Origin of the sequence: Pontibacter amylolyticus (assembly GCF_014638845.1) — a bacterium.
GTDB lineage: Bacteria > Bacteroidota > Bacteroidia > Cytophagales > Hymenobacteraceae > Pontibacter > Pontibacter amylolyticus.
Window position 1 is genome coordinate 1 of record NZ_BMFP01000011.1, and the last position, 47,523, is coordinate 47,523.

Consider the following 47,523-nt stretch of genomic DNA (forward strand, 5'->3'; position numbering starts at 1 on the left):
GGCCTGCCTAAACAAACCGGGACCTTGTTAAATCTGTCAACTTATTTCAGGACGATTCAAGGTTTTCGCGGTGGCTATACCTTAAAATTTAATGCCCACATCAATGGACACGCCATTATTTTTAATAGCTAGGTTCTTGTCATTCAACTGCTTTTTGTAGTAGTTATCGATGTTACTCAGACCACGCAGGTAGGTGACACCTCCGAACAGTTTTGTGCTTTGGCCCAGCTGCATTTCTGCGCCAGTACCCAGTACGGCACTGGTCTCAAAAACATTGAAACGTTTGGCCGTCTTTTCCCCATTAATCACCTTTTTCTGGTCAACCTGGCCAGAAACTTTGGTGCCGAGTGCACCGCCTACCTGAAAGTACAACACTATGTCAGGGGCTACTTCGTTTGTGAAAAGCTTGAGCGTAAGCGGTATTTCAAGATACTGAACAGTCAATTCATCAGTTTCTTTAGCAGGTGTTACTACTCCGTCTCCACTTTCAACCATATAGGTATAGCTAATCTTAGAGCCTTTACTACGGTACATCAGCCCTGAGCTGAAGGCATAGTTATTAGAGAAGAAATAGTCACCGACTACGCCTACTCCTAAGCGCAAAGCGCTGTTCGATTTCTCAAAGTTATGCCGGTCCTCAGCTATAAAACGGTTACCCGAAATAGTCGGGGAGAATTGAATGCCGATTTCCATTTGGGCCATGGCAGTGGATGAGAAGCCCAGAAAGAGCAGCAGAAATGCTAGTTTTTTGAATTGCATGTTAAATTGTCGCGTTTATTTCTTCTAATACGGGATAACCCTCTATTTTTGTATTAAATATTCGGCAATGTATCACAGATTATTATTACTAGCAACCATCCTATTGCTTTTTAGCTGCAAGAAGAAGACCGGCTGCGACATACCTGAAGAAATAGAACGCATACCGGTAAAGGTAGAGATAGAGCGACTCGAGAAACCCTTTTTTGCGGCGGACTCCAAACAGGATATCGCCTCTCTCCTGGAAAGCAACCCTGTTTTCACGGAGCGGTTCCTGCAGCGGAAGAATTATCCTTCTGACTCAGCCATTGTCAATGCGCTTTATAACCTGGCTTCTAACCCCGAGCTTCAAAAACTGGCGCATGAGGCGGACACTACCTTTGGTGACATGGCCACGGAAAAGCAGCAGCTCGAAACCGCTTTCAAGCATATCAAATATTACTATCCTGAGTTCAAGGAGCCGCAAGTGAAGACCTTTGTGTCCGGTCTTAACCAGGACCTGCTCGTGTCTGACAGCCTGCTGGTGTTTGGCATCGACTTCTTTATCGGCAAAAATGCCAGCTACCGCCCGGATACCTACGATTATATTTTGAAGCGATACGAGCGCGCGAACATGGTGCCGGCCGCCATGCTGCTGCTGTCTAACCGCTACAATAAAACCAACTTTCTGGAGCGTAGTCTGCTTGCCGAGATGGTGAATACGGGCAAGGCCTACTATTTTGTGAAGTCCATCATGCCCTGCGCGCCAGACTCTACCATCATCGGGTATAGCGGACAGCAACTGGCTGACGTGCGTCATAACGAAGGCCGTATCTGGGCGCACTTCATTGAGCAGAAACTGCTTTACGAAAAAAGCCCGTTTGTAGTGAACAAGTACATTGGCGAACGCCCTAATACGCCCGAGATCGATGCCACATCCCCCGGTCGCCTCGGCACCTGGGTGGGTTGGCAGATTGTGCGCAAATATATGGAGCGTAACCCGAAGGTAACGCTGCAGGAACTGATGGCGGACGAAGACCACCAGAAAATATTCAACGAATCGAAATACAAGCCTGAGAAGCGTTAGTACCATACTTCGCTTCTATACCTGCGCGCATGCACATAGCTATTTTCAACCAGCACCATCACAACCCGGACTGCCCTTCTACCTGCCGGCACTATACCTTTCTGGAGTACCTGGCCAAACGGCACAAGGTAAGCCTGATCTCTAGTAGTGCCTGGAAGCAGCTTCGCATCACGGACAGGTATAAGTGGGTGCCGGAGGGGGTGGAGCTGTACGAGCAGGAGGTTCCTTACAGCAACAAGATGGGCGTGCGCAGACGGCTGGTCTCTTACGGCGGCTTTGCTGCCTACAGTCTTGCCAAAGGCCTTTCCATACCTAAGCCGGATGTTGTTTGGGGCGTGTCGACACCGCTTACAACACCATGGATGGCAGCCCGTGTCGCAAAGATGCGCGGTATTCCGTGGGTGTTTGAGGTACAGGACCTGTGGCCCAGCTTCCCCATTGAAATGGGGGCAGTAAAGCGGGAGTGGCTCAAACGCCGTCTGTTCAGATTGGAGAAGAGCCTTTACCAGAGTGCCAACCACATCATCACGCTTTCCCCGGACATGGAGGACTACGTCGTCAGCCAAGGTATAGCGCGTGACAAGGTAACCACCATACTGAATGGCACTGACCTCGAAATGGCCGATGCCGCGACTCCTGAGAAGGTAGCAGCACTGCGCAGGCGGTACCTGCTACAGGGCAAACGAGTGGTGCTCTATGCCGGGACCTTTGGCCGGGCCAACGATATACCTGCCATCATGCAGGCAGCTGAGGCAATGGCCGATCAGCACGACATCGTGTTTGTGCTGGCAGGAGGAGGCTTTTATGATGACGAGCTCCGGAGGCTATCGCTGCGGCTGTCTAACCTGGTGCTGCTGCCGCCACAGCCACGGCCCGATGTCTTTACGCTCTTCAAGCTGGCAGACCTGTCGCTTATCACTTTCAATGATTTGCCTGTGCTGGCCTCCAATTCGCCGGCCAAGCTGTACGATAGCCTGGCTTGTGGCGTACCCGTGCTGGTAACGAACCCTGGTTGGACGAAGGCGTTTGTTGAGCAGTACGACTGCGGCTGGTATAGCCCCGCGGGTCAGCCCCATTTGCTGGCCCAGAAAATTAGAGAGATCCTATCCGATAATGAGAAGCGGCGACTGGCCGGGCAAAACGGTCAAGCCATCGCCCGCCAACTGTTCGACCGCCAGCAACTTGCCGCTCGGGTGGAGCAGATCCTGTTGCAGGTAGCAGGCAAGGTATAGCTCTTCTAGTCTTTGGCATGACCTTTGAGTTTAGTGGATTAGCAAAGTACATTATCAGACCTGTGCTCTGCTGTTAATCAAACGGTCCACAAGATTTCAAAGGAGGAAGAAACATGAAGAAGATAATTGCAGCCCTTTCGCTCGGTATGTTAGTTGCTGGCAGCAGTGCTTACGCACAGACCACAACCAAGGCACAAGACCAGAAGCCACGCAGCGAAATGCGGGGAGCCATGAAAGACAGAGCCCAAAAAAGCCCTGAGGAAATGGCCCAGATGAAAACCGATAAAATGGCGCAGAAACTGGAGCTGAGCGCATCGCAAAAAAACCAACTCCAGGAACTAAACATGCGGCATGCGCAGGAAATGAAAGCCATGCACGAGAGCCACAAGGCGACTGGTGAAAAGACGCCTGAGCAGCGAGCACAGATGCAGGAGGCCAGAAAAGCAAGCCACGAGAAGTGGCAGGCCGAACTGAAGAGCATCTTGTCAGCAGAGCAGTATGCCAAATACGAAACCGATCGTGAAGAGATGAAGCAGAAGCATGCTGATGGTAAGAGAGGCCACAAGTCAGGGGAGCACAAAAAATCTGGCGAGCACAAAAAAAGAGGAGAGTACAAGAAGCAACAGCAGGAAATGTAATCCCATATAAGATCCCATAGTGAAAGCGGGGGCAGACCATACAGTGTCTGTCCCCGCTTTTTTTATCAGGCTATACCTCCCACCTTATTTTCCGGGTCGTCAGGTATGTTGGGGTAGTATTTCTGAAAAAAAGCGCAGAAATGTGTGAGCGGACATTCCTCACACTTCGGCCGTCGGGCCAGGCAGATGTAGCGTCCGTGCAGGATGAGCCAGTGATGCGCCTTCGCGATAAGCTCCTGCGGCAGGTTGGCGACCAACTCTTTTTCTACTTCCAGCGGTGTTTTGGCTGTTTTAGAAACCAGACCCAATCGCTTGCTCACCCGGAACACGTGCGTGTCCACGGCCATGGCCGGCTGGTTCCAGATCACCGACACAATCACGTTGGCTGTCTTGCGGCCTACGCCCGGCAGCTTCACTAACTCTTCTACTGTGCTGGGCACCTCTGCGTTAAACTGCTCCACGAGCATTCTTCCCAAACCCGCCAGGTGCTTGGCTTTGTTGTTGGGGTAGGAGATGCTCCTGATAATCGGGAAGATTTCTTCTGGGGTAGCTGCCGCCAAATGCTCCGGCGTCGGGAATGCTTCGAACAGGGCTGGCGTCACCATGTTCACGCGTTTATCGGTACACTGGGCGCTGAGCACCACAGCCAGGATGAGCTCGTAGGGATTGGAATAGGCCAGCTCTGTCTCGGGGTCCGGAAAGTTCTGGGTAAAGTGCTCGATCAGCAGCTTGTAGCGTTCTCGTTTGCGCATAAAAAAAGTTTGCAGTCGGTTAAGACTGCAAACTTAAGCTTTTTGAGTAATTTAAAATGTTGTCGATAGACCGCTGGCTAGGGCTTTTGGCCGCGCCGCTTAGCAGTCGCTGGATGAGCATGAGCTCAGAGCAGCTCTCGGCCAGCTCGTTGTCGTGCATCAGTGCTGTTTCCAGTTGCTCGCGGGCAGGGTCTGCCAACTCATTGTATACGTACTGGATCAGCTCATTCTGAGTAGAGGTTTTTATCATAAGCAATGGTGCTGTTTAGCATCTTTTTTCTTAGGTTGATCAATGCGTAGCGCATACGACCTAAAGCTGTGTTGATGCTCACACCGGTTGCTTCTGCTATCTCCTGGAAGCTCATGTCGGCGTAATGGCGCATCATGAGTACTTCCCGCTGCGCTTGTGGCAGCGTTTGGATCAGCTCGCGCAGTCGGGCATGGGTGTCCTCCTTTATTTGCTGCGACTCAGCGGAGTCTTCTGCAAAAGACAAGGCATTGAACACATTGCTGCCGTCTTCCAGCGTGATCATCGGGCTTCTTTTCTCTTTACGGAAAAAGTCGATTGCCAGGTTATGAGCAATGCGGCATATCCATGAAGAGAACTTGCCTTCCTCGTTATACCTGCCGCCTTTCATGGTGTGGATTGCCTTTATAAAAGCATCCTGCATGAGGTCCTCAGCGGTATACGTGTCTTTAACAATCAGTAAGATCGTAGTGAATACTTTGTTCTTGTGTCTGTTTACTAGCTGTTCAAACGCATTTTCGTTACCTGCGATGTAGAGCGAGACTAAAGCAGAGTCGCTCAGCTGGGTAGTTGTATTCATCGTAAAGCTACATTAGTTTAACGTAGAGCTTTATACCATATTGTTGCGTTAAGCTGTTAGAACAAATATTTTTTTGAAATGGAAATCAAATATAGAGAATGCATTTTGACTGCGCAAACATAGCCGGGTGTCCTTAGCAAAAAATATTAAAGGAGCTATATGCCAGTAAAGAATTATCGTTCCCTAATATACGGCAAGATAATGTAAACGTATATGCTTTTAGTTAAATTTATTTTTCAACATATAGTATTGCCGTATATAGTGCTGATATGGAGGGGATTAATGCCTGGTGGGAGAGGCAACTCAGGTATAGTGCAAAACAAAACGGCAGTCGCCCCAGGTTACATTCCCGGGCGACTGCCGTTTTGTTTTGATAATAAAACCGCTTTAGGTGGTTGTCTCTTTGCCTATAATGCCCAGCAGGCCTAATTTCATCTGAAACACCTGCGCAATGCTGGTTGCCTTCTGCTTCAACTCCTTTGTTTTGTCGCCTTCAAACAGCTCGTCTGCCGTTTCACTAAACAGCATGACCCAGCGGGCGAAATGCTGTCTGTCTATGGGCAGGCGCATGTGTTTGGGAAATGGCTGCCCCTTGTAGGCCATGGTGCCAAGCAGGACTGAACTCCAGAAGTTGTACATGATGGGAAGGTGGTGTGCCCAGTCCACGTTCGCAAAACCATTAAAAATAGGCCCCAACAGGTCGTCCTCGTTTACTTTGGCGTAAAACGAGTCAACCAGCAGTTTTATATCCTGTTCGTCTTTGATATCTTCCTTCATTTGCTGCAAATTGAAACCTTTAGGTTTACAAAATTACCAGCACGGAAGCACGGGAAAAATGACATTGGTCATTATAGGTATATAAAGGGCATAAAAAATCCTTCGTAAAAACTGAGCGTCTGTACGAAGGATAAGGTTACTGTTATTACAAATGCCGACTACTCGCGGTTATATCGCTTCAGGCGGTTCAGGATGAGGAGCAGGCGGCGGTTTATCTCGCGCTCCTCCACGGGCTTGCACTGTGCGGTGATGTCAGCAGGGCGTTTCAGTTTGGCCTCTACTGCCTTCAGGTGTTCCAGATAGCACTCGATGGTAGTGCAGGAGATATTCTGGTACTGCAGGCCTTCCCCGTCTGCTACTTTGCTATTGAGGTTGATAGCCTTTGCGATTTCAGTGTTGATCAGTTGCGTCACGTCAGAGCTTGAAGTGATTTCCTGCTGGTACACCTTTCTCTCGATGTTCTCCAATAATTTGCGGATGTCCAGTTGTTCCATGATGTTGATATTTTTAAATATTAATAATCAATAAAGTCGGCAGTGCCTTTGCTCAGGATACGGTCCTGAACTGACTGCGTTAACCCATAAAAGGATTGTTAATAAAAGAATAATATGGCGCTGTAGGCACCGGAAGCATGCGTCTGCACAGGTTGGAGATGGCTGGCATGCAGGAAACGGCTGCTGATTGAGGGGGTGGCCGCTCCTTAAAAAATTATACTTCTATACCGGAGCGAGTGTTGCAGTTTAAGTCATATAATTCCAAATAATTTTATAAAATATAAGTATACAGCGTTTTACGGTTTATTCGGTGGCTTGACAATGCGGCTTGCTGAGTAGACTGAAGATAAAAAGCTGCTTCCAAGATCTGGTTCGGATTGCTCTCCGATTAACAGCTGGGCCGGTTTTATTCTGGCAGACATTCTGCAGGTATGCGCACGATGGCGTAGCTTTGTGGCTATGAAAACCTATTTGTGGAGGATAAAGGGAAATGGGCGCTAAGTCAACCCGCAGGCACGACCCTTACGCCGTGCTCCGGTTGCCGGAGTTCAGGCATTATATATCGGCGCGGCTGTGCATTACGCTGGCCATGCAGATCCAGGCTGTTATCGTCGGCTGGCAAATCTATGCCATTACCGACGATGTCTTCTCCCTGGGCCTGATCGGGCTGGCGGAGGCTATACCTTCTATTTTTGTGTCGCTGTATGCTGGCTATGTGGCCGATACGGTGCCCCGCAAGAAAATTATTGTGACGGTGGTGGCGGTGCTGCTGCTTTGTTCGCTTGCGCTGCTATACTTCACCCTGGATATAAGCAATGTGTTGCCCCTGTATGGCGTGCTGCCGATTTATGTCGTCATCTTCATCAGCGGCATCGCCCGTGGGTTCATGGGGCCGGCCGTGTTCTCGTTTATGCCCCAACTGGTGGCCGACAAGCAGCTCTACGCCAATGCCATCACCTGGAGCAGCACCACCTGGCAGGCCGCCTCGCTGGTAGGGCCCGCTCTCGGCGGACTGGTGTACGGTTTCTACGGCATCACGGCGGCCTATACCCTGGATGCCGTGCTGGTCTTGCTGGCGCTCACCTCCTTCGCGCTGATCGGCGGGAAGGCACTCCCGGAAAACGTCAATCCGCAGAACATGATGGAGAGCCTGCGCTCAGGTATACGCTTCGTGTTCGGCAACCAGGTCATCCTGAACGCCATCTCCCTGGACATGTTCGCGGTGCTGTTTGGGGGAGCAGTAGCACTATTGCCCGTTTTCGCCTCGGACATACTGCTCGTTGGTCCGCAGGGACTCGGCTTTCTGCGGGCGGCGCCTGCCGTCGGCTCGGTGGCCATGGCCGTCTGGATGGCCTATTACCCGATTACCATCAAAGCCGGGAAGATCATGCTCTGGTGTGTGGCGGGTTTTGGGCTGAGCCTGATCTTCTTCGGGCTCTCCACTAGTTTCTGGCTCTCGCTGGTGCTGCTGGTGCTGAGCGGCGCCTTCGACAGTATCAGCGTCATTATCCGTTCCACGCTGCTCCATACCCTGACGCCGGAGTACATGAAGGGGCGCGTTTCTTCGGTAAACAGCATTTTTATCGGTTCGTCCAACGAGATTGGGGCTTTCCGGGCAGGGGCGATGGCCAAGGTGATGGGCGCGGTGCCCTCTGTGGTGCTGGGCGGCGCGATCACGCTGCTGGTGGTAGGTATAACGGCCCTGAAGGCAGACAAGCTGCGTAAGCTGGACCTGACGCCGGAAATGGAAGTGGTCTGAAAAAGGCAGTCCCATGCTCCGACAGGCGGGGCATGGGACTGCTGATGTGGTAGGGTAGTGGGGCTACTTGGCAGCAGCCTCTTTCTTCTCGGCGGCTTTCCTTTTGGTAGCCTGTCTTGGACGAGTGTTGCCGTAAGTGCCTTTCACGATTTTGCCTTTCTTCGATTTTTTATCTCCTTTTCCCATGTTGCGTTAGTTTATTGGTTGTAGATCGTAACCCCTACATACGGAAGTAGGGGGCTGCAGTTTAGGTATGGTATGAAGTTTATGTCCGGTTAGGTTTTGCTATACCTGACTGTGTTGCCCTTGTAGCGTTAGAGAGGACCTATACCTGTAAATAGGTCATACCTTTAAATAGTAATAGTAAGCTAAACCTTTTTATATCTGTAGCTGTTTCAAAATGATGCCGTGTTGCATGCTGTGGCCAAAAGCCAGGTATAGCGCCAGGGGGTAAAAAGCCTTCAGAATGCGACACGGTATTTGTATCTTTACATCGTATAAAAATCAGTTGGTCATGCGTGGGCTTTACGCTGCCTGCGCTACACTCTATGGCAAACATATCCGAAAATAACCTCGATACACTCGATCCGCGCCAGCACATCATCATCAAGGGCGCCCGCGTGCACAATCTCAAAAATCTTAGTGTGGCTTTGCCGCGCAACAAGTTCATCGTCGTCACAGGCCTTTCCGGCTCCGGTAAGTCATCGCTGGCGTTCGACACGCTCTATGCCGAGGGGCAGCGCATGTACGTGGAAAGCCTGAGCTCCTACGCTCGCCAGTTCCTGGGCCGTATGGACAAGCCGGACGTGGACTACATCAAAGGCATTAGCCCGGCCATTGCCATCGAGCAGAAGGTCAGCATCAAGAACAACCGCTCGACGGTAGGCACCAGCACCGAAATCTACGACTACCTGAAACTGCTCTATGCCCGCATCGGCAAGACCTACTCGCCTGTTTCAGGTGAGGTGGTGCAAAAAGACAGTGTGGCCGACGTGGTGGATTTTATCTTCTCGATGGAGGATGAAGCCCGTGTGATGATTCTGGCGCCGCTGCAACTGCACAAAGACCGCACGCTGGCCAAAGAACTGGACCTACTGCTGCAGAAGGGCTATTCGCGCATCTACGCCGACGGACAGGTATACTTTATCGAAGAGCTGCTCGAAGAAAAAAAGCCGAAGCTGGGCAAGGAGGTATACATCCTCGTAGACCGTGCCATCATCTACAAGTCAGATGAAGATCTGCAGTTCAGGATTGCCGACTCGGTGCAAACCGCCTTTTTCGAAGGCCATGGGGAGTGCCGCGTGAAATATGGCGATGGCGAGGAGCGCGTGTTCTCCGACCGTTTTGAGCTGGATGGGATGGTGTTCGAGGAGCCGTCGGTTAACTTCTTCAGCTTCAACAACCCTTACGGCGCCTGCCAGACCTGCGAAGGCTTTGGCAGCGTGCTAGGTATAGACCCCGATCTGGTTATACCTGACAAAAGTCTGACGGTGTACGAAGGTGCGGTTGCTCCCTGGCGTTCCGACAAAATGAGCGAGTGGCTGAAGCCCCTGGTGAAAAACGGCATCCGCTTCGACTTCCCGATCCACCGTCCTTACAACGAGCTCTCTGAAAAAGAACAGGAGTTGCTCTGGACCGGCAACAAATACTTTGAAGGACTCAACGACTTCTTTAAGCACCTGCAATCGCAGACGCACAAAATACAGTACCGCGTGATGCTGTCGCGCTACCGTGGCCGCACCACCTGCCCCGATTGTAAAGGATCGCGCTTGCGCAAGGACGCCAGCTATGTAAAGATCAACGGCAAGAGCATCACCGATCTGGTGCTGATGCCGATCACGCAGTCGCTGGCGTTTTTTGAGAACATGCAGCTGACCGAGCACGAGCGCAACGTAGCCGAACGACTGGTAACGGAAGTGACCAACCGACTGGGCTATCTGGTGCGGGTGGGCCTGGGCTATCTGACGCTCAACCGCCTTTCCAACACCCTGTCGGGTGGCGAAAGTCAGCGCATCAACCTGGCGACTTCGCTGGGGAGTGCCCTGGTAGGTTCCATGTACATCCTGGATGAGCCAAGTATTGGTCTGCACCCCAAAGACTCGGAGCAGTTGATTGGCGTGTTGCGCTCTTTGCAAAAAATGGGCAACACCGTGATTGTGGTGGAGCACGAAGAAGAAATGATGCGTGCCGCCGACCAACTGATCGACATTGGCCCGGAAGCGGGTTCGGGTGGCGGCAACCTGATGTTCCAGGGTACGCTGGAAGAGATGACTCAAACAGCCGATACTTATACGGCCAAGTACCTGAGCGGCGAGATGGAAGTGTCGGTGCCGGCGCAGCGCCGTAAGTGGCGCAATGCCATCGAGGTGCAGGGCGCGCGCGAGAATAACCTCAAAAACCTGAGTGTGAAAGTGCCGCTGGGCGTGATGACCGTGGTGACAGGTGTGAGTGGCTCCGGCAAGTCTACCCTGATCAAGAAGATACTGGCTCCGGCCATGATGAAGCTGCACGGCAATACAGCCGAAGCCACCGGAAAATTCGATAAACTGGCCGGTGACTACAACAAGATCCGGCACGTGGAGTTCGTAGATCAGAACCCGATCGGCAAGTCGTCGCGCTCCAACCCAGTGACCTATGTGAAGGCCTACGATGCCATCCGCTCGCTTTACGCAGACCAGCCGCTGGCCAAGTCGCGTGGGTTTAAGCCATCTCACTTCTCTTTTAACATCGAGGGCGGGCGTTGCGAGGTGTGCCAGGGCGAGGGGCAGGTGAAGATCGAGATGCAGTTCATGGCTGACATTTACCTGACCTGCGAGAGCTGCAACGGCCACCGCTTTAAGCAGGACGTGCTCGATATCAAGTATAAGGAGAAGAGCATTTCCGAGGTGCTGGATATGACCATCGCCGACAGCATCGACTTTTTTGCCGATCAATCGAAGATCGTGGAGAAACTGAGGCCGCTGAACGACGTGGGCCTGGGCTATATCCGCCTGGGACAGTCGAGCAACACCTTGTCAGGTGGCGAGGCGCAGCGTGTGAAGCTGGCGTCGTTCCTGACCAAAGGCGTGCAGGCGCACCAGGAGGACATTCTGTTCATTTTCGATGAGCCGAGTACGGGCCTGCACTTCCACGACATCAACAAGCTGCTGCAGTCCATCAACGCGCTGATCGAGAACGGGAACACGGTGGTCATCATTGAGCACAACATGGACATCATCAAGTCCGCCGACTGGATCATCGACCTGGGGCCAGAAGGAGGCACTAACGGGGGATACCTGCTCTTTGAGGGCACGCCGGAGGAGATGGCCAAACTGGAAGATAACCACACCGCCCGCTTCCTGAAGGAAAGACTTTAAGTGTAAGGCGTGAGAGCCGCAGCAAGACTAATTGCTGCGGCTCTTGTTTTTTATGTATAGCAAGGCAGGTATACCTTATTTTGCTAACTTGCCGTACGGGTATGAATCAACTGTAACATCAATAGCTACTATAAAACATGAGAAAACGAATTGTTGCCGGCAACTGGAAAATGAACAAGACCTACGAGGAAGCGCTTACGCTGGTATCGGAGATCGACAACATGGTGAAGGACGAAGTGAACGGCGATGTGACCGTGATCGTGGCACCTCCTTTCCCGTTCCTGCAGAGCGTGGGCAAACTAACCCAAGGCAACGACCTGATGCATTTGGCCGCCCAGAACGTGAGCGAGCACGACAGCGGCGCCTATACCGGTGAGGTGTCGGCCGCCATGCTGAAGTCGGTAGGCGTGCAGTACGTGATCATCGGCCACAGTGAGCGCCGCATGTACCACCACGAAGATGCCCAGGCCCTTTACAAAAAACTGAAAGCGACCATTGCGCAAGGTATAAAGCCGATCTTCTGCTGCGGCGAGCCGCTGGAGGAGCGCGACGCAGACCGCCACTTCGACTACGTGGGCAAACAGCTGCACGACAGCCTTTCCTATCTGAGCAACGAGGAGTTTGACCAAGTGGTGGTAGCCTACGAGCCGATCTGGGCCATTGGCACCGGTCGCACCGCCAGCAGCCAGCAGGCCCAGGAAATGCACGCCTACATACGCGAGCAGCTTTCACGCATGTTCGATGCGGAGGCGGCCTTCAACTGCCCGATCCTGTACGGTGGCAGCTGCAACCCGGGCAACGCCAAAGAGCTGTTCGCGCAGCCGGACGTAGACGGTGGCCTGATCGGAGGGGCATCGCTTAAATCCCGCGACTTTACCGACATAATCAAATCGTTCTAAGAATCAGGTAACACAGGAAAAAAGGCTGCTAACTAAAAAAGTTGGCAGCCTTTTTTCTTGTAGATATAGTTATATTTGGCTAAATTATCTGCTATGATTTTGATAATATCCTTTTGGTTGACGCTGCTTCCATACCTGGCGGCGGCGCAGCCAGTAGCCCCTTCGCCGGTCACGGTAGCCAGCAATGACATTTGCCGCATCTACGGTTCGGTATACCTGGAGCGCGACCCGAAGTATAAGAACACCGCTGCCTATACGGTATACCTGGGCGATGAAGAAGCCTTTGCCTCCATGGTGGTCTACCGCGAGAGCAACAAGCTCTTTGCCGATGCCACGGGCGTTTGGCACATCACCAACAAGAAAGCCTTTGCCGACCACGTGCTGTACGTGACCGATAACCGGAATTTTGCTGATTTTACTGTACACTTTACCAACGTGCGCTCCTACGCAGCGTGCCGCCCCTAACCAACACACATGGATTTTATAGAAGTAGCCCTGAAAGTAAGCCCCGATTTTGCCGACATCTTCACTGCCGAAATGGGAGAACTGGGCTTTGATGCCTTCCAAGACACAGCCGAGGGCTTTAACGCTTACATCGACGAAGACAAGTTCAGCAAACAGGAGCTGGACAACATGATTGCCCGGTACGCCGGGTATACGACCGTAGAGTACCAGGTGCAGAAGATCGAGCGTCAGAACTGGAACACCGAGTGGGAGCGCAATTTCGAGCCGCTCTTCATCGGCGGGCAGGTGTCTGTGAGGGCGTCGTTCCACGAGAAACCGGCCGAGGCAACGTACGACATCGTGATCAACCCGAAAATGTCCTTCGGCACGGGCCACCACGAAACCACTACGCTCATGATCGAAAACCAGCTGACCCTGGACCACCAGGGCAGGCGCGTGCTGGACATGGGCTGCGGCACAGGTATACTGGCTATCATGGCGGGTGAGTTAGGGGCAGCTGAGATCGTGGCCGTAGAAATAGAAGACTGGACCGTAGAAAATGCCCGCGAGAATGCGGAACTGAATGGCTACGCAGGTATAGACGTGCGACTGGGCGGTGCCGAGACGATTGAAGGAGACCAGCCTTACGATATCATCCTGGCCAACATCAACCGCAACGTGCTGCTTGAGGACATGCCGGCCTATGTGGCGGTGCTGAAGCCCGAAGGTACGCTGCTGCTGAGCGGTTTCTATACCGAAGACCTGCCTGCGTTGCAGGAGCGGGCCACTGAACTGGGCCTGACCTACGTGTCGCACCGCACCAAGAACAACTGGGTGTCTGCCATTTTTAAAAACAGCTAAGGCTAAACCTTCCGACCTATGAAATATAAACTTCTACCCTTTTTATTTTTTCTGGCTGTTTTCGCAGCACAAGCCCAAACCAGGCTAGCAACCGACCCGGCACAGTACATTACGGATGCCAAGAACATGCTGGTGACCGGTAAGGCCAATAATGCCGAGGCGCTCGGAGCTGCACTGGAAAGTGTGTGGGGCAACCAACGCCTATCCGAGAAGCAGAAACAGCAGGTGATCGACATTTCGCAGCTCATGTACCGCAAGAAGCTGCGCGTCAATCCGCATTACGAGAACTTCTACGAGATGCTGGTAGGTGCCGTGAACCATCAGAACATGCGTGGCGCTCAGATCGACAACATGCTGGAAGTGGTGGCCAAGGCTGTGCAGCAGGATGAAGGTGCCGCCCTCGATCGTTTCTTTAAGACGAGCAGCAGTTACCTGACCACCGGCATACTCTACCAGAACAAGCAGTATACCCTGCGCACTACCGGGGGCAGCGTAAGCTTCGCCTATGAAGGCAACTCGGCACCGAAGGACAAAGAAAAGTCTGCGGAGGTGAGTGACTGGGAGAGTTTCTCCTGGGACGATGAGGTAGCAGGCGAAAACAAAGAGGCCACTGCTGACGATTGGGGCGATGCCTGGGACACGCCGAAGCCCGCAGCACCCAAAAAAGTGGACCCAAAAGTAGCGGAGAAGAAGCGCCGCGACGACTTCAAAAAGATGTTCATACCTGCCCAGCCGAAAGTGAGCGGCCCGGTGCTGAAGCTGGAGAATGTCAACCTGAGCTTTGCCACCATACACGACTCTACCGCCATCATGAAAACAAGCGGGCAGCTGATGCTGGCGAGCAATCTGTTCGTTGGCGAGGGCGGATCCTTCGCGTGGGAAGTGGACGGTAAACCTGTTTCGGCCGCTTTCAAGGCCTTCAATTTTGACATCACGGCGGCGGCCTTCAAGGTGCCCGAGGCCACCATCACCTACAATGCCGTGCTCGACGCCCCGATTGAAGGTGTGTTTGAGTTCAGAAGCACCAAAGCCGGGACGAACGGAGAGAAATCCTATCCGCGTTTTGCCTCCTATACCAACGATGCGAAGGTGAAAAGCCTGGGCAAGGACATTGTCTATTCCGGTGGCTTTACGCTGGCCGGCAACCTGATTGGCAGTAAGCCGCTCGATGGCAGCGTGTCCGCACTGGCCGTACTGGAAGACGGAAAGAAGAAGTTCCGGTCCATGGCACACAACTACAACCTGAACGACTCCATTATTTTTGCCAACAGAGCCTACGTTGCCATTTACCAAAACCAGCGCCGTGACTCGCTTACGCATCCGGCCATGCAGTTGCGCTACTCCAAGCCGACCCGCGAACTGGTGCTAACCCGCGACAAGGGCGTTTATAGCAAGTCCCCCTTCTACGACAGTTACCATAAGTTCGAGATCACAGCCGAGCGTGTTGCCTGGAACCTGGGCACGCCGCATGTCAATTTCTCGATACTGAATACCAAAACCCTCATTCCGGTGCAGCTGGAGTCGGCGCAGTATTTCTCTAACATGCGTTTCCAGCAACTGGTCGGTGTGGCCAGTTTTCACCCCCTGCAGGTACTGGTGTCGTATGCTGCCAAGGCCAAAACCAACGACTTCTATGCATTCGATGTGGCCAAAGCATCGAAACTGAACGAGAAAGCGGTGCGGGAAGCGGCCATCAGCCTGGCCCGCGAAGGCTATCTGACCTACGACGGACAGTCGAACTTTATCTCCCTGAAGCCAAAGGCCTGGCACTACGTGGGCTCCGCGCAGAACCTGAGCGACTACGACCACCTGGTGATCAAATCGGTGGTGCCATCCGGCCGTAACGCGACCCTCAACCTGAACAGCAACCGCCTGACCGTGCGTGGTGTGGAGAAAATGGCCTTCAACAACGACTCCTCTACCGTTTACGTCGTTCCTGACAGTAGCATTGTGCACCTGCTCGACAACCGCAACATGGAGTTCGGTGGCAGGCTGTATGCCGGTCGTCTGAACTTCAGAGGCTCACAGTTCAAGTTCGATTATAATGAGTTCATGATCGACATGCAGAAGCTGGACACAGTGGCTTTCGTGACAAAGAAACGCCATGTAGTAGGCAAAAAGAAAGAACTGGAGCAGGTAATGACCAGCCGTTCGGGCAAAATGTCCGGCAAGCTCTACATCAACAAGCCAAACAACAAGTCCGGTCGCAAGCACTACCCGGAGTATCCGAAATTTGACTCGCCAATGGGTGGGCAGGTGGCCTTTGCCAGACCAGACGTACTGGCAGGTGCCTACGACAGCACCGTTTACTTCGACATCCCGTCCTACAAACTCGACAGTTTGAGCAAAGGCAAGAGCATGCTCGGCTTCAACGGTACCTTCTACTCGGGCGACATCTTCCCACCGATCAAGACCAAGCTGACCATGATGCCTGACGAAACGCTTGGCTTCTACTACCAGCCCGGCCCGAAGGGGCTGCCGGCATTCGGCGGCAAAGGGATAGCCTATGATACCGTCATGATGACCTCGGCAGGTATACAGAGCCGGGGCAAACTCAAATACCTGACCTCGACCTTCGAGGCGCCGGAGTATACCTACTACCTCGACAAAGTGGTGACCCAAAAGGGAGCCAGCGCGAAGGTGGAGGCGGGAGGCGGTGAGGCCAGCTTCCCGATGGCCAGCCTGGGGCACTATGAAATGATCTGGGTGCCGAAGCAGGACACCATGTACCTGATGGCCGCTGCCGGAGACCCGATGAAGATCTACAAAGAAGAGTTCAAGTTCACGGGTACGGCCAAGCTGTCGCCGGGGGGCTTGTATGGCGATGGCGAACTGGATAACGCCGATGCAAACATCGTGTCGCAGAAGCTTTCGTTCAAAGGGCGCAGCCTGTCGGGTAACAACGCACAGATGATCGTGAAATCGGACGTGGAAGGCAAGCCGGCCATGAAAGCGACGGACATGGCCATCAGCTACGACCTGGACAAGCGCTTTGTCGAGTTTGGCAGTGAGCAGAAAGGTATAGCGAGCATAGAGTTCCCGAAAGCGCAGTACAAAACCTCGATGAGCCGCGCCACCTGGGACATGAAGCAGCAGAAGGTAAGCCTGGCCGCCGATGACGCAAGCGGAAAAAACTACTTCTACTCGCAGCACCCCGAGCAGGAAGGCCTGTACTTCAGCGCCGCCACCGGTGAGTATGACCTCAAGGTAAACTCCATTCTGGCGGGTGGCGTGCCCTACATACCTGTTGGAGATGTGCACATTATACCTGACAGCGGCAAAGTAGCCGTGGCAGCGGGGGCCACCATCACGACCCTGCGCAATGCCCGCGTCCTGGCCGACTCCCTGCAGCAGTTCCACAAACTGTATTCGGGCAATATCAACGTGCTGTCGCGCAACGCCTTCAGCGGCACAGCAGTGCACGATTACCAGAACGCAGCGTCCGATTCGTTTAAGCTGCAGTTTGCCGACTTCCTGTACAAGGAGCTGCAACTGAAGAAGAAGTCAAACATCAACACGACCTACGCACAGTCACTGGTTCGTGAGACGGATAATTTTTACATCTTCCCGCACATTCGCTACAGAGGGAACGTGACGATGTATTCCTACCGCCCGCACATGGATTTTGACGGCGACCTGAAGCTGAACTTCACCGGAAACGAAGAAGACTCCGACTGGTTCCCGTTCAAGCGCGACTCCCTGAACCCGGACAACGTGCGCATCCCGATCATGAAGCAGAAGGCGCCGGACGGAAACCAGCTGTACACCGGCCTGCACCTGTCACGTGGAACATTTAAACCCTACAACACTTTTGTTTCGAAGAAGCAGTACGAGGACGACCTGGACATTTTCACCGTAAGCGGCGACCTGTCCTACGATAAGGAGAAGAGCGAATTTAAGATTACGGATGCTGCCCGATCAGCTGCCGGATCTTACGAAGGCAGCGAGCTGCGCTACAACGAAGGTTCTAAAACGGTAGCCTTTGAAGGCAAGCTGAACCTGGTGAACTCCCTGAAGGACTTCGGCATAGAATCAGCCGGAACAGGTATAGCTAAAACCGACAGCGGCTACTATGCCATCGATGCGCTCATGGCTTTTGACATGAACATGCACTCCTCGGTTATATCGGCGCTGGGCAAAAAGCTGAACGAGACAGCCATACGTGGTGGTGGCGACAAGGGCAGTGATGAGACGATGCTTTACAAACTGGGCAACATCATCGGCAACCGCGACGCGCAACGCTACCAGGGCGGCGCGATCGCTTTACCGAAGCTGTCAAATAAGTTGGTGCGCAGCATGGTGTTCGACAACGTAGATTTGCGCTGGTCCAACAAGACCAATGCCTGGTACAGCGTGGGCAAGCTCGGCTTATCTAACGTGATGAAAGAGGAGATCAATGCGAACATGGACGGCTTTATGGAAATAAAGCAGGACCTGAACGGCGAACCGGTAGTGAACATGTACCTGCAGGCAGATCCTTATACCTGGGTGTTCCTGAGCTACCTGGAAAACGGCCTCGTGGTTGTATCCTCTGACGCTGACCTGAACAAGACCATCCGCTCGAAGGCCAGTGGCGGGCGTTCCCGTAAGTACGGCATGTACATGGGCGAGACCATCGACAAGAACCGCTTCGTGGACCAGTTCAAGCACGACTACCTGAACGGCAAGGATCCCTTTAAAATGGCGACGCAGGCTCCTATAGCAGAGCAGGGGGGCTTTAATGTGGCTGAAGACGAAGTAGAGGACACAAAGAAGAAAAAGAAGAAGAAAAAAGGAAATGCTGAAGAGGAAGAAGGTTGGCAATAACCGATAACCGCCTTACGGCCGTATAGGGAAAGATATCTACCGTTTGGATATTAAAATAACTAGTCCCTATATTTGGGTTCTTTTCAAAATAAAAACACACGGGCAAACCGCACTTAATTCCCTTAAGTGCGGTTAATGCAAACAGAAACCTGGCACACGCGTCATGAACATACTTTTAATTGCCGCTTTATTTATAGTAGCGTACTTAATCGGATCTATCTCCACTGCCGTTTGGATCGGCAAGGCTTACTACGGAGTCGACATTCGCCAGCATGGCAGTGGCAACTCCGGCGCAACCAACACATTCCGGGTACTGGGCAAAAAGCCGGGCACTATCGTGATGCTGATCGATATTTTCAAAGGCTGGGTAGCCACTTCACTGGCAGCCCTGCTGGTGATCTTCAACGCCATACCTGCCGATGATCTGATTTTTTATCAACTGGCCATGGGTGCTTTGGCCGTGGTAGGACACATTTTTCCGGTATATGAGCGCTTTAAGGGCGGAAAAGGCGTGGCCACTTTGCTGGGCATGATGTTGGCCATACACTTGGAAGTGGCTCTGATGTGCATGATCATTTTTGTGATCGTGCTCTTTACCTCCAGGTATGTCTCGCTCGGGTCCATGATTGCGGCACTTGCCTTTCCGATCCTTCTGTTACTGCCGCGTTTCTATCCCGACAACCCGATCCTGATCATCTTTGGATTTGTGGTATTTGCCGTGGTGGTATTAACGCACCGTAAGAACATCAACCGCCTGATAAATGGCGAGGAGAGCAAAGCCAACATCAAGCTCGGGCTCCGAAAATAAGTATAGCTACCCACAGGTATAAGCATTCTAAAAGCTACTCTTTCCGAAGGGTGGCTTTTTTTGTACCTTTATCGCAGGACATTTATCTGGACTATGAATCAATATATCGCTGACAACAAAGACCGATTTATAAACGAGCTGCTCGACATGCTGCGCATACCTTCCGTGAGCGCTGACCCGAAGTTTAAGCAGGACGTGCTGCGCACAGCCGATTTTGTAGCCCAAAAGCTGCGCGAGGCCGGCGCCGATAACGTGGAGCTTTGCGAAACCGCCGGCTACCCGATCGTGTATGGCGAGAAAGTAGTAGACCCAAGCCTGCCTACGGTGCTGGTATACGGCCACTACGATGTGCAGCCTGCCGACCCGTACGAACTGTGGCACTCGCCTCCGTTTGAGCCCGTGATCAAAGACGGCAAGATCTACGCCCGAGGCGCTTGCGACGACAAAGGCCAGATGTACATGCACGTAAAGGCCTTTGAAGTAATGATGCAGAACAACGCCTTAACTTGTAATGTGAAGTTCATGATAGAGGGCGAAGAGGAAGTGGGCTCGGCCAACCTGGCCACTTTCGTGAAGAACAACAAAGAGAAACTGAATGCCGATGTGATCCTGATCTCGGACACAGGTATGCTGGGCAACGACACGCCTTCTATCACGACCGGCCTGCGTGGTATGAGCTACGTGGAGGTAGAGGTGACCGGACCGAACCGTGATCTGCACTCTGGTCTGTACGGTGGCGCGGTGGCCAACCCGATTAACATCCTGTGCCAGATGATCGCCTCAATGCACGACGAGAACAACCACATCACCATACCTGGCTTCTACGACAACGTGCAGGAACTGAGTAAGGAAGAGCGTGCCGAGATGGCCCGCGCTCCATTCAGCCTGGAGAAGTATAAGCAGGCCCTTGACCTGCCGGATGTGCATGGCGAGGCAGGCTATGTGACCATGGAGCGCAACTCCATTCGCCCGACGCTGGATGTGAACGGCATCTGGGGTGGCTATACAGGAGAAGGCGCCAAAACGGTTATACCTTCGCAGGCCTTCGCCAAGATCTCGATGCGCCTGGTGCCGAACCAGACATCCGAAGAGATTACAGAGAAATTCAAGAAGCACTTTGAGAGCATTGCGCCGAAGAGCGTGAAGGTGCTGGTGAAGCCGCACCACGGGGGCGAACCAGTTGTGACGCCGACCGACTCTGTCGCTTACCAGGCAGCCGCAAAAGCATACGAAGAAACGTTTGGGGTGAAACCGGTGCCGGTGCGCAGCGGCGGTTCTATTCCGATTGTGGCGATGTTCAAGTCAGAGCTTGGCCTGGACTCGGTGCTGATGGGCTTTGGCCTGGACACGGATGCGATCCACTCACCGAACGAGCATTTCGGGGTGTTCAACTTCATGAAAGGTATAGAGACGATCCCACAGTTCTATAAATACTATGCTGAGATGAGCAAATAAGCTTTTCTTCAAAACGCAACAGCCCCGTTACTTCATGAAAGTAGCGGGGCTGTTCTGTTTTAAGGTATAGCAAGTTATAGCGGTTCGTGTTTACCAGCTGCCAGGCCGGCGTGCAGGCATCAGAAAGCCGATGGAGAGTTGCCAGACGAGGTTGCGCTGGGTCAGGTCCTGTTTCGGAAATGGACGGAGGCTACCCGTGTGGCGCACGTTCAGAAAGAAACCGCTTTCGAGCATCAGGCCACCGCCTACCGCGTAGCCGGCATCAAAGCTGTTGAAATCATCCCGGCTGAAATCTTCGCGACCAAGCACAAGCGGAGGATCCAGGGTAGGATCGGTGCTCACTATATTGACCTTGTTGCCGACATGGAGCAGATAGCCCATATACGGACCGGCCTCTACGAACAGGGCGGCTTTCTGCAGTTTGATCATAAGGGGGAGTTCGATGTAATCGAGGCGGAGATCGCCGGTGAGGGCGGTTTCGGCGGGGGTGTTTAAGGTATAGTTGTCGTAGGTAAAGCCCTTGCGGCTGTAATGGAGCTCGGGCTGCACTGACAGGCGGGAGGCAAACTCATAAGCAAAAACGAAGGCGCCGTGTATACCTGCCAGGTGGTTGATCTGGTCGGAGGGGGCGTCGGAGCCTGCTGCTTTGGAGAAGCCACCCCCGGCTTTTACGCCGTAGCGGTAATACTGGGCTTCTGCTGCAAACGAGATGGTGAGCAGCAGTCCTATCAGGAGTATGGTCTTTTTCATAGTTGCGGGTTTAGTAACGTGGTTAGGGTCTTGCCTTGCTTCATTGTACTCCTGCCGGTGGCATTTAGTTAAGCACAGGTATAGCAGGTATAGCCGGAAACAAAAAAGCCGCCGGATGCTATGCACCCGACGGCTTCTCTATTTAAGAAATTAATTAGCGGCCCGTTGGCAGTGCCAGGCCTACCGTTACCATAAAGGTAGAATGGCGGGCGTTGGTCAGGTCTCCGTCGAAATTCAAGTCTTCTTTCACAAAGTCGCTGAAGGCACCATTGTAGCGCACACCGAAACTGATGGCATTGTTAGCCGAAGTGAAACCGATGCCGGCTGCGTAGCCCACTTCAAACTCCTTCAGTCCATCTTTGCTGTTTTCGTCACGAGTGGTGTTCTGTAGCTGGCCGTTCAGGTAAGACTTTGTCTCATTGTTTACGCTCACGAGATAAGACGCTTGCGGACCAGCTTCAAAATACAATGGTCCAGCCTTGATTCTGGCAAGCACCGGCAGGTCGATGTAGTTGTAATTCACTTTACCCTCTCTTCTCCAGTTCTGGCCCAGCAGGGTAAACTCAGAGTCTTCGTTCTTGAAACCTTTCACAGAGTAAAGTAGCTCCGGCTGTATAGAGAAGAAGTTGTCGACAATGCCGAAGTTGGCCATGATACCGGCATGGAATCCGACTTTGTTTTCAAAACGGTCTTCATCACGCAGGTCGCCGGACAGGTTAGAGATATTCGCACCGCCTCTTACACCGAAGCTTGCGTTTTGCGCCTGAGCACTAAATGCAGTAGCCACTGCAAACACGAACATAAATAATAGCTTTTTCATAATTGGGTATTGGTTGTTTTGGTATGGTCTGAGCAATATACGTGCAAAACTATATTTTTATTGAGTATGTAAGGCGGGTATATTTATCAACAAGGTGCCATCTAGTTGACTATCAGGAGAATAATTTTTATAGAATTGGACACTATTTACGGGCTTTTTGTGCGTCAACTCAATCGAACTCTCATTCGGTGAAGTTGCAGCATACGTTACTTTACTATACCTACTCAACACTTAGTTGCGGATACTTAGTGAGTGGTGCCGCTACAATAGTTGGGGGAAAGGCAGAACAGGTATAACAGCGTTATCAAAAAAAGCCCCGGCGCAAACCGGGGCTTCAGTATTATAGTTTTATTCTGTACTAATGGGGCGGTTATCTGCCGCCGAACGAATAGCCCAACGTCAGCATGAATACGTCATTACGATAGTTAGGGGCATTAGAGTTGTCATACAGTTTGGAAATATCTCCGTTGTAACGTACCCCTACGCTCAGGCCGAGCGGAGTGGCCTGCAAGCCCACACCTGCTGCGTAACCAAGACCAGTGCGCTTAACATCATCAGTCGGTGGCGCAGTTCCTTCTCTGTCATCACTGATCTTTACTGATAGCTGCGGTCCAGCTTCAAAGTATAATGGACCAGCATTAACCCGGCCTAAAACAGGAACGTCTAGGTAATTCACTTTCACTTTCCATGTGTTTCCGTCATTCTCGGCACCCTTCATCGAGTAAAGCAATTCTGGCTGAATTGAAAAAAAGTTATCAGCTGACAGTGGGAAGTTGGCTGTCAAGCCAGCATGCCCGCCCCAGATGCGATCGAAGTTGTCGGCATCTGAGCCACCAAAACCAGCATAGTTTACACCAGCCCTGATACCCAATCGTGGTCCCTGCGCGTGTGCGGCAACCACTGTCGTCATGGCTAAAACAAGCATTAAGATTCTCTTCTTCATAGTAGTAAATGGTTAATTGGATTAAGTGTGTTACTGCCAGGATGAGTCTTCTTCACTTCAGGCTCCTGACGACCCATAATACGCAGTCCCCCAAGAAAAGTCTAAATAAGTTTAATCTTTCGCCTGAAAGGCAGTGCAATCACAAGGGCAGATTAAAATGGTATTAAAAAGAAAAGTTCAACACCATTTTATGGTATTGAACTTCGTAATTACTTAATATATAAGTTTTTGTATCTTTTGTAGTTTAGCCTGCCCAGCCATCCCTATCCAGGCTGCGGTACTGAATGGCTTCTGCTAAATGTTCAATTTTAATTTCTTCGCTATCGGCCAGGTCAGCGATGGTGCGGCTCACTTTCAGGATGCGATCATAGGCACGGGCCGAGAGCCCAAGTCGCTCCATGGCAGTCTTCAACAAAGTACGCCCGGCATCTGAAATCTGGCAGATCTCTTTCACCATCTGCGAGGGCATCATGGCGTTGGAGTGGATGTCGTCAAATTCTTTGAAACGTTCCCGCTGTAACTCGCGCGCCCTGACTACCCGCTCGCGTATCGTCTCACTGTTTTCTGCCTTGCGGGTGGCTGTCATTTCGTCAAAGGTAACCGGCGTCACTTCCACGTGCAGGTCGATGCGGTCGAGGAGCGGACCGCTTACTTTGTTGAGGTAGCGCTGCACCAGGCCGGGAGCGCAGACACATTCTTTCTCAGGGTGGTTGTAAAATCCGCACGGACACGGGTTCATGCTGGCAATGAGCATAAAATTCGCCGGGAAATCCAGGGTGGTTTTCGCTCTCGAAATGGTTACGCGGCGCTCTTCTAATGGCTGCCGCATTACCTCCAGGGCAGTGCGCTTAAACTCTGGCAGTTCGTCCAAAAACAGCACCCCATTGTGTGCTAAGGAAATCTCGCCGGGCTGAGGTATACCACCGCCGCCCACCAGCGCCACATCCGATATGGTATGGTGCGGCGACCGGTATGGACGGGTAGCAAGCAATGACGAAATCTCGCCCAGTTTGCCGGCCACAGAATGTATCTTGGTTGTTTCCAGCGCCTCGTGCATCGAGAGCGGCGGGAGGATGGAAGGCAGTCGCTTGGCCAGCATGGTCTTGCCCGCTCCCGGAGGACCGATCATAATGACGTTGTGACCACCGGCTGCAGCGATCTCCAAAGCCCGTTTGATATTTTCCTGCCCCTGTACATCTGAGAAGTCGGCAGCATACTGGTTGGCTGTGTTCTGAAACACATCGCGGGTGTCTATTTTTACGGGTTGAATGGCAAGCTCATCGTTCAGGAAGTCGATTGCTTCTTTGATATTCTCCACCCCGATCACATCGAGGTTATTCACGATAGCCGCTTCGCGGGCGTTGCTGGCAGGCAGTATAATGCCTTTGAATCCTTCCTTGCGGGCCTGAATGGCTATGGGGAGCACCCCTTTAATCGGACGAAGCGAGCCATCGAGCGAAAGCTCGCCCATGATCATGTATTGCGGTAGCTTACCAGCATCCATTTGTCCGCCAGCTGCCAGCATACCCATCGCGATGGTGAGGTCGTAAGCAGCGCCCTCTTTCCGGATGTCGGCAGGGGCCATGTTGATGATGGTTTTTTGGCGTTTGAGTTTGTAGCCATACTGCGCCAGTGCCGATTCTATACGCTGCTCGCCTTCTTTGATGGCATTGTCGGGTAGGCCCACCAGAAAGTACTTCGCGCCAGCGCTCACACTCACTTCCACGGTCACGGTATAGGCGTTCACGCCCTGCACGGCGCTGCCAAACGTCTTGATAAGCATAGGGTTAGATGTTGATCTATAAATGCAATTTTTGATAAGTTAGATTCGCAACACAGCGTGATAGTAATTGATTCCGGGGAGTGGTAGTAAATGTAGAAAAAATAAATTTATTGAAGTGGTTATGGATAGTAATGCTATAGGGTTGTTGTGGGTATAGCAGGTTGAGTTGTTTTATAGCGTGTGTTGACTAGCGATGTGTTAAGTATGGCGCGAGCGTCCACGCTCGTGTCTACTATGGTGGGGCCTCTGGCCCAGGTATAGCGTACTTTGCCTCGTAGCCACCGCTGGGCAGGTATAGCAACTGGTATTGCTTTATAACTTGCCCTGGCCGGGCGGGCCCTACTTTTTCCCTTGTTGAAAAAAGTAGGCAAAAAAATCAAGACGCTCCAAACTCGCTGAACGCTCGAACAGTGGAGCGCCACAGGGTGCACCTGGGACCGCTATCTGCTTTGTAGCTGGCGTGCAAGTTGCTCTTTCAATGCGTGCCAGTGGTGCGTGCTACAACGCCTATACTTGTATAATATTAGCTGAAAAAATTCCCCTCTCGAAAGGGGCAAGGGTAGGTATAACCAGTGTGAGTAATAAAATGCGACGACTATGAAGTTATACCCTCATCTGCAACGGCAAAATTCCCTTCTCGGGAGGGGCGGGGGTGGGTTAATTGTCCACCAAACTGAGGAAACTACGAAGCTATATCTGTAAAGTGGCAGTTACAGGTTCCCCGCCTTAGACAAGGAGGGGCTAGGGGTGGTTGGACCCGGTAAAGCAAAAAGGATGCTGCCGGAGCGAAGATTACACCTTATTACTGGCAGAGGCTAATTCCACTCTGCCAGTAATAAGGTGTAATCTTTAAAGGTAGGGGCAGGTTAAATGGGCATCAAGTAGTCGTCGGTCCTACCGCACCTGAAACCCACAGTTAGCCACAAACAGACTATTCACAAATCCGCTTCTCGATCAGCAGAATCAGGATGTGGATGACTTTGATGTGAATTTCCTGCACGCGGTCGGCGTAGCCGTGGTGTGGCACGCGCACTTCCACGTCGCAGAAGGCGGCCAGTTTGCCGCCGTCTTTTCCGGTGAGGCCCACGACCGTCATACCTTTGGCTTTGGCGGCTGCTGCGGCTTTGAGCACGTTGGCAGAGTTGCCGCTGGTACTGATGGCCAGCAGCACGTCGCCCTTGTTGCCCAGCGCTTCGATGTAGCGCGAAAAAACGTGATCGTAGCCGTAGTCATTGCCAACGCAGCTCATGTGGCTCACGTCGGAGATGGAGATGGCAGGTATAGCCTGACGGTTGTCGCGGTAGCGGCCGGTCAGTTCCTCGGCAAAGTGCATGGCATCGCACATGGAGCCGCCGTTGCCGCATGACAAAATTTTGCCGCCGCCCGCCACTGCATCGGCCATGGCATTGGCCGCTTTCTCGATGGCGGCAATATTGTTGGGGTCAGCTATAAAGTTGTGGAGCGTCTGTTGCGCTTCCTGCAGTTCCTGGAGTACGATTTGGGTCATGTATAGTATTAGTTGCTCGCTACAGCCATCTCCATACGGACAGATTCTTTGTAGCTGTTGCTTCTGTATTCCTGTTTGCGCTCATACAGATCGGCTTTCAGCTCGTTGATTTTTACCTGAGCCATGTGCCTGTCGTATTTGAGCGAGGTAATGTAAAGTTTTCCGATCAACAGTTTGACCAGCATCAACCCGGCGCCTACCGCTCCGAGTGTTTTGTAAAGGGTGAGCGCCTGCTCTTCAGTCGCGATCTCGAAGATGGTTTTGTGGTCCAGCAGGTTTGTTAGCAAAAGTGCTATAAACACGGCGTAGCAAAAAACGATAACATCCGAGATTGTCTTAAGTTCTTTCATGCTTTCAGGTTGGATTTTGGTGCAAAACTGTTTCGGGCTAATCTATAAAAAAATGTGAATATACCGAAATGTTGAGTCCAAAATTTAATCTAAAGCAAGAGTAAGTAACACTAAAGCGCCAAATGCTCTTAAGACACCAGTTGCATTTGTGTAAGTTTCGCGTACAATCCGCCGTGCTGCAGCAGGTCTTCGTGCGTGCCGCGCTCCACGATACTGCCCTGTTGTAATACTACAATCTCGTCTGCATACTGTATGGTGCTCAGTCTGTGCGCAATCACAACAGATGTTCTGTTCTTCATCAGATTGGTCAGCGCTTCCTGCACCAGTTTCTCCGATTCCGTGTCCAGGGCCGAGGTCGCTTCGTCCAGAATCAGAATAGGCGGGTTCTGCAGAATGGCTCTGGCAATGCTCAGGCGCTGCCGCTGTCCGCCAGACAGGCGGCTGCCGCGGTCACCGATCAGGGTCTGGTATCCTTCCGGCGCCTTCACAATGAACTCGTGCGCGTTGGCAATTTTGGCCGCCGCAATCACTTCCTCCTCCGTCGCGTCGGTTTTGTTGAAGGCGATGTTGTTGAAGATGGTGTCGTTGAAAAGGATGGACTCCTGTGTTACGACGCCTATCTTGTCGCGCACCGACTCCGTGGTATAGTCCCGTATGTCGTGGCCATCAATCAGGATGCTGCCAGCAGTCGGGTCGTAAAAGCGCGGGATCAGGTCAGCCAGGGTGGACTTGCCGCCTCCAGAAGGTCCTACCAAAGCTATGGTTTTTCCTTTCTGGATGTGCAGGTTGATGTCCTGCAGCACTGTGTGGTCGCCGTAGCCAAAGCGCACATCCTGGAACTCGATCTCGTGGCGGAACTCCGGCAGTACTTTCGCATTCGGTTTGTCTGTTACCTGCGGCTTGGTGTCGATCACCTTCAGAATGCGATCGCCAGAAACCAGGCCGCGCTGTATGTTGCTAAAAGCCGCCGACATGGCCTTGGCCGGCACGAGCACCTGCGAGAAGAGCACAATGTAGGTAATGAACTCTTCTGCTTTCAGTTCGGATTGTTGATTCAGAACCAGGTTGCCACCAAACCAAAGCAGACCAGCCACCACCGTCACTCCCATAAATTCCGAGAAAGGAGAAGCCAGGTCGCGTTTGTTGGCAATGGAGCGTTGCAGGTGGGCGTAGCGGTCGTTTTGCTGGTTGAATTTGTCAAGGATGTAAGGTTCGGCATTAAAGGCCTTGATCACCCGTATGCCGCTCAACGTCTCGTCGATAATCGTCAGGATAAAGCTCAGCGATTCCTGTCCCTGCTGCGCGGCCCGCTTCAGGCGCTTGGCTATACCTGCAATGAGTATACCCGATAGCGGAAGCAGGATCAACGTGAAAAGCGTGAGCTTAACCGACATGGTAAATAGCACCACAAAGAAGGCGATAATGGAGATGGGTTCCCGGATCACCACGGTCATGGTGTTCACCACTGAGTTCTCCACTTCCTGGATATCTACCGTCATGCGGGTCATCAGGTCGCCCTTGCGCTCGTTGCTGAAATAGCCTAGGTGCAGTTGCGTCACACGCTCATAGGTGGCATGGCGAATCTTCTTCACGACATGCGCCCGCAAAGCGCCCACCACTCTCAGCGCCAGGTATTTGAAAAGGTTGGAGAGAAAAACGGAGCACACAATGATGATACATACAAACAGCAAAGCGCCCTGCCTGCCTTTCTCCAGTATCACCTGCCCGAAATGGTAGTTGAAGAAATCCTTGAAATACTCAAGCGAGAGGCTGAACTCAGGCTTGGTGGTTACCATGGCGGCCGCATCGTCTGCGCCCACGGTTCCGAAAAGCACGCTGAGCAGCGGAATGAGGAGCGTGAAGTTGAGCAGGCCGAAAATAATGCCCAGCACGGTATAGATAGTATAAAGCGGCACAAAGCGACTGTAGGGCTTTGCAAACTGCAGTATCCGGAGATAAGTCTTCATGTTGTGTAGGCCATCCGTACCTCTCGCAGGTATAGGTGGCGGTTCCGGTTGCGTCCCGTAATGCACGGTTGGCTTGCCGGAAGTTTTTAAGTATTAATGAATTATAATATTATAGGCTGGGCTATACCTGTTGCACGCTTGGCCGCTGCAAAGATAACTAAAATGGAACAGGTATGTATAGCGGGCTTTTAAAACGAAAGCGGGGAGCCTTTATTTTCAAAGGCTCCCCGCTCCAGGTATGGCTATACCTGTCTCTTAAAACTCGTGCAGGCGCTGGGCGATGTTCCAGCGCAGTGCCACGGAGGTAAACACCGTATTTTTGTTCAGGGTGCTCACCTCAGCATCTGTGCGGCGGATGATCCCTTTCAGATCCACGAACAGGTTGTGCTTGAACTGGTAAGTGGCTGTCAGGTCGAGGTGCAGTTGGTTGGTGCGTATACCCTGGGCAATCTCGTGGCCATAGTTTCGCGGTCTTGAGTTATAGTCCAGGTTCACGTTGTTACCCCAGTTGATGGTGTCGCCCTCTGCCGTGATCTCGTCCTGACCGAAGCGGGTGGCGATGGCCTTGCCCACCAGGTGCAAACGTGGCAGCGGCTGGTAACGGGCTATACCTATAAACTCGTAGAGGTTGGCGCCCATAGGGTGGGCTAGCGGTTGACGGTTGTGCTGGTAGTTGGAACTGCCGTCGCGGTGCTGGTAGGTATACGGACGGATGATGTTCACCTCGCCTTGCAGGTCTAGATTGGAAAGACCGAAGGCGTCAATATACTTCGCTCCAATCTGACCGGCCTGCTTGTTCGCCCACCAGCCTTCACCCGATTTCACCTCGTTCAGCACAAACTCGTCGAGCACCAGCTGGCCGTAAAGCTGCGTGGTGTTGAAGAGGTTCCAGCGGAAATCGAGGCCCAGCATGGCGTTGTCCTGGCTGCCCAGGTTGTGCTCCACACTGCGGTAGAAGATGATCGGGTTGAGGTAATGCAGCTCGAATTTGCCTTTCTCTCGGCCGAAAATGATCTGCTCAAACAAGCCCACATTCAGGTTGTCGGTGATGTTGACCCCCAGGCGGTGCAAGGCCATGTATTTCTTAGGCAGCAAGCGATCCCCGCCACTACGACGGCGGTAGTCGGCGGTGAGTTCCTGAAACAGGTTCATGTAGTGCAGTTTCCAAACGCGGGTGTTCAACTTGAGGAAGAAAGCCGGGGGAGCGTAGTCGGAGTAAACGAGCGAACGGTAACCGTCGCCGATGACGTGACGGTCGTGGCCCAACTGTATTTCCACGTGCTTCGACAAGGAGTAGTTCATGTAGCCGCGTGCCGTCAGAAAATCGTAGCCATCGCCTTTGAACTTTTTCCAAAGCCCCTCGTGCGGCACCACGCCGTCTCGCTCAATGCGGTCCACCACATAATCGGCAAACTTCGCCTGGTTCTCGCCGATGAAGGTATAGAAGCCGAAGCGATCGTCGATGCTGCCTTCAAGCTGTATGCCACGTGTGTTGACGTAGCGTATGCCATCGCTCTGATTGTCGTGGCCCAGTTCCAGGTGCAGTACCGGGTTTACCCGCAACGTAAAATCTTCGGATTCATAATGATACAAGTCGGTCTTGTTGCGGTAAAACGTGTTGAAGATAGGGCGCTCGCTGATGTTGTCGTTGGCCTGGGAGGTGTAGTTCCAGTTGTCGTTGAGCAGGTACTGGATGTTGAACATGTCGGCGTTGGAGCGCGGTTCTCCTGTGGCGGCTTCGGCCAAAGCAGCCACGTCGCGTCGACCGATTGGGCGCACGTTGGTGTGCAGTTCCGGTACCTTCGTGCCCAGTTTGATCTGGTAGCGGTCGATCAGATGGTAGGTATCGCGGTCGTAAGGCACGTACACGTCCTGTGCCTGCACGGCGGGTATAGCCAGCAGACCAAATGCCATAGCGGCAAGTATATTTCTCATAGGAGGAAAGTTCTAATCAGGGGAAAGCGATTTGTAAGGTACTTATTTAGAATTCACAATATTAACAAAAACACATGAAATTGCATGCTCCTGCCTGCCGGTAGCAGGTATGGCTCAGCCTTATACAGGTATAGCGCCTGCCCGGTTTAACGTTTTTGAAAGCCGGAGATTGCCGTGAGTCCGAAAGACCGTATCTTTAGCCTACCAAAACAGCCACATCCATGCAAAACGATAACCTGCACATCCTCACCGCAACCCCATCGCTTGCCAACCATTTTGTAGCCGAACTGCGCGACGTGTCGGTACAGCACGACAGCCTGCGCTTCCGCCGCAACCTGGAGCGCCTGGGCGAGCTGCTGGCCTACGAGATATCCAAAACGCTGCCTTACGAAACCCACGAGATCGTGACGCCGCTGGCCACCACACAGACTCAGTTACTGACTGCCCAGCCGGTGCTGGCCACCATCCTCCGGGCCGGATTGCCTATGTACAACGGCATGCTCAACTACTTCGACAAGGCCTACAGCACCTTTGTGGGCGCTTACCGGGTAGAGGAGCAGAACACGGAGCTGCAGATCAACATGGAGTACCTGGCCTCGACGGACCTGCACGACAAGATCCTGATTCTGGCAGACCCGATGCTGGCCACTGGTCGCTCGCTTGTGAAGTCCTACAAAGGGATGCTACGCCACGGTAAGCCAGTGCAGGTGCATTTCGCCGCCGCCATTGCCTCGCCGGAAGGTATAGCGTATGTGCAACAGGAAGTGCCGGAAGCGCATATTTGGTTGGGTGCCATGGACGAAAGCCTGAACGAAAATTTCTACATTGTGCCCGGTCTGGGCGATGCGGGCGACCTGGCTTTCGGCCCGAAGGTATAGTCCTGCTTGACAACTATGATCAGGCCCTATACGCCAGCCGACCAGGAAGCGCTGCTGCAGATGCTGCGACTCAACACGCCCGCCTACTTTGCACCCGAGGAGGAAGCCGACTTCGTGCTATACCTGCAGGAGTGTCGCGAGGATTATTTTGTAGTGGAGCATGAGGGGCAGGTGGTAGGCGCCGGCGGCATCAATTACTTCGATGGCTATACCTGGGCGAGGCTGTCCTGGGATCTGGTGCACCCTGCGTTTCAGGGCAAAGGCATCGGCCGGAAACTGACGCTCTTCCGGATTTCAAAGCTGAAAGAAAGGCCCGGTATGCAATGGCTGCAGGTGCGCACGAGCCAATTGGTGTACCCCTTCTACCAGAAGCTGGGCTTTGAGCTGGAGAAAGTAGAAAAGGACTTCTGGGCGCAGGGCATTGATCTGTATCAGATGAAGATGAATTTAAACGCTTAGAACCATCGTCCGATGACATGCCAAATGCGGATCAGTCAGGTAAAAACAACCAAAGCACATCCCTTTTAGAGTAGCAGAGTGGTAGAGGAACTTCTCAAATACGCGTCAGTATACCTGATCAGCATGGTGAAATTCATAGGCGGCCCCCTGACAGGTATGTCGCTGGGGTTATCCTATTTAGAAACGGTATCTCTGACGATCGCCGGTATGATGACGAGCGTATTCGTGTTTTCCGTTATAGGGCGCGCCGCCTCCCGGTGGTACTCTGCGTACCGGCGCAAAGCCCAAAAGCCCGTGTTTGGCACCAAAACGCGCTTCATTATCCGGATCTGGCACAATTTCGGGATGTTGGGCGTTGCCTTCTTCACCCCGCTTTTGCTGACACCGATCGCCGGCACCATGATAGCCGCCGTGTTTGGCGTGCCCCGTCGTCAAATCCTGCTGTACATGCTCTGCAGCGGCATCCTGTGGGGTTTCATCCTGACCTTCCTCGTTTACCGCTTCCGGGAAGTGGTGCTGCAGTATCTGTAAACAAAAACACCCTGCCCTATCGGACAGGGTGCGCTCGCTTATTTTTTCTTCTTTTTTGTCTTTTGCCAGAAAGAGGCTCTCGGGTCGCGCTTGCTCTCCGGCCGCTTCTTAGGGATGGCTTTCTTCTCGTGGAAAGCGCCTTTGAAATCCGGGTTCTCGCTGCGTTTCTGGTGGTCGATGTCGCGGGCAATGGCCTGCTGCTCCTCAAACGTGATGTCGTGAATCTTTACCTCGGCTGGCATCGGCTCCTCCGGTATCTGCATCCGGATCAGCTTCTCGATCTTGCGTATGTGGTACATTTCCGCCGGGTTGGCAAAGGTAATGGCGGCGCCCACTTGCTCGGCGCGGCCGGTGCGGCCAATGCGGTGCACATAATCCTCGTACACAAAGGGCACGTCGAAGTTGATCACATGGCTTACCATCGTCACGTCTATACCTCTGGAAGCTACGTCGGTGGCAACCAGGAAACGTACGTCGCCTCCTTTAAAAGCCTCCATGGAGTTGATGCGGGTGTTCTGGCCTTTGTTGCCGTGGATGGCCCGCACCTCGCCGTACTCGCGTCGCTCCAGAAACTTGGCCACATTCTCGGCGTTTTTCTTGCTGCGGGTAAAGATGATCACGCGGTTGAAAGCTTCTCGATCCTGAATCAGATGCTCGAGCATGGCGATTTTGGTGCGCAGGTTCGGCACTTGGTAGAGTACCTGGCTCACGGTCTCGACCGGCGTGGCCTGCGGCGTGACCTCGATGCGGGTCGGGAACTCGAGAAACTCCTCCGACAGCTCCACCACCTTCGGGTGCATGGTGGCTGAGAAGAGCAGGTTCTGACGCTTGCGCGGCAATACCTCCAAGAGCTGACGGATCTGCGGCATAAAGCCCATGTCCATCATCTTGTCGGCTTCGTCGAGTACCAGTGTCTTGACCTCTTTTAATATTAGATCCCCTTTCAGGTATAGCTCCATCAGGCGCTTGGGCGTGGCGACCAGTATGTCGATGCCCTTGCTGAGGATCTCGATCTGGGTTTTGGGACCCAGTCCGCCGTAAATAACTGTATGGCGCAGGTCGGTATACTTGGCCAGCAACGTGATGTGCTCCTCGATCTGCATAGCCAGTTCGCGGGTGGGAGCCAGGATGATGGCGCGCGGGTTGGTGCCCTGCGCATACTTCACCTTCATCAGGATCGGCAGCAGGAAGGCCGCTGTTTTGCCCGTTCCGGTCTGCGCAATGCCCATCACATCGTGTCCGCCCATGATAACAGGTATAGCTTTGAGCTGTATAGGCGTCGGCTTCTCATAACCGGCCTCCTCAATGGCGTTGAGCAGCTGTCGGTTCAGCTTAAAATCCTCGAACGTGCTTATTTCTTTCTCCGCTTCTTCTGCCATGGTAGGTATTATTCAATTACAAAAATATTAGACAAAGGTACGGGAAAATTGTGGGAGCGGGATAAAGCTGAAAATTCTGTTTAAGAATTACAGTATCTTGAGGCTTATATATTGGAGTTGTCATTATGCTTAAAAAGATTCTTAAATGGTTGCTCATATTAGCAGGCCTAGCCTTCATTGGCCTTGTAAGTGTTCTTCTGATGATTATGGCTGCCTTTGGCGCTTTTGATAAGGAGTACACAATACAGGAACTAATAGCGCATTATGATTCCAAGCAAGCCGAGATGCTTGCACTCAAATCTTATTTCCAATCCATTGTGCCTGCCCATCACACTGTGAAAATTGAGTTTACAGATAATAACGAGCTAAACATTTTTCACATATCCACTCTAGACACAACCACAGGGAGCAAAATGCGGAATGACAATTGGGATTTGAAGATTAAATCTGCAAGGGTTGACTCTATGATTACTTCGTTGGGATGGTCACGTAAAACACTCAAGATCCTAAAAGCAAAATTGGATGAAGCCGGATGCATTTCGGTAACAAACAGCAGTCCTTTTAACATAGGCTTTCAGCGTAGCGGGATGGGCATGTATTTTTATAATCTGTTTGATAAGCCTATACCTGACAGCCTGAGGGCAAATTACGATGACAGCTGTACCTATGTGCTGTATACCGATCAGGTGGTACTGGAGTATGGTGGGGGAGCGGTCGGACCGCAGTGTTTCCCCTGGTAAACAGGATAAGTAAAACGCCATATGCAACCATCCCGCCCTGATCCGGGTCTTTCAGGTATAGCCCTTTACCTTAATCCGAAGTTATCCATGAATAAAAGCATATTTCTCTCAGGTATAGCCCTTGCGGCGATGAGTTTGTTTTCCGGTTGCCAGAAAGAGATGGTAGACGACGGACTGAATACACCCAACATCCGTCCGCTCACAGCACAGGAGCAGAAGACGGTGAGCAGTTCCAATGACTTTGCTTTCCGGGCTTTTGCGCAATTGAGCGAAGCAGAAGGAGCGGAGAATGTTTTCATCTCCCCCCTGAGCATCAGCATGTCGCTGGGCATGGCCTACAACGGGGCCGATGGCGAAACCAAAGAAGCGATGCGCCAAGCGCTGGGCTTTACGCTGCCCTCCGATGACGAGATCAACAAGTCTTTTAAGGACCTGGACGCGCTCTTAAAAGGGATAGACAAGCAGGTCGTTTTTACTTCGGCCAACTCGCTATGGCATAGCAATATGGTGCGACTGCAGGCGCCTTTCATCCAGACCAACAAAACCTACTTCGACGCCACCCTGCAGGGGCTCGATTTTGCCTCTCCAGCCGCAGTAGACCAGATCAACAACTGGGTGAAAAGCAAAACCAACGATAAGATAGACAAGATCATCGAGGAAATCGGGCGGGATGAGGTGCTGTTTCTGATCAACGCCATCTATTTCAAAGGCACCTGGACTTACCCTTTTGATAAGAGCCTGACCAAGCCGGGGCCATTCCAGCTCGAGAACGGCAACACGGTTACGCCTGAGTTCATGACGATGCAAAAAGGCGAATACATGCACTACCGCGACAATACCAAAGAACTGGTTGACCTGCCTTACGGAAACGGGCAGTACAGCATGACCATCGTGATGCCGGGCGGAGACAACAAGGTGCAGGATATTTTGCCGGAGCTGAATCCGACTAACCTGAATGCCTGGCTGGCCGGTGCGAAAAAAACCACCTGGGAGCTCCACATGCCAAAGTTTAACCTGGAGTATGAGAAAAAACTGAACGACATGCTGACAAAGCTGGGCATGGGCGTTGCTTTTACGAGCCAGGCCAACTTTAGCCGCATGATAGAGGGGCATGGCAGCGTGGCGATCTCCGAAGTAAAGCATAAAACCTTTGTGGAGGTGAACGAAGAAGGCACGGAAGCGGCCGCGGTTACTTCTACTGGTGTTATGGTTACTTCCTTGCCGCCTTCCGTACGCATCGACCGGCCTTTCGTGTTCATGATCCGGGAGAAATCCTCAGGCGCCATCCTCTTCATCGGCAAGCTGATGCAACCCGAATAGCGGCAGGTATAGCTTTTGCTTTTTCAGGTATAGCATTGTGCATGAAAAACGCTAATGTGTGTTAACTTTGTTGAGCACATACCTTAGCAGCATGAAATCTATCCTGATAAAGAACGCACAGCTTGTAAACGAAGGGAACACTACCACCGCCGATGTGCTGGTAAAAGACGGGCGCATCGAGCAGATCGGACCAGGTATAGCAGCCGAAGCCGACCAGACCATTGACGCTACCGGCCTGCACCTGTTGCCCGGCGCCATCGACGACCAGGTGCACTTCCGCGAGCCGGGCCTCACGCACAAAGCCAGAATTGAGACAGAGGCGAGAGCGGCTGTGGCAGGCGGCACGACTTCGTTTATGGAGATGCCCAACACGGTGCCCAACACTGTGACGCAGGAATTGCTTGAAGACAAGTATAAGATTGCTTCTCAGACCTCACTGGCAAACTACTCCTTTTATATGGGGGCCACCAACGACAACCTGGCCGAGGTGCTGCTCACCAACCCCAACACGGTGTGCGGCATCAAGATCTTCATGGGCTCTTCCACGGGGAACATGCTCGTGGACAACGAAGAGACGCTGGAGCAGATCTTCGCCAAGGCCAGGCTACCAATCGCCGTGCATTGCGAGGACGAGCAGACCATCCGCGACAACATGGCCATCTATGAAGAGAAGTACGGCGAGGATATCCCTATAAAGTGCCATCCCGAGATCCGTAACGAGACAGCCTGTTTCAAGTCGTCCTTTCTGGCCGTGAAGCTAGCCGAGAAGCACAACACGCGCCTGCACATCCTGCATATCTCCACAGAAGAGGAGCTCAAGCTGTTCCGTAACGATATTCCGCTCGAGCAGAAGCGCATTACGGCCGAGGTATGCGTGCATCACCTTTGGTTCGACAAAGAGGATTATGATACATACGGCACCCTGATCAAGTGCAACCCGGCCGTGAAAGAGCACCGCCACAAAGAAGGTCTGCTGCAGGGTTTGCTCGAAGACAAGCTCGACGTGATCGCCACCGACCATGCGCCGCATACCTGGGAAGAGAAGCAGGGCAAGTACAAGCAGGCGCCAAGCGGTGTGCCGCTGGTGCAGCATTCGGTGCAGATGATGCTCGAGTTCGTGAAGCAGGGCAAGCTGCCGATCGAGAAGGTGGTGGAAAAAATGGCCCATGCGCCGGCCATCCTCTTCAACGTGCGCGAGCGCGGCTACATCCGCGAAGGTTACTGGGCCGACTTGGTACTGGTGGATCTGAACAAACCCTATACCGTCACCAAAGACAACACCTACTACCTGTGCAACTGGTCGCCTTTCGAAGGCCATACCTTCAGCAGCACCATCACCCATACCTTCGTGTCCGGTCACCTGGCTTTTGCCAACGGGGAGTTTGACGAGAGCAAAAAAGGCGAGCGCCTTTTGTTTGACAGATAAATAAGTAGGTATAGAGATGGAACTAGAGCGATTCAAAGAGCTGCATGCCCGCTTCTTTGGGAAAGAGCTGCCGGAGGAAGTGCTGCAATCAGAGGAGTACGAAGCGTATGAAGAAGCGATTCACGAAGACGAAGCCTGCTACAACTGGGCAACAGCCGAAAAGCTGAAAAGCCGGGGATTCGACTATGAGAACTACTGCTGCCTGATGATGGCAGACAAGGTATACGAGAGCCTGGATGCGGAAGGGGAGATCAGGTATGATGATCCGGAAGTGATTATCAACAAATGGGACGAAGACTTTTACGGTATACCTGTACACAACGGCAGTGCTACGATGGTAGTGATCAACTACTGCCCGTGGTGCGGCACTAAACTGAGTAAGTAAGGGCCGTTCCATTATCCTAAACTATCCCCTTGAGGACAAGTGAGAACGGGAGTTCAAAACTTGCGACCAAGGGTCAATAGGGGTATATACTCAGAGATTAAATGCCAGCAATCTGCCAAATTGTAATCCCCTCTCACTTGTAAACACCCCTCTGCGCTCCCCTCAAGGGGAGAATTTCCTAGAATGAATCGGCCTAAGAGTAAGTAAGGGTCTAAAATTTTAAACTGTCATCCCGAAAACAGGAGAGATCCGGATCCATACCTGTTAGGTTATCAGATTTTTCCCTGGGGTCAAAATGACAGGAATTGCTAGTGACGTTGATAATGGCTTTATACCTAATAGCTTAGATGTTTTCGAGGACTAGGATTACGAACTTTATTCAAAAAAATGCCTCTCACGTATTGTAAATAAGAAAACGCCGCGTATATTTGCATTCTCAAACGAGACACGGTGGTTGTAGCTCAGTTGGTTAGAGCACCAGATTGTGATTCTGGGGGTCGTGGGTTCGAGACCCATCTTCCACCCCAAGCCCTTGAAGCAATCCTTCAAGGGCTTTTTTCATTTAAGGTAAATTGCTAAATGGCTGCATGGTTAAATTGTTGATACTAAGTACATTCGTGAAACAACAATTAAACAATTTAGCAATCAACAATTAGGTTAACAATCAACAATTCAAAAATATGAGCTTAGTAGTAGTAGGTTCGATGGCGTTCGACGCGCTGGAAACTCCCTTCGGGAAGACAGATAAAATTGTAGGTGGTGCGGCAACGTACATTTCACTGTCGGCTTCCTATTTCGTGAAGCCCGTGAATGTGGTATCGGTAGTGGGTGGTGATTTCGATCAGGACCACATCAGCCTGATGCACCAGCGCAACATCAGCACCGAGGGCGTTCAGGTAAAGGAGAACGAGAAGTCCTTCTTCTGGTCCGGCCGCTACTTCAACGACATGAACAGCCGCGAAACGCTGGTTACTGAGCTGAACGTGCTGGGCGACTTTGACCCGATCATTCCGGAAGCATACCAAAACTGCGAATTCCTGATGCTGGGCAACCTGGCGCCGCAGGTGCAGCGCACGGTACTGGAGCGCCTCAACAACCGTCCGAAACTGATCGTGATGGACACCATGAACTTCTGGATGGACATTGCTATGGACGAACTGCAGAAGACCATCGCACTGGTAGACGTACTGTCGATCAACGACGAGGAGGCGCGTCAGCTGAGCGGCGAGTACTCTTTGGTGAAGGCTGCCCGTAAGATCATGGCCATGGGACCAAAATACCTGATCATCAAAAAAGGAGAGCACGGTGCCCTGTTGTTCCACGAAGGCAAAGTATTCTTTGCGCCAGCCCTACCGCTGGAGGAAGTGTTCGACCCAACCGGAGCGGGCGATACCTTTGCCGGTGGTTTCATCGGCTACATCGCTGCCACAGGCGACATCAGCTTCGAGAATATGAAGCGCGCCATCATCCACGGTTCGGCCATGGCCTCGTTCTGCGTAGAAAAATTTGGTACTGAAAGATTGAAGAACCTAGACCAGCAGGAGATTGACGGCCGCGTGCAGCAATTTGTGAACCTGGTGGCTTTTGACACAGTATTGTCTTAATTATAAAGATTTTATATGTTAAAGAAAGGGAGGCTTCGGCTTCCCTTTTTTAATTTTAGCGCTCAGGTAGTTTGGTCGGAATTGCACTAAAATGCAACAAAGTGAAGGCTTAGTAGGTAAAACCAAGGTATACGATTACCTAACTTGAAAACGATGAGCTTAAAGAACGAAAATAAAAAAACGCTGGACGAGTTGAAGAAGAATAACCCGAAAGGAGAAGATCGAAATAAGCCAATGGGTAATGTAGATTCTCAGCCGAACCAGAATGCGTTGAACGCAGACGATACAAAAGTGCAGAACCCCAACCGCAACCTGGCAAAGGGCGGGAACAACACGCCTTACGACAAGAAATAGCCGTAAGGCAAATCAACCCTAACCTGGCAAAAGGTAGCGAAAGCACCCCTTACTATTAGTAAGCGAGCCAGGAATACAAAATAAGACTATGAAATAAGGAGAGGAAGGCCTACGGGCTTTCCTTTTTTTTATGCGCTTTTTTTGAGCAAGTATAGCGTTCGGCACGGATTTGCTGTTTATTTTTAGCTTCCTTCAATAAAACCAACGCATGCAGCACCACGACATTTGTATACTGGGCGCCGGACCGGGCGGTGCTTCCGCAGCCCTGCACCTAGCCAACAAGGGTATACCTTGCGTGCTCATCGACAAAGCCGTTTTCCCCAGAGACAAGGTGTGCGGCGATGCCCTGAGTGGTAAAGTAGTAAACGAACTGAAGCGGATCGACCCTGGCCTGCCCGCCCTGTTGGGGGATCAGAAAGAGCAACTGCCCTCGTGGGGGATTCATTTCATCTCGCCGGCCGGGCATAAATTGAGTGTGCCATTCAAGTCGAATTACGATGCTGCACAGGATGTTCCCTCCGGCTACATCTCCAAACGGATCGACTTCGACAACTTCCTGATCGAACAGGTAAAGCAGCGGCCCGAGATCACGCTGCTGGAAGGTATAGACATCGCGAAGGTGGAGCGCAACGCGCAGGGCTATACCCTGACAGACAAAAGCGAAGAGCATCAGATCAATACCCGTTTGCTTATTGCTGCCAACGGAGCGCATTCTGCCTTTGCGCGGCGCGAAGCAGGTATAGAACAAGAGCCCGCGCACTACTGCGCTGGCCTTCGGGCCTACTACAAAAATGTGGCGGGGCTCGACAAGGATAATTTCATCGAGCTGCACTTCCTAAAAGATTTCCTGCCCGGCTATTTCTGGATTTTCCCGCTGCCGGGCGGCTATGCCAATGTGGGCGTGGGCATGCTAAGTGAGACGGTAAGCCAGAAGAAAGTGAACCTGAAAAAGGAGATGCTCCGCATAATCGAAACGCACCCCGAATTCAAGCAGCGCTTCGCTGCTGCCGAACTGATGGGCGACATCAAAGGGTATGGCCTGCCACTAGGGTCCAAAAAGCGCGTGATCTCCGGCAACAACTACATGCTGGTGGGCGACGCCGCCTCCCTGATCGACCCCTTTACCGGCGAAGGAATCAGCAGCGCCATGATCAGCGGGCGTTGGGCCGCTACGCAGGCCGAACTCTGCCTGCAGCAGCAAAACTTCTCCGCTGACTTTATGCAAGGGTATGACAAAGCAGTGTATAACCGACTCTGGAAAGAACTCAAACTCAGTCGTCGGATGCAGCAGTTACTCGACTACCCCTGGCTGTTTAACCAGGTGGCAAGTAAAGCATCTAAAAACCAGGCCCTCGCCGAAACGATCTCCTGCATGTTCACCGACCTGGACCTGCGCGAGCGACTCAAGCAGCCGTCATTCTATCTCAAACTACTATTTAACTAAAACTCCTGCTTTAGCCAGCGCTTAAAGTTTTGCTTTTCAGCATCTTTCGCATCTGGACTTTTGGCAATGCTATACCTGGTGTAGTAGGTTTGTTGGCTGGGTTGTAGCCTAACGTGCCGCAGTCGCTTATTCCGGAAAAGCGTGAGTTCTATACCTTGGCGGAGGTCCATGTCTGCCAGCAGCGGCTGCAGGTTCTGTTCTATCTTCCGCCCATTTACCGCAATCAGCTCGTCGTCTACACTTAAAGCTGTGCTGGCAGGAGAGTCCGGAGCGATAGCGGTTACTTTGGTCGTTTGGGCATCCGCCACGATCTTAAATCCGAAGAGCCTTTCGGAAAGCAAGGCATTCTCTTCTGCGAGCAAAGTGCAGCCCACGTATGTGAGTGCCTCGTCCAATGCCTCCTCCATAGGGGCGGTGCCGTTGATATACTGCTCGAAATAATGCTTGAACTCTTCCCCACCGATACGTAGCACGAGTTGCTTATAGTCCTCCTCGGTATACCCGATGCCGCGCTTCCCAAAGTCTTCCCAAAGGTGCCGCATCACTGTGTCCAGACTGGCTTTGTTGTCGGTGGCACGACGTAGCTGCAGATCCAAGAGCAACGCGGTGAGGGCTCCTTTAATATAAATCGATACTTTACGATCCGGAATACCCGGTTTGTAACCATCCAGCCAAAGGTCGAATGACGAGTCGGCCACGGACATGTGGTAGCGGCTGTGGTCTGCGAAGTAGCGCAGCAGCGTCGTGTTGAGCTCTTCAAAATATTGCGCCGCCGTAAACACGCCTGAGCGGGCCAGCATGTAGTCGCCGTAGTAGGTTGTTATACCTTCCGCCACATAGCCTGTCCGGAAATAATTCTCCCCGGTAAAGTCGTAGGGCAGCATTTCCTTCGGCCGGATCTGTTTGACGTTCCACGTGTGAAAAAGCTCATGCGAGCTCACACCCAGAAACTCCTTATATAAAGCGGGCGTCATGAGCAACTCGCCAGGTCCGAGTGTGATGACAGTGGAGTTGACATGCTCCACCCCGTGGTAAAAACGGTAGGGGAGGATCTCGTTCAGATAATGATAATCCCCCACCGGAAAATCGCCAAACACCTCCAGTTGCTCCTTCGTGAAAGCCTCAAAATCCTTTTTGATCCGTTCCCAGTCCGGCCGGCAGTCGCCCTGTATCCAGATGTGGAAAGGTATACCAGCGACGGTATAGGTTTCTTTCTGAAGAGAGGCGCTGGCGATCAAAGGCGAGTCCACCAACTGGTCATAATTATCAGCTAGCAAGGTATGGTGAGCTGTTTCGGGCAATCCGCAGGCGATTTGCCAGTTATCAGGTATAGCAAGCTGCAGTTGCTGCTGTTCGTGCGCACGATCTTCCACGGCCATCAGGCAGTTGATGCCGTTCAGGTATAGCTGCTCTTCGTCCAGCCACGAGCCGCCGCCGTCCATTTGCCGGGCATAAAAACTGTAGCGAACCTCAATGCTTTCCGCACCACCAGCTTCCACCAGCCAACGGTCTTTGGTCACCTTGTGCACAGGTATAGCCACCCCATTGGCGCTGGCCGTAACACCGCGTAACTTCTGGGCAAAGTGCTGCAATTCGTAGCGGCCCGGTCGCCAGGCGGGTAGCTGCAGGTATAGCTCGTGTTGGTTGTTGTCCGGTATGGTAACCGTGATATCAAGGAAGTGCGTTAGCGGATTGACGTAAGATATATGGTGTCGGATCATAGCACGTGAAGGTATAGCGTTTGGGGTAAAATTAAGATAATCTGTGTTTAACGCAGGTATACGGGGTATAAGTATGGGCCAAAACAAGGTATAGCTACGCGCTACAAACAATTTTAAATGATGTACAGGCCCTTTTTTCTGTATTTTTTGAAATAATATAGGACGTGGGATTGCTATTTTAGAAAAGCTTCCCTAATTTTGCAGGCCATAATAAAACCATTGGCATCCGATGAAAAGAACATTCCAGCCTTCGCAGAGAAAAAGAAGAAATAAGCACGGTTTCAGATCAAGAATGGAAACCGCTAACGGAAGAAGAGTACTAGCTAGCAGAAGAGCTAAAGGCAGAAAGAAACTTTCTGTTTCTGACGAAAGAAGACACAAAGCTTAGTAATCTGGTTGTGCTTTGCTCAGCCCGGAGCCGTCATGCGTATGGATCCAGCTAAAGACAAACCAGCAGAGCAGCCGATTTCTTATACATATTCGAAAGAAGAACGCTTGTGCAGTAAGCGCCTTATCACGCTGCTGTTTAGCAAGGGTTCTTCTTTTAATTTGTATCCGCTCAGGTTCGTGTACCACACGCCCGAAGCACCTCTTTCCGAAAGTACGCAGTTGGTCATTTCCGTTTCGAAGCGCAACTTTAAGCGTGCCGTTGACCGGAACCGCCTGAAGCGCCAGATACGTGAGGCTTACCGCCTTAATAAGCACCTGCTTACCCAAAATCAAGGACGGGCACCCCGCCTCCTGGCCATTATTTATATCGGCAAGGAAAAAAAATCCTTTGATACAATCCAAAAAAAACTAATTTCCGGTTTGGAACGTTGTTTGACTAGATAGTCTTACCCCGCTCCCTAAACCTGAAATTCTATGTATAAGAAGTTAATAGCTGGTGTCCTTGCCGGCAGCTTAGCACTGACCCTCTTCTCCTTTAAGAGCGAGTCGGAGCGCTATTTCGAAATTGCCAAAAACCTCGACGTTTTTGCCACGCTTTTCAAAGAAGTAAATACCTATTATGTAGACGAAGTGCCGCCGTCCAAACTGGTGCGCACAGGTATAGACGCGATGCTCAAGTCGCTCGACCCCTATACCAACTACATCCCAGAAGACGATATTGAAGATTTTCGCACCATGACCACCGGACAGTACGGCGGCATTGGCGCACTCATTGGCAGCCGCGACAACAAAATTGTGGTGCAGATGCCCTATGAGAACTCTCCGGCGCACAAGGCGGGCCTGGTAATCGGCGACGAGATCACCAAAATAGACGGGGTAAACGTTTCCAGCAAGACGACTTCTGAAGTGAGCAAGCTGTTGAAGGGGCAGGCCAACTCTGTTGTAAAACTCGAGGTGCGCAGCTACGGACAGTCGAAGCCAAGAACAGTGGAACTGACCCGTGCCAACATCATGGTCGACAACGTGCCTTATTATGGCATGATTGACAATGAGATCGGTTACTTCCAGCTGTCGGGTTTCACAGTGGATGCTTCTAAAGAGGTAAGAACGGCTGTGCAAAAGCTGAAAGAGCAGGGAGCTAAAAAGATCATTTTCGATTTGCGCGATAATCCGGGTGGCTTGCTGCACGAAGCAGTGAACATCTCCAACTTGTTTGTTGACAAGGGCAGCGACATTGTTAGTACCAAAGGCAAAGTAAAGGAGTGGAACAAAACCTACAAAGCGCTGGACGAACCACTTGACAAGACCGTGCCGATGGTGATCCTGACCAGCTCGCGTAGTGCTTCGGCTTCTGAGATCGTGGCTGGTGTGATGCAGGACTATGACCGGGCTGTGCTGGTAGGGGAGCGCACTTTCGGCAAGGGCCTAGTGCAGGCAACCCGTCCGCTTTCCTATAACTCACAACTGAAAGTAACAACTGCTAAATACTACATCCCAAGCGGCCGCAGTATACAGGCCATCGACTACCAGCACCGCAACGAGGACGGCAGCGCCGGCAAAATTCCGGATTCGCTCAAGGTGGCCCATAAAACAGCCGGAGGTCGCATCGTGTACGATGGCGGAGGCGTTAGCCCGGATGTGGAAGTTACCCGCAAGGCTTACTCCGAAATTGCCAGAACAATCGCGATGAAGGGTTATTTCTTTGAGTACGCCAACAAGTATAGAGCAGAAAACCCGACTATACCTTCAGCCAAGCAGTTTAAGCTGACAGATGCTGACTACCAGAAGTTCATCGCCTTCCTGGATAACAAAGATGTGAACTACACCACCAAAGTAGAGCGCGAGCTGGAGGAACTGACCGAGCAGGCGAAAGATGGAAAGCACCTGGACGACATCAAACTGGAGCTGGATGCCATTAAGAAAAAGGTGTCGCACAACAAGTCGAATGACCTGATGCGCTTCCGTGCCGAGATACAGGAAATGCTCGAGGCAGAAATCGCCTCCCGTTACTACCTGCAGAAAGGCTACATCGAATCTTCGTTCGATGATGATCCGGATATTCTGATGGCCAAGCGTGTGCTCAGCAATCAGCAGGAGTATGCGTCATACCTGAAAGTGAAGTAAGAAAACAAGGTATAAGCAAAAGGGTGATGCCGGTACGGTGTCACCTTTTTTGTTTCCTGCTCTTTCGGACGTACTTTTGTAGTATCATTCAACACAAGTTCAATTATGCCATTACTGCTTGCGCTCGAAACTTCGTCTAACGTATGTTCTGTTGCCTTATATAAAGGAGCGGACTTACTGGGTGCTTCCGAGCTGCAGATCGAAAAGTCTCATTCTTCCCATATCACGGTCATGATTTCGCAGCTGGTTGAGAACTGTGGCTATACCTTGCACGACTTGAGCGCTGTGGCTGTTTCAGGCGGGCCTGGTTCCTATACCGGTTTGCGCATCGGCAGCTCTACTGCCAAAGGCCTTTGCTACTCACTCGATATTCCGCTGCTGGAAGTGTCTACTTTATATGGGTTGGCTAAGCAAGCCATAGACGGAGTACCCAATGCGCAGGAATACCTGTTTTGTCCCATGATGGATGCCCGACGCATGGAAGTCTATACCTGTTTGCTCAATGCTAACCTGGAGGAGCAACTGCCTGTAGCGCCTGTGGTGTTAGACGAGCAGAGTTTTCAGGAAGAGCTAGCGCGGCAGCCGATCATTTTCTTCGGCAATGGCGCCGCCAAGTTCAAAAAACTGCAGGAAGGCAATGCCAATGCGCTCTTTATTGATAGTATACAGCCATCAGCCAAGCCAATCGGACAGCTGTCCTTGCTGAAGTATGAGCAGCAGGCCTTTGAAGATGTGGCCTATTATGAACCCTTCTACCTGAAGGATGTTTATATAACGAGTCCTACTAAGAACACGATTAAATAAGCTAGAGCAATGTCAGATATAATTAACAAGGTAGCGCAAAGCGCACTCGTGACCCTCAACCTGGAAGAGTTGCTTCATCCGGGAGAGCGCGTGGTATATGATATAAAGGACAACCTGTTTCAGGGCCTGATCCTGCGCGAGAAGGATTTCCGGGCTTTTGTGAAAGACCATGACTGGTCGGTGTATGCCGGTAAGAACGTCGCCATCATCTGCTCTGTAGATGCCATCGTACCGACCTGGGCCTACATGTTACTGGCCACAAAACTGCAGGCACATGCCAACTACTATGTATTCGGAGATCTGGAAGCATTAGAGCAAGCCCTCATGCAGGAAGCAATTGCTAAAATAGACCCGGAAGAATACCGCGATGGTAAAGTAGTTATTAAAGGATGCGGCAGTATACCTGTCCCGACATACGCTTATGTAGAGATCATGCGAAAGCTGTCGCCGGTGGTAAGCAGTCTGATGTATGGTGAACCATGCAGTACAGTGCCTTTATATAAGAGACCAAAGACAGCATAAGTAAATCCAGGAATTCACTATAGTTAAAAAGCCCTTTCCCAAACGAGAGGGCTTTTGCTTTGAAAAGGGGGGTAGGTATAGATGTTCAGTAGCCTTCCAAACAGTTGTGAAGAGAAAAGTAAAACTTTTTGAAAAAAATATGTGGGTAGGGAACTTCCAGAGGAGTTATTACTGTTACACTCTAGCGCGGCAAGTACTGAGGCGCCAGGCATAGGGAATTCCCACAGAAAGCAAAAGCTCTCTCCTTATGCTAATACAGACCACACAACCTTTATAGAGAGTTTTTGAAGCTCTGAAAACAAACCGAACTTTTAGCAATGCGGGTTAATTGACCTGCTTTACTAAAAGGAGGTAGAGTGCCTGAAGAAACTTTAAAACTATTTTGAAGATTTCGGCGGTGCCCCACAGGCAGTTAGGCGGAACCTGCCGGAAACGGAGGGGAAAGTTAACACAGGGT

43 protein-coding genes and 1 tRNA gene are annotated in these 47,523 nt (G+C 51.9%); 27 read left to right on the plus strand and 17 right to left on the minus strand.

Annotation, left to right across the window (positions count from 1 at the left end; all coding sequences use genetic code 11):
- Positions 1 to 81: 81 nt before the first annotated feature.
- Positions 82 to 759 carry a porin family protein gene (locus tag IEV97_RS19730; protein WP_188503220.1) on the minus strand — a complete coding sequence of 226 codons (678 nt, stop codon included), beginning with the start codon at positions 757 to 759 and terminating at the stop codon, positions 82 to 84.
- A 103-nt stretch (positions 760 to 862) separates the two neighbouring features.
- Between IEV97_RS19730 and gldB the strand changes: the two genes are divergently transcribed.
- The 3 genes from gldB to IEV97_RS19745 all read left to right on the plus strand — a co-directional run bounded on the left by gldB (position 863) and on the right by IEV97_RS19745 (position 3,692).
- Entirely contained in the window at positions 863 to 1,822 is a 960-nt protein-coding gene (gldB, locus tag IEV97_RS19735; protein WP_188503221.1) for a gliding motility lipoprotein GldB, read from the plus strand.
- A 29-nt stretch (positions 1,823 to 1,851) separates the two neighbouring features.
- Entirely contained in the window at positions 1,852 to 3,054 is a 1,203-nt protein-coding gene (locus IEV97_RS19740) for a glycosyltransferase family 4 protein (protein WP_188503222.1), read from the plus strand.
- A 113-nt stretch (positions 3,055 to 3,167) separates the two neighbouring features.
- Positions 3,168 to 3,692 carry a DUF4890 domain-containing protein gene (locus IEV97_RS19745; protein WP_188503223.1) on the plus strand — a complete coding sequence of 175 codons (525 nt, stop codon included), beginning with the start codon at positions 3,168 to 3,170 and terminating at the stop codon, positions 3,690 to 3,692.
- A gap of 65 nt (positions 3,693 to 3,757) precedes the next feature.
- On the opposite strand, the gene nth is transcribed toward IEV97_RS19745, so the two are convergent.
- The 5 genes from nth to IEV97_RS19770 form a co-directional block, all read right to left on the minus strand.
- Positions 3,758 to 4,444: an endonuclease III gene (nth, locus tag IEV97_RS19750; RefSeq protein ID WP_076672259.1), complete on the minus strand. Its 687-nt coding sequence runs from the start codon at positions 4,442 to 4,444 to the stop codon at positions 3,758 to 3,760.
- 19 nt (positions 4,445 to 4,463) lie between these two features.
- Positions 4,464 to 4,694 carry a hypothetical protein gene (locus tag IEV97_RS19755; protein WP_188503224.1) on the minus strand — a complete coding sequence of 77 codons (231 nt, stop codon included), beginning with the start codon at positions 4,692 to 4,694 and terminating at the stop codon, positions 4,464 to 4,466.
- Entirely contained in the window at positions 4,669 to 5,271 is a 603-nt protein-coding gene (locus IEV97_RS19760) for an RNA polymerase sigma factor (RefSeq protein ID WP_007655595.1), read from the minus strand. The genes IEV97_RS19755 and IEV97_RS19760 overlap by 26 nt, the downstream gene beginning before the upstream one ends.
- 387 nt (positions 5,272 to 5,658) lie before the next feature.
- On the minus strand, positions 5,659 to 6,048 hold the full coding sequence (locus IEV97_RS19765; protein ID WP_188503225.1) for a group III truncated hemoglobin: 390 nt from the start codon (positions 6,046 to 6,048) through the stop codon (positions 5,659 to 5,661).
- Between the two features lie 158 nt (positions 6,049 to 6,206).
- On the minus strand, positions 6,207 to 6,542 hold the full coding sequence (locus IEV97_RS19770; protein ID WP_188503226.1) for a hypothetical protein: 336 nt from the start codon (positions 6,540 to 6,542) through the stop codon (positions 6,207 to 6,209).
- 490 nt (positions 6,543 to 7,032) lie between these two features.
- Between IEV97_RS19770 and IEV97_RS19775 the strand changes: the two genes are divergently transcribed.
- Positions 7,033 to 8,301, plus strand: coding sequence for an MFS transporter (locus IEV97_RS19775; RefSeq protein ID WP_188503227.1), 1,269 nt, complete (start codon positions 7,033 to 7,035; stop codon positions 8,299 to 8,301).
- 63 nt (positions 8,302 to 8,364) lie between these two features.
- Here the strand turns inward: IEV97_RS19775 and IEV97_RS19780 are convergent, their stop codons facing one another.
- Positions 8,365 to 8,487 (minus strand): 30S ribosomal protein THX, encoded by a 123-nt coding sequence (locus IEV97_RS19780; protein WP_188503228.1) that lies wholly within the window; start codon positions 8,485 to 8,487, stop codon positions 8,365 to 8,367.
- Positions 8,488 to 8,849: 362 nt separating this feature from the next.
- Between IEV97_RS19780 and uvrA the strand changes: the two genes are divergently transcribed.
- From uvrA to IEV97_RS19815, 7 genes are all read left to right on the plus strand, one after another.
- The gene (gene uvrA, locus IEV97_RS19785) at positions 8,850 to 11,657 is read left to right on the plus strand and encodes an excinuclease ABC subunit UvrA (protein WP_188503229.1); all 2,808 of its coding nucleotides are present in this window, start codon (positions 8,850 to 8,852) and stop codon (positions 11,655 to 11,657) included.
- A gap of 137 nt (positions 11,658 to 11,794) precedes the next feature.
- Entirely contained in the window at positions 11,795 to 12,556 is a 762-nt protein-coding gene (gene tpiA, locus IEV97_RS19790; RefSeq protein WP_188503230.1) for a triose-phosphate isomerase, read from the plus strand.
- A 93-nt stretch (positions 12,557 to 12,649) separates the two neighbouring features.
- Positions 12,650 to 13,021 carry a 7(1) septoil knot domain-containing protein gene (locus tag IEV97_RS19795; protein ID WP_188503231.1) on the plus strand — a complete coding sequence of 124 codons (372 nt, stop codon included), beginning with the start codon at positions 12,650 to 12,652 and terminating at the stop codon, positions 13,019 to 13,021.
- Positions 13,022 to 13,030: 9 nt separating this feature from the next.
- A complete protein-coding gene (prmA, locus tag IEV97_RS19800) occupies positions 13,031 to 13,861 on the plus strand; it encodes a 50S ribosomal protein L11 methyltransferase (protein WP_188503232.1) in 831 nt (276 codons plus the stop codon).
- An 18-nt stretch (positions 13,862 to 13,879) separates the two neighbouring features.
- A complete protein-coding gene (locus IEV97_RS19805) occupies positions 13,880 to 18,667 on the plus strand; it encodes a hypothetical protein (RefSeq protein WP_188503233.1) in 4,788 nt (1,595 codons plus the stop codon).
- Between the two features lie 163 nt (positions 18,668 to 18,830).
- On the plus strand, positions 18,831 to 19,475 hold the full coding sequence (gene plsY, locus IEV97_RS19810; RefSeq protein WP_188503234.1) for a glycerol-3-phosphate 1-O-acyltransferase PlsY: 645 nt from the start codon (positions 18,831 to 18,833) through the stop codon (positions 19,473 to 19,475).
- Positions 19,476 to 19,568: 93 nt separating this feature from the next.
- Positions 19,569 to 20,930 (plus strand): dipeptidase, encoded by a 1,362-nt coding sequence (locus IEV97_RS19815; protein WP_188503235.1) that lies wholly within the window; start codon positions 19,569 to 19,571, stop codon positions 20,928 to 20,930.
- 90 nt (positions 20,931 to 21,020) lie between these two features.
- Here the strand turns inward: IEV97_RS19815 and IEV97_RS19820 are convergent, their stop codons facing one another.
- The 8 genes from IEV97_RS19820 to IEV97_RS19855 form a co-directional block, all read right to left on the minus strand.
- On the minus strand, positions 21,021 to 21,680 hold the full coding sequence (locus tag IEV97_RS19820) for a porin family protein (RefSeq protein WP_188503236.1): 660 nt from the start codon (positions 21,678 to 21,680) through the stop codon (positions 21,021 to 21,023).
- Positions 21,681 to 21,834: 154 nt separating this feature from the next.
- Positions 21,835 to 22,500: a porin family protein gene (locus IEV97_RS19825; RefSeq protein WP_229734056.1), complete on the minus strand. Its 666-nt coding sequence runs from the start codon at positions 22,498 to 22,500 to the stop codon at positions 21,835 to 21,837.
- Between the two features lie 370 nt (positions 22,501 to 22,870).
- Positions 22,871 to 23,443, minus strand: a complete 573-nt coding sequence (locus IEV97_RS19830; protein ID WP_229734057.1) for a porin family protein — start codon at positions 23,441 to 23,443, stop codon at positions 22,871 to 22,873.
- A gap of 244 nt (positions 23,444 to 23,687) precedes the next feature.
- The gene (locus IEV97_RS19835) at positions 23,688 to 25,226 is read right to left on the minus strand and encodes a YifB family Mg chelatase-like AAA ATPase (RefSeq protein WP_188503237.1); all 1,539 of its coding nucleotides are present in this window, start codon (positions 25,224 to 25,226) and stop codon (positions 23,688 to 23,690) included.
- A 931-nt stretch (positions 25,227 to 26,157) separates the two neighbouring features.
- Positions 26,158 to 26,733 (minus strand): D-sedoheptulose 7-phosphate isomerase, encoded by a 576-nt coding sequence (lpcA, locus tag IEV97_RS19840; protein WP_188503238.1) that lies wholly within the window; start codon positions 26,731 to 26,733, stop codon positions 26,158 to 26,160.
- A gap of 8 nt (positions 26,734 to 26,741) precedes the next feature.
- A complete protein-coding gene (locus IEV97_RS19845) occupies positions 26,742 to 27,083 on the minus strand; it encodes a hypothetical protein (RefSeq protein WP_188503239.1) in 342 nt (113 codons plus the stop codon).
- 128 nt (positions 27,084 to 27,211) lie between these two features.
- Positions 27,212 to 29,050 carry an ABC transporter ATP-binding protein gene (locus IEV97_RS19850; RefSeq protein ID WP_188503240.1) on the minus strand — a complete coding sequence of 613 codons (1,839 nt, stop codon included), beginning with the start codon at positions 29,048 to 29,050 and terminating at the stop codon, positions 27,212 to 27,214.
- A 255-nt stretch (positions 29,051 to 29,305) separates the two neighbouring features.
- Entirely contained in the window at positions 29,306 to 30,985 is a 1,680-nt protein-coding gene (locus IEV97_RS19855) for a hypothetical protein (RefSeq protein WP_188503241.1), read from the minus strand.
- A gap of 221 nt (positions 30,986 to 31,206) precedes the next feature.
- On the opposite strand from IEV97_RS19855, the gene upp reads away from it, so the two are divergent.
- From upp to IEV97_RS19870, 3 genes are all read left to right on the plus strand, one after another.
- A complete protein-coding gene (gene upp / locus IEV97_RS19860) occupies positions 31,207 to 31,863 on the plus strand; it encodes a uracil phosphoribosyltransferase (protein ID WP_188503242.1) in 657 nt (218 codons plus the stop codon).
- Between the two features lie 15 nt (positions 31,864 to 31,878).
- Positions 31,879 to 32,322 (plus strand): GNAT family N-acetyltransferase, encoded by a 444-nt coding sequence (locus tag IEV97_RS19865; protein WP_188503243.1) that lies wholly within the window; start codon positions 31,879 to 31,881, stop codon positions 32,320 to 32,322.
- Between the two features lie 78 nt (positions 32,323 to 32,400).
- On the plus strand, positions 32,401 to 32,853 hold the full coding sequence (locus tag IEV97_RS19870; RefSeq protein WP_229734058.1) for a hypothetical protein: 453 nt from the start codon (positions 32,401 to 32,403) through the stop codon (positions 32,851 to 32,853).
- Between the two features lie 38 nt (positions 32,854 to 32,891).
- On the opposite strand, the gene IEV97_RS19875 is transcribed toward IEV97_RS19870, so the two are convergent.
- Positions 32,892 to 34,232 carry a DEAD/DEAH box helicase gene (locus IEV97_RS19875; RefSeq protein ID WP_188503244.1) on the minus strand — a complete coding sequence of 447 codons (1,341 nt, stop codon included), beginning with the start codon at positions 34,230 to 34,232 and terminating at the stop codon, positions 32,892 to 32,894.
- A gap of 125 nt (positions 34,233 to 34,357) precedes the next feature.
- Here IEV97_RS19875 and IEV97_RS19880 point away from each other — a divergent pair, with 125 nt between their 5' ends.
- From IEV97_RS19880 to IEV97_RS19915, 8 genes are all read left to right on the plus strand, one after another.
- Positions 34,358 to 34,972, plus strand: a complete 615-nt coding sequence (locus IEV97_RS19880) for a hypothetical protein (RefSeq protein WP_188503245.1) — start codon at positions 34,358 to 34,360, stop codon at positions 34,970 to 34,972.
- A gap of 21 nt (positions 34,973 to 34,993) precedes the next feature.
- The gene (locus IEV97_RS19885; RefSeq protein ID WP_188503246.1) at positions 34,994 to 36,292 is read left to right on the plus strand and encodes a serpin family protein; all 1,299 of its coding nucleotides are present in this window, start codon (positions 34,994 to 34,996) and stop codon (positions 36,290 to 36,292) included.
- Between the two features lie 91 nt (positions 36,293 to 36,383).
- A complete protein-coding gene (locus IEV97_RS19890; RefSeq protein ID WP_188503247.1) occupies positions 36,384 to 37,718 on the plus strand; it encodes a dihydroorotase in 1,335 nt (444 codons plus the stop codon).
- A gap of 16 nt (positions 37,719 to 37,734) precedes the next feature.
- The gene (locus IEV97_RS19895) at positions 37,735 to 38,103 is read left to right on the plus strand and encodes a DUF6980 family protein (protein ID WP_188503248.1); all 369 of its coding nucleotides are present in this window, start codon (positions 37,735 to 37,737) and stop codon (positions 38,101 to 38,103) included.
- A gap of 450 nt (positions 38,104 to 38,553) precedes the next feature.
- Positions 38,554 to 38,630 (plus strand) — tRNA-His (locus tag IEV97_RS19900).
- 153 nt (positions 38,631 to 38,783) lie between these two features.
- Entirely contained in the window at positions 38,784 to 39,707 is a 924-nt protein-coding gene (locus IEV97_RS19905; RefSeq protein ID WP_188503249.1) for a PfkB family carbohydrate kinase, read from the plus strand.
- A 153-nt stretch (positions 39,708 to 39,860) separates the two neighbouring features.
- Positions 39,861 to 40,061: a hypothetical protein gene (locus tag IEV97_RS19910; protein ID WP_188503250.1), complete on the plus strand. Its 201-nt coding sequence runs from the start codon at positions 39,861 to 39,863 to the stop codon at positions 40,059 to 40,061.
- A 208-nt stretch (positions 40,062 to 40,269) separates the two neighbouring features.
- Positions 40,270 to 41,505, plus strand: a complete 1,236-nt coding sequence (locus IEV97_RS19915; protein WP_188503251.1) for an NAD(P)/FAD-dependent oxidoreductase — start codon at positions 40,270 to 40,272, stop codon at positions 41,503 to 41,505.
- Here IEV97_RS19915 and IEV97_RS19920 read toward each other — a convergent pair.
- Positions 41,502 to 43,226 (minus strand): M61 family metallopeptidase, encoded by a 1,725-nt coding sequence (locus tag IEV97_RS19920; protein ID WP_188503252.1) that lies wholly within the window; start codon positions 43,224 to 43,226, stop codon positions 41,502 to 41,504. The two genes, IEV97_RS19915 and IEV97_RS19920, sit on opposite strands and share 4 nt — an antisense overlap.
- Positions 43,227 to 43,455: 229 nt before the next feature.
- Between IEV97_RS19920 and rpmH the strand changes: the two genes are divergently transcribed.
- The 5 genes from rpmH (at position 43,456) to IEV97_RS19945 (ending at position 47,066) form a co-directional block, all read left to right on the plus strand.
- Complete coding sequence (rpmH, locus tag IEV97_RS19925; protein ID WP_071594924.1) at positions 43,456 to 43,614, plus strand: 50S ribosomal protein L34; 159 nt, start codon at positions 43,456 to 43,458, stop codon at positions 43,612 to 43,614.
- A 41-nt stretch (positions 43,615 to 43,655) separates the two neighbouring features.
- Positions 43,656 to 44,060, plus strand: coding sequence for a ribonuclease P protein component (rnpA, locus tag IEV97_RS19930; RefSeq protein ID WP_229734059.1), 405 nt, complete (start codon positions 43,656 to 43,658; stop codon positions 44,058 to 44,060).
- A 30-nt stretch (positions 44,061 to 44,090) separates the two neighbouring features.
- Complete coding sequence (locus IEV97_RS19935) at positions 44,091 to 45,740, plus strand: S41 family peptidase (protein ID WP_188503253.1); 1,650 nt, start codon at positions 44,091 to 44,093, stop codon at positions 45,738 to 45,740.
- Between the two features lie 105 nt (positions 45,741 to 45,845).
- Positions 45,846 to 46,544 carry a tRNA (adenosine(37)-N6)-threonylcarbamoyltransferase complex dimerization subunit type 1 TsaB gene (gene tsaB / locus IEV97_RS19940; RefSeq protein WP_188503254.1) on the plus strand — a complete coding sequence of 233 codons (699 nt, stop codon included), beginning with the start codon at positions 45,846 to 45,848 and terminating at the stop codon, positions 46,542 to 46,544.
- 9 nt (positions 46,545 to 46,553) lie between these two features.
- Positions 46,554 to 47,066 carry a DUF2480 family protein gene (locus IEV97_RS19945; protein WP_188503255.1) on the plus strand — a complete coding sequence of 171 codons (513 nt, stop codon included), beginning with the start codon at positions 46,554 to 46,556 and terminating at the stop codon, positions 47,064 to 47,066.
- Positions 47,067 to 47,523 lie beyond the last annotated feature (457 nt).

Coding starts and splice junctions, on each gene's coding strand:
- IEV97_RS19730 (WP_188503220.1), bottom strand. CDS start 759: ATGCAATTCAAAAAACTAGCATTTCTGCTGCTCTTTCTGGGCTTCTCA.
- IEV97_RS19740 (WP_188503222.1), top strand. CDS start 1,852: ATGCACATAGCTATTTTCAACCAGCACCATCACAACCCGGACTGCCCT.
- IEV97_RS19745 (WP_188503223.1), top strand. CDS start 3,168: ATGAAGAAGATAATTGCAGCCCTTTCGCTCGGTATGTTAGTTGCTGGC.
- nth (WP_076672259.1), bottom strand. CDS start 4,444: ATGCGCAAACGAGAACGCTACAAGCTGCTGATCGAGCACTTTACCCAG.
- IEV97_RS19755 (WP_188503224.1), bottom strand. CDS start 4,694: ATGATAAAAACCTCTACTCAGAATGAGCTGATCCAGTACGTATACAAT.
- IEV97_RS19760 (WP_007655595.1), bottom strand. CDS start 5,271: ATGAATACAACTACCCAGCTGAGCGACTCTGCTTTAGTCTCGCTCTAC.
- IEV97_RS19765 (WP_188503225.1), bottom strand. CDS start 6,048: ATGAAGGAAGATATCAAAGACGAACAGGATATAAAACTGCTGGTTGAC.
- IEV97_RS19770 (WP_188503226.1), bottom strand. CDS start 6,542: ATGGAACAACTGGACATCCGCAAATTATTGGAGAACATCGAGAGAAAG.
- IEV97_RS19775 (WP_188503227.1), top strand. CDS start 7,033: ATGGGCGCTAAGTCAACCCGCAGGCACGACCCTTACGCCGTGCTCCGG.
- IEV97_RS19780 (WP_188503228.1), bottom strand. CDS start 8,487: ATGGGAAAAGGAGATAAAAAATCGAAGAAAGGCAAAATCGTGAAAGGC.
- uvrA (WP_188503229.1), top strand. CDS start 8,850: ATGGCAAACATATCCGAAAATAACCTCGATACACTCGATCCGCGCCAG.
- tpiA (WP_188503230.1), top strand. CDS start 11,795: ATGAGAAAACGAATTGTTGCCGGCAACTGGAAAATGAACAAGACCTAC.
- IEV97_RS19795 (WP_188503231.1), top strand. CDS start 12,650: ATGATTTTGATAATATCCTTTTGGTTGACGCTGCTTCCATACCTGGCG.
- prmA (WP_188503232.1), top strand. CDS start 13,031: ATGGATTTTATAGAAGTAGCCCTGAAAGTAAGCCCCGATTTTGCCGAC.
- IEV97_RS19805 (WP_188503233.1), top strand. CDS start 13,880: ATGAAATATAAACTTCTACCCTTTTTATTTTTTCTGGCTGTTTTCGCA.
- plsY (WP_188503234.1), top strand. CDS start 18,831: ATGAACATACTTTTAATTGCCGCTTTATTTATAGTAGCGTACTTAATC.
- IEV97_RS19815 (WP_188503235.1), top strand. CDS start 19,569: ATGAATCAATATATCGCTGACAACAAAGACCGATTTATAAACGAGCTG.
- IEV97_RS19820 (WP_188503236.1), bottom strand. CDS start 21,680: ATGAAAAAGACCATACTCCTGATAGGACTGCTGCTCACCATCTCGTTT.
- IEV97_RS19825 (WP_229734056.1), bottom strand. CDS start 22,500: ATGAAAAAGCTATTATTTATGTTCGTGTTTGCAGTGGCTACTGCATTT.
- IEV97_RS19830 (WP_229734057.1), bottom strand. CDS start 23,443: ATGAAGAAGAGAATCTTAATGCTTGTTTTAGCCATGACGACAGTGGTT.
- IEV97_RS19835 (WP_188503237.1), bottom strand. CDS start 25,226: ATGCTTATCAAGACGTTTGGCAGCGCCGTGCAGGGCGTGAACGCCTAT.
- lpcA (WP_188503238.1), bottom strand. CDS start 26,733: ATGACCCAAATCGTACTCCAGGAACTGCAGGAAGCGCAACAGACGCTC.
- IEV97_RS19845 (WP_188503239.1), bottom strand. CDS start 27,083: ATGAAAGAACTTAAGACAATCTCGGATGTTATCGTTTTTTGCTACGCC.
- IEV97_RS19850 (WP_188503240.1), bottom strand. CDS start 29,050: ATGAAGACTTATCTCCGGATACTGCAGTTTGCAAAGCCCTACAGTCGC.
- IEV97_RS19855 (WP_188503241.1), bottom strand. CDS start 30,985: ATGAGAAATATACTTGCCGCTATGGCATTTGGTCTGCTGGCTATACCC.
- upp (WP_188503242.1), top strand. CDS start 31,207: ATGCAAAACGATAACCTGCACATCCTCACCGCAACCCCATCGCTTGCC.
- IEV97_RS19865 (WP_188503243.1), top strand. CDS start 31,879: ATGATCAGGCCCTATACGCCAGCCGACCAGGAAGCGCTGCTGCAGATG.
- IEV97_RS19875 (WP_188503244.1), bottom strand. CDS start 34,232: ATGGCAGAAGAAGCGGAGAAAGAAATAAGCACGTTCGAGGATTTTAAG.
- IEV97_RS19880 (WP_188503245.1), top strand. CDS start 34,358: ATGCTTAAAAAGATTCTTAAATGGTTGCTCATATTAGCAGGCCTAGCC.
- IEV97_RS19885 (WP_188503246.1), top strand. CDS start 34,994: ATGCAACCATCCCGCCCTGATCCGGGTCTTTCAGGTATAGCCCTTTAC.
- IEV97_RS19890 (WP_188503247.1), top strand. CDS start 36,384: ATGAAATCTATCCTGATAAAGAACGCACAGCTTGTAAACGAAGGGAAC.
- IEV97_RS19895 (WP_188503248.1), top strand. CDS start 37,735: ATGGAACTAGAGCGATTCAAAGAGCTGCATGCCCGCTTCTTTGGGAAA.
- IEV97_RS19905 (WP_188503249.1), top strand. CDS start 38,784: ATGAGCTTAGTAGTAGTAGGTTCGATGGCGTTCGACGCGCTGGAAACT.
- IEV97_RS19910 (WP_188503250.1), top strand. CDS start 39,861: ATGAGCTTAAAGAACGAAAATAAAAAAACGCTGGACGAGTTGAAGAAG.
- IEV97_RS19915 (WP_188503251.1), top strand. CDS start 40,270: ATGCAGCACCACGACATTTGTATACTGGGCGCCGGACCGGGCGGTGCT.
- IEV97_RS19920 (WP_188503252.1), bottom strand. CDS start 43,226: ATGATCCGACACCATATATCTTACGTCAATCCGCTAACGCACTTCCTT.
- rpmH (WP_071594924.1), top strand. CDS start 43,456: ATGAAAAGAACATTCCAGCCTTCGCAGAGAAAAAGAAGAAATAAGCAC.
- rnpA (WP_229734059.1), top strand. CDS start 43,656: ATGGATCCAGCTAAAGACAAACCAGCAGAGCAGCCGATTTCTTATACA.
- IEV97_RS19935 (WP_188503253.1), top strand. CDS start 44,091: ATGTATAAGAAGTTAATAGCTGGTGTCCTTGCCGGCAGCTTAGCACTG.
- tsaB (WP_188503254.1), top strand. CDS start 45,846: ATGCCATTACTGCTTGCGCTCGAAACTTCGTCTAACGTATGTTCTGTT.
- IEV97_RS19945 (WP_188503255.1), top strand. CDS start 46,554: ATGTCAGATATAATTAACAAGGTAGCGCAAAGCGCACTCGTGACCCTC.